The sequence below is a fragment of the Geosporobacter subterraneus DSM 17957 genome (genome assembly GCF_900142145.1).
GTDB classification, from domain to species: Bacteria; Bacillota; Clostridia; order Peptostreptococcales; family Thermotaleaceae; genus Geosporobacter; species Geosporobacter subterraneus.
The window spans coordinates 1-47,838 of record NZ_FQZV01000033.1; the positions used below are offsets into that span (position 1 = coordinate 1).

Sequence of the window (47,838 nt, forward strand, 5' to 3'; positions counted from 1 at the left end):
AAAGGGTTTCAAAATATCCATGGTGTCCTCATAAGACATAGAAAATATTTCAATGAAAAATAAATGTAGGGGACGACACATGGGTCGTCCCGAAAAAGCGGGCAGACACGTAGGTCTGCCCCCATAGGCGTCAGTTTAATCCAATTATTTCCAAATAAACCTTAGAAGCATGTCATTCTGAGCGTTAGCGAAGAATCTTATAGAACATAAGCAAGATTACTTTTGATTATCAGAATATATCATTTAGCTTAAAGATCCTTCGACTCCGTTTTACTCCGCTCAGGATGACAAATTATGGGTTAAGTTGACGCCTATGGGTCTGCCCCTACGGTAAACTATAAGCTACAGATCTGCAACTCTGATAAGGTTACTTTTTCCAATGAACACCTATTTAAAACAATGCCGCCCAATGGTACAGATCTATCAAGCAGCAGAGCTTCTATTCGTTATACCTCGCATTGTTCAATTTCTATAGTATAATCTCCGCAGTTAGTACATAGAATGATATTTGCAATATAGCTATTATCAACCTTTTTTTCCTTTAACAGCTTATCAAAGGAAGTACCTTCATAGTCCTTCGATATACTGCTTGTGACATATTCTCCTGCTTTTGTAAAAAGGTAAAAATGATATTCTAAGAATGGAAAATATTTTAGTTTTTCAGCTTTTCCCGCCAGGCAATTGGAACAAGGCTCGCCATAATAGGCAATGTCAAAATCCACTTCCTCCTGCCCCTTTAATAGGTCCAGAATCTCCTTGATTCCAATTCCTTTCACCGGATCTGTTTCGTCATTAATCAGACCACTACAGTTCTCCTGGCTAAGGATGTAGGTTTTCTCATCATAAGTAAATTGATAGCTTTCCATCATGCACCTCCCATATCGAATAAAGCGCCTAATACAGATAGTTCTCTTTCAGTTTCTTTATTCCTTCAACAAAATCTCGCTTTCCCCCCTGGGCAGGATGTCTTACCTTATGGCATTGTATATTCAGCTTACCCAGGGTTTGCTCTGCTTTGCCGCCTACAGCGACTACCCTTTTTATCTTGTATAGATCGATGATCCGTAAAAGGGGCTTTTCTCCTATTAATAATTCCCCCTTTAAAGGCGTTCTATTACTTTCTTCGTGCCCCTCTTTATGGGGATGAAAAGGAAAGGCATTCCAAGCAAGGGCGATAATATGGTGTTGCAGCAGGGTTTCCCATATGATCGTCGCTGTAGCTTCCCTCAATAATTTCTCCTTTTCTACTGCCAAACCATATCCTGCCTCTTTCCCAAATAACTTCAGACCGGCCATATTGTTCATCAACAGATGTTCACTGGTGAAAGGCACCCCTGTAAGCCTGCAGCCCTTATATCCCGGTGCCTCTCCTACAAGAAGTACAGAAGGCTTGATTTTACTCATCTGATTCAAATAGATCAGCAGATTATTCCTTCTGATTGCATTTTCTTCTGACCCAAAGGCATATTGGTTGTATACATTCGGAGGTACTTCTGTATTGGCAAGCTCTTCTATAAAATCTTTTAGTTTTTTAACATGGAACCAATCCTCTTTATAAAATGATTATCAATACAATTATATACCTGGAATGACACGGATTCAATGAAGTGCAATATTTGCTAATTTCCATAGTCCCTCAAAAGTACGAATATCTTCTAAGCTGTCCTAATAGTATGTAATAGGCGCATGAAAAAATGAGAGGAGGTTATCAAATGTATAAAAGGTTTTTTATTCTTGGAATGATATTGATTGTCTTTATCCTTGGGGTAGGTGCCCTGGGCCGGAATTTTGTATCAGATGGTGCTATAATTGCAAAAGAGGCTTATTTTTATAGGGAAGCGAAGATTGTGGAAAAGGTCAACAACAGCAACTCTGTTTTTCAGGTAAAAGTAGATTTGAATCAGGGAGAAACAAATTGCTTCTATGTATCTAGAGACGTCTATGCTAAGACAGCCGAGGGAGACATTCTTTATATCCTGTTTAAAGGGAAGGAAGGGCAGCCTTTAGAAGTCGTATCTGCCTTCGCCACAAAGGAGGATTATCAAAATCACCTGGATAAATACAAGAAGGATGATCTTCCTATTGTACTCTATGGAAAAGAGGTTTTACAGGAATACAATATTTCAAACTAGGCTCTATCAGGCAGCCGCAATCTTGCGGCTGCTTTTATTGTGCAAAAATATATTCAAAGCAAATTCTTGACACGATAAAAATATGGATATATAATACAACTGTATTAAGTGTATTATATATCGTAATACAGTTAGGAGGTGCCTATGTTTCAGCTAGACTTCAAAGACCGAAGACCTTTATATGAACAAATCAAGGAAAAAATGAAACTGCTGATGATCAACGGGGTTCTAAAGGCCAATGAGAAGATCCCCTCGGTTCGTGAATTGGCACAATCCCTTACCATCAATCCCAATACCATACAAAAATCCTACAAAGATCTTGAAACCGAGGGATTTATCTATTCTGTCCGTGGAAAAGGCAGCTTTGTTACACCACTGGATCATACAGCAAATCAAAGCCGATGCAATGAACTTATCACAGAGCTGGAAAAAATTGCTGCAGAGCTCATGTATCTAAACATACAGAAAGAGCAGATCATAGCCTGCATTGATACTATTTATCAAAAGGGGGAAGCCGAGCCGAATGATTGAAGTAAAAGGACTAACGAAACACTTCGGTAACTTTAAGGCACTAGACAGTCTGGACCTGCATGTCAAAGAGGGATCTGTTTATGGATTGCTGGGTCCCAATGGTGCGGGAAAAACTACACTGATCAAGCATCTCATGGGCATCTACCGCCAAGATTCCGGTACTGTTCTGGTTCAGGGGGAACCAGTCTATGAAAATCCTAACATGAAGTCTTCCATTGGATACATATCCGATGACTTGTATTTTTTTTCTCAATATACCATTGATGAAATGGCAGACTTCTACGCCAGCATATATCCTCAGTGGAGCTGGGAAAGGTATAAACTTTTAAAGCAGGTATTCCCTATAGACAGCAAAAGAAGAGTTACCCGTCTGTCCAAGGGTATGCAAAAACAGGTAGCCTTTTGGCTGAGCATATGCACCCTTCCACGGTTGATGATTCTGGATGAGCCTGTTGACGGCCTAGATCCTGTAATGCGTAAAAAAGTATGGAATCTGGTTCTTCAGGATGTGGCAGAATACAAAACCACTGTACTGGTATCTTCCCACAACCTTAGAGAATTGGAAGACGTTTGTGATCACGTAGGCATTCTGCACAATGGTAAAATCGTAGTTGAACGAGAGCTAGACAATATCAAATCCGATATTCATAAGCTGCAGATCGCCTTTTCCGGTGAAGTCCCCAAGGACTTTCTCTCTGATGAAGAGGTTCTCCATGCATCAAAAAACGGCAGTGTACTGCTCATGATTGTAAAGGGAGAACGGGATAGATTGCTGACTAAAGTACAAAACCACAATCCGGTTATACTGGATCTATTGCCTCTGACCCTGGAGGAGATTTTCATTTATGAGTTAGGGGGTATGGGTTATGACATCCAAAACATCACTATTTAGCAAAGGATTATTAAAAGCCAATGTCAAGCGATTTTGGTGGGTTGGCGCCTTATATACATTCATCTTATTTCTTTCCGTGCCTTTTCAATATATGATGTATGTGCCGGATCCTCAAAACGAATGGAGAAGGGTTCAATTGGATGCTTGTCTGAACTTTTTCTCCGGTCGGAATGACTTTCAAATGGTCATGGTGGCAGTTCTGCCTACAGCCTTGGCTGTGCTGCTCTTTAGATACTTAATGACCAGCAAGTCAACGGCTACAATCCATAGCCTTCCTTACAACCGAAAAACCCTGTACTTAAACCAGCTTGCGTCAGGCTTCCTATTCCTCATGGCTCCAGTCCTTTTCATCGGACTAACCATGACCCTGTTAAAAGTCTTTACTTCTATAGGTGCCTACTATTCCATGTTAGACCTACTGCAGTGGATGGGATTGACTACTCTATTTAATATCTTGTTTTTCTCTGTCGCTGTCTTTGTGGGAATGTTTACTGGCAACTCCGTAGCCCACATTGCCTTCAACTACATCCTGCATCTGCTGCCCCTAGGCCTTTATGTACTTCTTCGGGATAATATTGCCGCCTGGCTGTATGGCTTCAGCGGAAGCAACGGTTATGATCCTTTTTTCGATAAGCTGCCATGGTTTGTACTCTTTAACAATCCTGCAGCAAGACCTTATCTGCCAATAGGAGATCTACTGGGATATCTCTTTGCCATCTTGTTTTTCTTGGCTGCCGCCGGTTATGCCTATGAAAAGAGGAAACTTGAAGCAGCCGGAGAGATTATTGCCTTTACCTACTTCCGTCCAATCTTCAAATATGGGGTAACGACTTGCGGAATGCTGCTGGGAGGGTTATATTTTAGAAGTATTTCCGGAGGTTCTCTACCTGTATTTTTAGTAGGATACCTCTTAAGCTCTCTCATTGCCTATGGCATTGCAGAGATATTGATGCAAAAATCCTTTAGGGTTTTGCATACTTACAAAGGTTATCTTGTATATGCAGCAGCTATTTCACTACTGCTTATTGGTATCCATGCAGATGTTTTCGGCTACGTCCGCCACATGCCTCAGTTTGAGGAAGTAGAGAAGGTCTACTTTGGTTATTACTCCAATATCTGGACCAGCGAAGATCCTGCTACAGACCCCAAATATAAAGATATGCACCATGAAGCCAATTCCTTCTTCAGTGACCCTGAAAGCATTAAAAACATTATGGCCCTCCATGGTCAATTGATTCAGCATCCCAAACAAAAGGTGAGCGGCCCCTCCCCATATATCGTATATATATTAAAGAATGGCAAATACCAGGTACGCCAATATACAGTCAATGAGAAGCAGCATGCTTCTTTGCTGAAGCCAATCTATGAATCCATGGAATACAAAAAAATAAGGTACCCGATTGTTGTGCAAAAATCGGAAGATATAAAGTGGATTCAAATCAGCGATAACCGCACCTCTAAAAAGCCTCTGATTTTGGCAAACAGCCCGGAAATGCGGGAATTTATGGCGCTTTTCCAGGAAGAGGTTCGTTCCATGACCTACGAGGAAATGACTACTTACTCTAATGATTCTATTTATATACAAATTACAGATAACAAGGATAAATTCTACCATTATGGCTTCCGTAAGGACTTTGAATCTATGACTGCGTGGCTTGAGGAAAAGGGATACTATGAGAATCTGGTGCTGCTGCCTAAGGATATTGAATATGCTGTATTGAGGAAAGAACCCTCAAGGGTGCAGTTTGATAAAAACGGTGCAGTGTCAAATACCCCCGACAGTGTGGAAATAAAAGATCCAGAAATCCTTAAAGAGCTGTTAAGTATCAGCGAGACCGCTCAATATACCTATGAAAGAATACCCCTTTATGTAGATTTCTATATTAGGGGACCCTATGGCAGCCATTCCTATAGAACGCCATTATACACCAATGTTCCTGTTTCCGACGCTTTGAGAGGATTCATAGATACCTTAAATCAATCTTAGCCGAAACTAAAAAGACCCCAGTTGGAAGGGTATTCTCTGCCAACTGGGGTCTTTTAGTTTCTTATGTATCTTTAATACTTATAGACGCCTCTGTTGAGAGCATCTCTAACTGAGGAAATAATCTTACCGGATCTCAGGGTTGCACCTGTCAGTGCATCCACATTTTCTGTCACAATCTTACCTGGATCATATAGATCAGAAAGGCTATCCCGAATATCTTTCCCTACTAAGTAATCTGCCAGTTTCTGATATTGGCCACGGACACCAACGACTGTCTTGTTTTCCTCTTCTTTCAAGTAGTTAATCCCCTTATATTCCAGATGCTTTAAGGCCATGGACTTGATAATATTATCCTCCAGCTTGAATTCTACACCTACTTGCATATACCCGCCATCTATGTAAGCACCTCTATAGGTTCCATTTTCATAGCTTTGGCTTGTCTTGCTTTCCGTCTTTGCTGGCTGCGTACCAATATAAATTGATGAGGTAGTTCCGTCCCACTTTACTTCCTTGCCTAGGGATTCGGACACAAAAGCCAATGGCACATAGGTTCTGCCTTTGTAAATGAAGCCCGCTTGGTCTGCAGGCGGCACCTTTTCTACTCCATCCACATAATACTTTAACGGTTTAAAGGTTACTTCGATTTTCGCTCCTGCTGCATAAGCTGCACCCGTCATGAGCATAGAACCGATAATCAATCCTGAAATAAACTTTTTCATAAAAAACCTCCTTAATGTTATTTTTTCTTTTGTCTTATTCTCTTTCCATTACCTTTATAAAACATATCCAGTGTTCATAAAAAGAACTGTGTTGATATCTTTTAATGTTTGATAATGGTTATCATTTTCACCATTTTATATTACCTGCTTTTTCACAGCTTGTCAATATTTATACAAATTTTTTTAGGTTTTTTTGTGATGCCTTTAAATGTTTTACAACAAAAAAGCCCTAGGTAATCTCACCTGTGGCTTTCTTTAGATAACCGTATTACTTATCGGTCAATATATCCCCTTTTTCCAATAAAAGTCATGAGTTGATTATAGGTTGGGAATCCCTCCATGTCTCCACTCACTAATGTAGCCATGGCTCCCACTCCATTCCCATACTCAGCAGCTTCCTGCAGGCTCAGTCCCCGCAGAATTCCTGAAAGAAATCCTGCTGCAAAGCCATCACCTGCACCTACTGTATCTTCTACCTTTTCTATTAAATATCCTTCTATATAATCCTTCGTATCAGTATTTTCTACATAGCAGCCCCTTTTCCCCAGCTTCACTACTACTGTGGTACATCCCATGGACATAAATGTTTTAGCCAGCTCCTCTGGCCCATTGGTGCCCGCTAATAATTCTCCTTCGTCCTCTCCTATCAGTAAAATGTCTGCTTTGCTGGCAATCTCCAATAGTACGGGCTTTGCAGTCTCTATGTCCCAAAGCTTTAGACGGATGTTCGGATCAAAGGAAACAATTACATTATTCTCCTTAGCTATACGAATAGCCTCAAAAACAGCTTCTTGCGCAGGCGTTGACAGAGCGGGGGTTATCCCGGTTATATGCAATACTTTAGCCTTTGAAATATAAGAGGCATCTAGATCTTCTGGCGATAGACGACTGGCTGCAGAATCCTTTCGATAATAGTAAATATTGGGGTTGGAGAAACCAAAGCGTTCTTTAAATAACAATCCCGTATTTCTATTGGAATCTGTTAAGACTCTTGAAACATCTACACCTTCTCCCCGTATTACGGATAGTATATAGCGGCCAAATTCATCTTCTCCAAGCTTCGAAAACCATCCTACAGAATGTCCCAGTCTTGCCATAGCAATGGCAACATTCGACTCTGCACCTGCTATGGTTTTTCTAAAGCTGGTAGCATAGCGCAGCGGTCCTGTAGCATCCGGGTAAAACAACACCATACTCTCTCCGAAGGTAACTACCTCCATATGAATACCCCCTTTGAAGCATAATCAGTTTATATATTCTACTGTTGTCAGACGTCTTATGATATAGTTATGATATATTATTTTTTCTGAAAAATCAATATAAATCTATACATCAAAATAATATACCACCTTAATCCATCAAGGTGGTATATTATTCATCTTTACTGCTTTATATCTTTCCGATTATTATAAGTCTTTTCGGTAACCAGCTTTTTGTGATTTACCATGTCTTCATTATCAATAGCACCAATGTCTCCTGCCAGTTCATAATTCATCTCATTGAAAAAATTACTGTCAATTTCTCTTGTTCTTTTCTTTTTATCCATATTATATCACCTCGCTTTTATTGTTTGTTTCATTATGCTCCACATGCAAGGTAATTATAGGCAGAATCCTCAGACTGGCTCAATAATCATCAAATAAATGTCACCCTATTAAGCTCGTTTAACCAAAGAATCTACATACTTTAATGCTGTATTTCTGATATCCGCACCCCTATATATTTCGCTCAGAGCTTTATTGACCGTATCCATATCTATCTCGAAATTTTTGAAGGTCTGGTACAGTTCAGTATTTTCCTCTCTTAATCCCTTTTTTACCAGAGTTGTACAATATTCTTCCTTGCCGAATACCCCTTTAGGATCTTCTAGAAACTTCAAATCATATACACCAAATTTATAATGAGGCTGCCAGCCTGTTATAATAATCCATTCTTGATTCTTAATAGCCTGATCTAATGATTGAAGCATTGCCTCTTCCTCATCATGGATCACATCAAAATCATGGAGATTATAGGTTTTCAAAACTTCTCTCGTCAGCTGTCCTATGCCTGTACGCCTTTGTAAGGTATATATTTTGTTCTTAAATCTATGGGCATGGTTTTTTAACTCAGCCACACTATCCACGGTTACATAGGCAGGCACTACCAAGCCCATCTTGCAGCCTTTTAGGTTTGCACCTAAATTTTCCAGCTGATTGCCGTATTTCTTTTCAAGATATGCATCGGAATTAGGCATCCACGGTACGATGGTGGCATCTGCCTTACCCTCTGCCACGCTCCTCCATACCTCCTGGTTATTCACCAGTATTCCTTCTACTGCAATTCCATGCTTTCTCTTCACGATTTCCTTTAGCGCCTCTAGCCGAAAATAGGATTCCGTATACTCATTGTGAGCAACCTTGAAAAATTTATAATGATCCAGCTGCTTGGAAATCACCTGAATTTTCTTTGTAAATTCGCTGAACTTCTCTGTTATAGCTTCAATGGAATTTGTATTTTCCTGCATAGATGCACTTATTTCCTCGGAGCTGGCTGCTGACTGTTGGCATACAGCAGAAATATTTGCAATTTCTTCTCTTACGGTTTCACTAAAGATAGTAAGTTCATTGATTCTGCTAAAGATTCCTTTAATATCCCCTTCAACCACCTGCATGGCATTGTTTATATCGAAAAAAGCCTTTTCTGTGTTTTTTAGATAGATTTCCTGATCCATAATCGTTTTATTATTGATATCTATTGCCTTTATAGATTCATCTACCTCTGTGTTTACTTTATGAATCAAATCCCTTACCTTCTGGGCAGAGCCATTGGATTCTTCCGCCAGCTTTCTGATCTCCTGTGCAACTACAGCAAAACCCTTGCCTGCTTCCCCTGCCCGTGCAGCCTCAATGGCTGCATTTAATGCCAATAGGTTTGTCTGCGAAGAGATGCTGGAAATCGTATCTACAATAGAATGGATTTCCGACGCCATGTTTTTAAGATTTCCGATTACACTGCTGACATACTGGATAGATTCTATACTTTCACTCATTTTTTCACGCTGGGCCTTTAAAGCAGCGTTTCCTATATTGACCATATCCATAGTATTTTTTGAGTTTTCATTAATACCAGTTATTTGTTCTTTTATCTCCATTACAAATTCGTGGGTTTTCATCATATTGTTTGACGCTTTTGTAACAGAGCTTGCAACCTCAGAATTTCCCCTTGCCATTTCGCTTATGGCAGTGGATATGCTGCTCATCCCTTCTGAAACATTATTGATATCTTCTTGCAATAGTATCCCCGTACTGTCAACAGTTCTTGCAACTCCATATATATCTGACAGGGTATGCCTAAAATTATCTACAAATTCCTTTAATCTTGCCTCAAGACCGATGGATCTATTTGCACCGGCATGATATAAATTTCCATTGATTAAATCCTCTATCATCCTTGATGTATGATCCCTTCCTAATTCACCCTTAGACACTCTGTAATCCGTCCATAAGGACAGCAGGATCAAGGTCTGAACAGCTATAAATATAAGTATAGAATAACCCGTATTCATTCCTGTAGATATGAAGAAAGCAATATTTAAGATAAAGCATATACTCAATATAACGGTAGGTCTAAAAAACATAGTTAATCCCCCTAGTATTGTTTATGACAAATAAGAGCAGCCCTTGTCCGAGACTACTCTTATTTTGTTATTTTATTTTTTTGCAAAAATCCCTTTTTCTGAAAATCGACCGAAGAAATACAATCCATCCCCAAGAAACTGTCAAGGCAGGCAATGCTGCCGTTAACGCTGCTTCTATGGGAGGTATTTGAGAAAATCTCAGGGGTCCAAAGAAGAGGATAAAGGTAATCACCATGACAAGAAAGAGTATTACACGTTCAAACATTGTTGACGGCGGTGTTAAAAAGATTTTTTTGATATCAATCTCTGCTTTCATTTTATACCAGCCTTCCAATCTTTTCTTCTACCAGATCTATAATCCTTCCTGTATGAATCAAGTCTCTCAAATGATTGATATGAGGATAGAGGTATAGATCCTCTTCCATCTTTGGCACACTTTGTGCGATCTCATCTAATACGGCTTTGGAGGCTGATCCAGGGTAAAGCCCATCCTCCATAAATTGGTGTGCCTGAAATACGGATAAAAGCTCTATAGCCAAAATAAACTCCAGCTTTTCTGCAATCTGTCTTGCCTTTTTCGAGGCATTATACCCCATTGCAACATAATCCTCTTGTCCGCCGCAGGTGGGCACTCCATCGACGGTGGCCGGATGAGAAAGAATCTTCATGTCGTTGAGCAGCCCAGCCTGGGTATACTGTGGAATCATCAGTCCGGAATTGAGTCCTGGATTTTTGATCAGGAACCAAGGGTATGGAGAAAGATTTCCGTCTACCAATCGATTGTTTCTTCGTTCTGACATTTTAGCTATCATTGTGGCAGCGATGCAAGCCGAATCCATCTCGATACCAACATAGGAAGAATCTGCATTGCACCCCGAAATCGTTTCTCCATCCTCTCCCACAGGCCAGATAATCGGATTGTCGCAGCAGGCGTTCATCTCTATCTCAATGGTTTTTAGTGCATCTTTCAGTGTTTTCTTTGCAGCACCATGGAGCTGCGGTATACACCGGAGAGATAATGCATCTTGCAGGCGATGCTCTTCAAAGTGTTTGGCAATGCTTGAATCCTCCAGTACTTTTCGGACATTTGCAGCCGTATTTTGTTGATCTGCATGGGGCCTTACCTGCATAAGACGTTCATTGAAGGCTTTTGTCGTTCCTTTAAGTACTTCTAGGGTCATGGCCCCAATTACATCTGCTGTCATGGATGCATTGATCATATCGTAAAGGGCTAAGGCACCAATAGCCGTTACACTAGTGGTTCCTGATACCAGTGTTAGTCCTTCTTTTGATGAAAGTACAATCGGTGATAAAGCTGCCCTTCTTAGCGCTTCTTGAGAAGATAAAAGCTCTCCCTTATAATAAGCTTTTCCTTCTCCAATCAAGACCAAAGCCATGTGGGCTTCAGGGCTCAGGTATCCTACAGAACCTTCCTTAGGCGCAAAGGGAGTGACGCCGCGATTAAGAAATTGTCTGTACAGCTCCATGGTTTCAATACGTGCACCAGCATATCCTTGACCTACATTCAGCAGCACCATCAGCATGGTTCCTCTGACTTCTTCAATCCCAAGAGGCTCTCCTACAGAAACCGCATGGGATAAAATAATATTCCGCTGCAGCTCTGCAGTTTCTTCTTTTGATATAAATTGGGTGCATAATGCTCCAAATCCGGTAGTAACCCCGTACATGACGCGACCTTCTTCAGTCCACTTTTCTACAAGGTCGCGGGCTTTCTTTACCCGTGTAATATAGGAATCTGAAAATTCCACCATAGCACCATGCCGAGCTACTGCAATAAATTCCTCTATACTAATCTGGCCCCCAAGAATAACCTTTTGAATCTCTTGTGCCCGTAATTTTCTAGTCAATAGTATGCCTCCTCCTATACTGCTTAAATTCCCAGTCGATATTTCCTTGACTGTCATATTTGCTGTTCTGAATCTTAAAGGAAGTTATTTATATTTCAGCAAACTGTATTATCTTAAATAGATAATTGCGTCTTTTGGACAATGCTCTGCACATAGAGTACAGGACCAGCATTTTTCTCGATCAAAGTGAACTTTGTTGTCTTCTCCCAGATAAAATGCGCCAAAGTTACAAATGCTCACACATTTTCTGCAATGAATACATTTTTCTTCGTTCCAGTAGATACTATAAGCAGCCTTAGGCCACTTATCTTTAGATCCAAGTACTTGAGCAGCTCTAAAAGGATAACAGCAGCATCCGTCACAATTACACAGGGCCTCATCTTCACCGGAATGGATCAGGCCATTTTTGTTGGCCTCTTTTAGAATTTGCTTTGCCATTTCCTTGGTCAATCTTTCTCCCCATCCTCTATCTGCGGGGGTATTGATCTCATGCCCAAACTGAATACATGTGTTCTTAGGCTTATCGCATTTTAATGCAATTGCTCTGCAGTTACAAGGCTGTAGATAGATTTCTCTGTCCATATTTTCAATCGTTTCCTGTGCTTCTTCTAAAGTCATTAGATTGCTATTATGAAGGGATATTTTCTCCCCTTGGATTTTTCTTTCAATGGTTTCTCTTATATCCTCAACGTAAGTGGCAAAACACCACTGATCCAGCTTTTGTCGGTCCTCTTCAGAAATTCTTTGCCAATGATCTGGCTCATATTGGGCAAAATAGGATAGACGGGTGTAGAATCGATCCAATTTAAAAAAGAGATTATCTTCTCTTTCAATTTTCTTTGTGATAGCTCTTCTGTAACAATTCTGCAGGAATAAGCCGCTATCCCCGCTAATGTTTTTGTCTATTAATTTCTGCAGTTGCGCAACTGTAAATTCTTTTTTTCCCATGAGGGCAATTAGTTTGATTTCCTTTTCACTAAACATGTGAGGGATAAGATGTTGAAAGGCTTCAGGCATTTCATAGTTCTCTGCAATCTTTAAATAATCATCCTTTTCAGTCATTTTTTCCTCCTATAGAGGGTATAGGAAGAAGATTGGCTCTTCTTCCTAACCACCTCATACCGGTATTTTATTCCTCAACCTTATCAATGAAGAACATTTTGATGCAAGAAGCTACTTGAAGAACAAATACAAAAAGTACTACAAAACCGCCGGCAGCGGAAAGATATTTAACTCCGTTAACCCCTTGAGAACCGCCGGCAAATGCTACCATTAAGTAAGCAATGGTACCTACAGAAATACCCCAAAGCAGTTTTTGCCATGTAGCAGGCTCTTCATCATGCTCTATGCCTTTTGTGCAAAGGGATGCAACGGTTCTATTGATGGAGTCGGCCGCTGTAGAGAAGGATAATACCAGCGTAAACATTACAATCGGGATGATAATGGCCCCAAAGGGTATATGCCCCAGGAAAGCCCATAAAGCTGCAACAGCCCCATTGCTGTTAATTGTACCTACTAAATCTAATGTACCGTTTGTTTGCCAGTAAATTGCTGTACCACCCCAGATACCAAACCAAATAACACTGAATAGAGATGGCATAATCCAGTTGATAATCATAAATTCACGAATTGTTCTGCCATAAGAAATGATCGCAAGGAATATACCCATCAGCGGTGCGTAGGCAATCCAGATCGCCCAGTCATATAATGTCCACCACATAACCAGAGCCTCTCCGCCGATATCGATTGGATCCAATCCCCATATCCAGAAGTTTTGCAGCCAATACGCCATACCTGCTGTAGTCATTCTTAGGATATACAGTGTAGGTCCAACAAGGAATAAGAAAACTAAAAGAACATAAAATATCTTTGAGTTCAAGCTGGAACACCACTTGATTCCTTTATCAATTCCCAGCAGGGATGAAACCGTAAAGGTAGCGGTAATCACTACGGCTAAAGCCAGCCATACAAAAGAACTTTGCGGAATTCCATAAGTCATTTCCAAACCTGAGCTTACCAAGGTTAACCCTGCACCAAGAGAAGCGGATAATCCTAATGCTATACCTAAAAGTGCAAGTGTATCTACTACATCTGCCCATACACCTTCAGTCACTTTATCTCCAAATAATGGAATGAGTGAAGATGTAACAGATAAGGGCTTTTTGCGGTTGAAATACATATAAGCCACTACAAGACCGCATAATGAGTACATTGCGTAAGGAATAAAGGTCCAGTTGAAGAATACACGGGCCAGGGCAAATATTGCTGCAGTCACTGTGCCTGGTGTAACGCCTGTTTGGGACAGTTCTCCCCATACATTACCAAAGTAAACAATAGGTTCATTTACACCCCAGGTAATTACCCCTGTAGCAATACCTCCGGTAAGTGCCATGGCAAACCAAGTTCCAAAGGAGTACTTTGGCTTTGCATCGGCTCCCCCGAACCGGATTTTTCCAAGCTTAGAAAAAGTTAAAACACCAATAAGGATTAATGCAATAATAGAAATAATTTGATAGAGCCAACCAAAGGTTCTTAATGTCCATAAAAAAGTATTGGTTGCGATTTCAGTTAATAATTCATTATTAAAAAGTCCGATTACTGCCGAGCCACCAATTACAAGAATAGATGGCCAGAAAACGCCCTTACGCAGGGGTCTTGCTTTTACTTCCGGTTTTGTGCTTGTCTCTTGTACCATTCAATTACCTCCTTCTGATTTTTTCTAAATTAAAGCGAGTAATTATTCTCCTATTTTCACCTCCGTTATTTGACATTTTATTATTCAATTAAATGGAATCATTCCATTCCATAACAGGGTTATTTCTAGATTTTTTTGCAAGAATCATGCCATTGCATTTTTGATTGTTATAATCCTGTCAAAGCATTAAAATCAGTTGTTTTTTTATTTAGAATCTTTAGAAAACAAAGTTAGGCAACTGCCATTTTTTTTTGCACCTATTTCATTTATCTTTAAAATCCTTGAAAAAACTTAAGTAAATAGCGCCAAATAATTTGGCGCTATTGCAAAATTTTTTTGCTCTAAATAGCATAATATTCTAATTTTTGCTTTTGCCCTACATTAAAACCCATTACTTGACAGTAATATTCTCCAATTTATATAAATAACACTAGTTTACAAGTTTGACTAAGCAATCTTCTTTCCCTGCAAGTAGCATTTAACAGATTCCTCTATCGAAGCATCTATTTTGCTATTTTCGAGGGAAGATACGAAACTATCTAAAATTAATTCCTTATGAATCTGCCTTGATATTTCACGCTTTATTGCTTGAGGACTTTCAAACTGCCAGGCTTTTAACCTTTGATCTAAAAATGGCAGCACACAAACAAGGGTAAATCCTATAGCTAAAAGATTAACATATCTTTCAATGGCTAGTTTATTGCGAACCATGTAGTTGCTAAATCCCCAAAAGAATTTATGTTGGTAGAATATGACTTTCATATTCCAACGGATGACGTAGACACGAAGGGCTAAATTTTCTGATCCTTTGAAACTATATTTCGTTTGTAATGTATCAACAATCGTTAGAAAAACTGTAGAATGCTTCAAATTATCAGGAATTAAGGCAATTCCAATACCTACGGTAACCTTTATTAGCTCTTCTGAAGGAAAATGGACATAGGATAAAAGGTAGTATAGTGAATTCAATACTTTTCTACCGTACTTTTTGATGAAAATTTCATGTAGAAAGCGGATAGATCGAACTTCTTCAACAGAGATAATAGCAAAGACTAGCCAAAGGAAAATATTAAAGCTCCGCTTTTTAAAAAGTGAACGGTATTGTAGTAAATATTGCTCTATCGTTTGAATAAATGAATCTTGGGATATACTAAACATATCAGACGCCTCCTAGGGTGTTGGTTTGTCATAAGATTAGTATTCCTAGGATTCAGGTGTCTGATTTTGTTATTTTATGGAATTGTTTTTAAATCACTACATCACTTGTAAACTGGTGTTATATCATAAAAAAACCGGATAACCTCCTTCAGTGCTTATTGAAAGAAATAGGGAGAATATCAAAGTATGGATCAGCTAATGCTAATGATTTCGCAAATAGGCTCTATTGATAAATAAAAACAACAGTGATATGCTACGGATAAGCAGATTTTTAAGGTACTCTATATGCTTTGTATCCTTTGCCCCTTTCTGATTCTGTATGTGGAGGTCCCAAAACATGAAGGATAAAATCCAAAACCTTATTTTTTACTGCTTTACTGCCCTCCTTGCCATAAGCATAGCCTACTGGGTTAAGGTCTTACCAGATCACACAATCGCTGTTTTCCTATATCCCCACGCAAAAATAACAGAGATTTTTTATAATACCTCTTTGCTATATGTGAAGGGCATCGGTTATTCTTCTATAGACGGTACCTTTGCGATTGGCCGCGAATGCATGGGCATTAAATTCATTGTCATGTTGTTTGGGATGACTGCCTGTATGTTTGTTAAACACTTTAAAAGGTTTCAAAAAGTACTGTGGTGCATGGTCAGCTTGGCAGGAGCCATTCTCATCGGAATATTCATTAGCTGTATTAGGATTATCGGGTCGATTCCACTGGTTTCTCACCCAAAATTTCCCCTCTTTCATTCTAGCATAGGTATATCCCTGTATTTCCTTGCGCTAATGCTCAGTTATGCTCTTTTAAATAGACTATTTAGGAGTGATCATCATGAGAAAGTTATTTAGTCCCTTATTTCTCTCATTGTTTGTCCTCGTGCCTCAGGTTGCAGCCATAGGGTATGTCCATTTCTCCTTTGGCCTGGCATATTTAAAAGGATTTTTACTGACAATCCTTCTTATGCTTTTATCCGGCATCGGCTTATCTGTTTACGCTTATACAAAACGAAAGGAAGAAGTCCTTCCAACAAAGATATTCCTCCTTATTTCCTTTATATATACCCTGTTTATCATATGGGGTGCTGTTTATGCCCTGGAGTCCTTCTCTCCGAAAGGCTTTGTCAGCCCCAAGCTGGTATTTATTGCGTCCTATATGCTCTCTGTTTTGTACGGTATTGTTGGAACGGCTTATAACACTACCACCCCCGGAGCAGCCCATGAGGCAGTAAAATATGTTTTAGGCCTCATTGCCATTCCATTTCTTTGGTTTATAGGGATAAATCTTATTGGCGGTATGAACTCCAATATGTTTATGATCACATTTATCGTAGCCGGTGCCTATGTAATGCTGTTTTTTATTGTAAAGCTTTTCTTTATCTGGAAACGCAATGAGGAACCTATCACTACCGATGCAAAGCCAAGCAGAAAATATTCCATCGCTCTGTTTGTCATTGCTTTTTGTTTTCCTTTGGCGGGGCTGGCCTTAAATCAAAGCTTTGCCGATATGGGAAATGATGGCTTCTCCGCCGGATTATTTGGAGACTTTAGCCATCCCTTCTTCTTTATCATAGCGGCAATAAACGGACTGCTGCTCCTTATTCCTCCAGTAAAAAACAAAGAGCTTAGGTTGGCGCTGTTCTATCTTAAATCCATAGGTTATTCTTATATATTGTATTTTTTCATTGTTTTCCTGCCTATCATGCCCCTGGGTTTTATTGGCTTAATTTTTTATGGCCTGGGCGTCCTGATCCTGACGCCTGCAATGGTAACCTTGCTGCAGGGATACCATTTATTGAAGGAATGGAAGACCCTGTCCCAATGGTGGAACAAGAAGCGCCTTGCTGCGATTTTCTCCCTCGGCATGATTACTTTGCCGCTCAGCATGGGTACAGCCTTTATGGGGGATAAAGGAAATTTTTCTGCGGCAACACAATATCTCCAATACCAGGAGACCCCTGCCAATGAATCTGTAAATCTGACGAAACTCAAAAGAACCCTGAAAAACCTTAAGGGCAGCCTGCAGGTTACAAGGGGTGAATTTGGCTTTTCATCTGGAAATACGCCGATTTTATCCTCCATTTATTCCCATTTGGTTCTCGATAACAAAATTATTTCCCACGACAGTGTCCTTAGGCTTGAAAATCTCTTTTTTGACGCAGGCCACAACCTGGGAGAATCAAATCTTTCAGATCCCTCTATTGTAGACAACCGAGTCCGCCTTTTATCTGCAAGCAGCGAAACAAGATTTGATGAGCAGAACAGCGTCTATAAATCCTGGATACATTTAAAGCTGGAAAATTACACTGACACCGGAAACGGAGAATATCAGACAGAATTCAAACTCCCGGAAGGAGCCTATATTAGTGATTATTACCTGGATGTGCTGGGAACAAGAAAAGAAGGGCTGCTTACAGATCGCCGGGCTGCTTTATTTATCTACCGAAAGATTGTCAACACACGGCGTGATCCCGGGCTGCTCCATTACATCGGTAAAAACATCTTGGAGCTCAGGGTTTTCCCCTTTGGGCCTAAAGAAATCAGGGAAACCGGATTTGAAATTATGCACAGGGAGCCCTTTACCTTAACCTTAGATCATCAGTCTATTGCTTTAAATGGAGCTGCTGAGCAAAAGGAAATCCAAGTGGCGGGTGCTGTCTTGCTGTCTGCTGCTCAAAAAAATCTTCTACAAGCTGCTGTGCGGGCACCAAAATATTATTTCGTAATCGACAGTTCTAAAAACAGCAATGTAGCCTGGCACATCCGCCAAATTCAAGACTATGTGAAAGCCAATGGCATAACCGATGCCAAGGTAATCTTTGCATCCTATAAGCTTCAGGAACAGCCCCTTTCGAATATAAAAAATGCAGTTTATAGAGCAGAAGGCGGATTTAACCTGAATATGGCAGTGCATCGGATTTTGGATAAAAATGATATAGATACCTTCCCCATCATTATTGCCGTATCCGATAACATGCCAAAGGCAGTTTTCCCTCAAAACACAGAGCTGCTATCAGGCAAATTCCCTGAAAGTGCCTATTATTATGGATTAAATCATAATCTTACCCTGACCCCCTACTCTTTTGCAGACAACAGACCGCAAGGTACGGTGGCAAAACCGACGGTAGAGCCTATTTTAGATTATCATGGAGTTTATGTTTCAGATAATGGTAAAAGTGAACTGGTGTTGACAGATATGGATAAAAGATCCTTTGCTTCTACTGGCAATCTATATCAAGATGCCCTGCTCCTTGATGCTATGTCAAGACGGGCATCCTCATCGGGAGAGAGGAATTCTTTGGAGCTGGTAAGGGCAAGCTTTAGAACAAGGATACTGACACCTCAAACTGCTTTTATCGTCGTTGAAACCCAAGAGCAGGAAAAGGAACTGCTAGAGGTTCAGGAAAGACTTTTAAACAATCCAGATGCTACACCTACCATCACATTAGATGAGCCTTCGATGCAGGTTTGTATGGTCCTAATCCTGGCCGTAGTATTGATCATTCATCGAAAAAAGTTAAAGGTTTAAAGCTTAAGAAGTAAGGTTACTAATCTTCTGGCCGTAAACTATAGTAGGAAGCAATGGTGTAATCTCCTTTGCTTCCTTTTTCTGCTTTATTTTGTCTTCTTTTTTACCCTATACCAATAACTGTACAGCTTTTCATAACCAAGCTTCTCATAGAGGGCTTTTGCAGGTTCATTGGCATCCACAACCTGAAGATAGGAATAGGTACACCCATCCTCGAGAGCCGCATCTATAAGATTGTTCATGATTTTCGTCCCTAGCCCCTGTCTTCGTCGATCTTCCTCCACACAGATATCGTACATCCCCACATAACCTCTTTCTGAGACTCCCAGTCCTACAGCTGTGATGCTGCCATTCTCCATGACATATCCATAATAGGTATCCGGTATGATATTTTGCAGCATCCTCCGTAAGGTCTGTGCATTCTGGACATTAATTCTGTTCATTGTTATAAAGGCCTCAAACCAGTCCTCCCTAAGTTCTCTATATACAAAAGCATTGGCTTTTTCTGATTCTTGTATTTTAAATCCTAATATATTTTTTACCATGATATTGGTTTTCGCCTCATAGGAATATCCCCTTTGACTCAGCAATTCATCCAGTTTATAGATTTCCTCCTGTTCTGTGAGCTTGAAAACTGTATCTAGGTTATTCTCTTGGAACAATCTCTCACAGATTGCTACGTTACTCTCAAGATTTACGCTGCATGGATAAATGGGATTTACAGAATTGGCTCGTTTTGAATAGCCATTGGCAAATCTAAGAATCCATCCATCTACGAAGACTGTTGAAAGTGCAGGCAGTGCATTCATAGATAGTTCTTCAATTTTTTGTATCATGCATATTCCCCCTTAAAAATTTTACTTTTGATTTTTTATCCTCCCATTATGTTCCCATACAATTTTGCAGATTTTCTCTCATCCTCTTTAGCTCCTTCAGTATTGCATAATATTCCTGATCTAATACTACTATATCATGTTTCTTTGAAGGCATAGACAGCTTTCCTAAAACCTCCGAAAGACGATTTTCCAATATACGAATCTGCTTTTCTACCCCTTCCCTGTCATCATCTATAGCTTTATCCATTCTGAACAAATACTCCTGATAGCTGCCTTTAAACATCTTTAATTCCTGATTCTCTATAGTCATGATATGGTCCGCAACAGAATTTATAAGGCTCCTGTCATGGGTTACAAATAGTAAAGTACGCTCGTATTCCCTAAGGGCTTCTTCTACTGCCTCAAGGGAATAGATATCCATATAGTTGGTCGGTTCGTCTAATATGAGCAGATTCATATCCTGAAGGAGAATTTTGGCAAAGGATATCTTAACCCGTTCACCGCCGCTTAATACACCCACCTTTTTATAAACATCCTCTCCTTTGAATAGCAGCCGTGCCAGCAGTCTTCTGCCATAAGATTCAGGATGTATACTGCTGCCCATTACATTTTCAAGGATACTCATGCTTTCTTCCAGGATATTTAAATCTTGGCTAAAGTATCCGATTTTTGCACCCCTCGCTATCCTTATGGAAGGATCATGATTCATGATCATCTTAACCAGGGTACTTTTTCCACATCCATTAGGCCCGATCAGTGCTACCTTGGCTCCATTATAAATGCTAAATTCCGCGTTATTAAATATCTTCTTATCTCCAAAGGCTTTTTGGATCTTTTCCCCCTCTATGATGATCTTGCTGTGAAGCACATGTATTCCTTCTAAATCCAGCTTCATTTTCTCCTGCTTTATGGGTTTTTGTTTTACTTCCAGATGCTTAATCCTGGTCTCTACACTTTTTACTGCTTTTTCCAGATTGGCCTTTGCCTTCTGATTTCCCATCTTATGCAGTCTAGCCTCTGAATTGTCCATTCGCTTAGGTGTCTTACGGATCTGCTTGACTTTTTCCTTTGTATCCTGGATGACACCCTCCAATCGTCTTTTTTCTCTCACATACTGATCGTATTCAAAATGAGCTCTTTCCAACTCCTTATCTTTTTGTATCTTATACTCGGAAAAATTGCCATGATAAATTTTAATCTTACCATTCTCTATTTCTATGATCTTATTGCACAGCCTGTCTAAAAAGCTTCTATCATGGGATATCAGCACTAAAGCGCCTCTAAATTCTTCAAGCATGCTTTCCATGATTTTGATTCCTTCAATATCTACATTGCTGGTAGGCTCATCGGCAAAGATCAGGGGCTTTTCATTCTCCAAACTCTCGGCCAGTTTAAACCGATTCTTCTCGCCCCCGCTCATGCTTTCATTCCATTTTTCTGGTATATCCAGCTTTGAAGCCATTTCTCCACGGATTCTTTTATTTTGAGCAGATTCCAGTTGAGAAATATATCCATACTCCCCATATACCTTGACCCACCCTTCATCAGGTTCAAGTCTTCCGCTTAGAATATTGACAAGGGTAGTTTTACCGGCTCCGTTTACACCTACGATTCCTATTCTATCCTCCGAATAGATTTTCAGATTTTCTATATTCAGGATTAATCGATCACTAAAATATTTTTTCACATTGCTGCACTCTATTAATAGCATAAAAAAACCCTCCTTGCATTTTGGAGGGATAGTGTCATAAATAATAACCCAAGTATGACAGAAATAAAATCTCAAGCCCTGTGTAATCAGAAATACATTAACACATGCCCAGACTCCTGCCCTTGTTCAGGTTATAAAATATATATGCACAAGCTACCGACGGTTTTAAAAAACACTATCCACTCACAAGTTAAAAATAAAATGTACGACAATAAAGCCTATTTTAAAGACTTTATCCAGATTCTCATTTTACGTTGTTCTTGAAGTGAATTATATTTTCATTTCTGCCAGTACCTTGCCCTTTCTTAGATTGTGGTGTTCAATAACATTATATGCATAGACAGCAGTGATGTCAACCTCTGGATTCCCATTCATCGGATATCATCTTTATTAATAGTTTTCTCGTTCTGGGTCCGTCAAATTCACAAAAATATAGACTTTGCCATGTTCCTAAGAGTAGTTTTCCTTCATTGATGATGACGGTCTTCTCTGCTCCCATGTAGGAGGATTTTAAATGGGCATGAGAGTTCCCTTCAAAATGTCTATAATCACCTTCTATAGGAAACACCTTGTCCAAGGCCGATAGGATATCCCGCACCACATCAGGATCCCCATTTTCATTAATCGTTATTCCTGCAGTAGTATGGGGGCAATAAATAACAGCAATACCGCTTCGGATTCCGGATTGCTCCAATGCCTGCTTCACCAGATATGTGATATCTATGAACTCCTGAGACTTATTTGTTGAAAGTGAAAATTGAAATAGATTGTTTCCCATTCTCTATACCTCCATATAGATACCTGTTTTTCTTAAAATGCCTATTTATATTGATTCATTTTCTCTAGTATCTTTTTTATTTCATGGACGATCTTTACGTATTCCTGCTGATCCAGCAGCCTAAAATACAAGCTCCTTAAAAAAGGCTTTACATTAATCTTTATAATTACATCTTCCTCATGGATATATCCATAATAACTGATACACACCTTTTTATAACCGATCAACTTTGTTGAACAAATCCCATTCTGTTAACAAGCCTAAGAGCTTGCCCTGTCTGGTCCCATCGGAGGTTATAAATAGCGCCACCAGTTTGTGATTATTTTTATTTCTTTTCCTAAAATAATTTTCAGCATCATATACGTTTAAAGTTTTATCTACAAAGTCAAACTCCTCTTTCCGATGACTCTCCAAGCTGGTAAACTCCATTAGTTCCTTCATAACTGTTTGATTAGAAATCAGACACTTCTGCATAGACGCTAAATACTGTATGAGGACATTTCCATTGAATATGCCCACCACTTTTTCCTTTTCCAATATAGGTACTCTGGATATTAGGAGATTCTCCATAGCCTGCATAATATCTATAGCCAGGCTGTCCGGCGATGCCACCAGCATTTTTGACCGATGGGTGCAGATATCATATACGGTTAGGGGATTCTTAAATCGGTTCAACAGGCTTTGATACCGCTCAACTACTTCTGGCAGCGGCACAGCTATAGGCCCTTCAATCCCGGAGACGGTATCATGTACAACACAGTTTCTCAGTCTGGCATACTGCTTTAACACATCTAGATTTCTTGCAATTAAATCATTTTTCTTCGCCATGATATCCAATGCCTTTACATGGGGGGTGCCGTTATCTAATTTCAAAACCCTCTTGATTTCTCGATCTAGCTCGTTATATATCTGTATGAACTCATCTACTCTATCCATTTGAATCTCTCCTTTGCCCGAGTTATAGCTGCCTGTTCTATTCAGCTTATTTTAATCCCTCTACATTTTAGCCCTCTAAGATCATTTATGTTTGTGAAATCCTAGGAAACCGTGCAAGCTTTGGAAAAGCCTTATTGCCTATTGATCGAATCATCCAGTTGCTGGACGGATCAACGGTTGCCCTTATGCCCCTGAAAGGACGACCGATAACACGCATGATGTTTATAATCTTTTATAAACTCACTCTTTAACATACTGCCTCCCCAATTAACTAACTTATTCTATCTTCATTATATGCTTAAATCCTATCATTTCCAATAAAATAGTAGCCCCTGATAGGGCCTGCTATTTATAAAACTTCCATTTCGTCAGGTTGATGGTTCAAAGGAACGCTTTTGACTCAGGTATTGTTCTTTCGTATATTTTGGTTTATAATCTACAATAATATCAAAACAGCCGGAGGAAAATCAAATGAATAAAAAAAAAGCATACCTATTGATTGCCATAGGTGCTGCTTTATGGGGCATCATTGGACTTTTCGTAACCTATCTGAACAAACTAGGGTTTTCATCTATACAAATCGTTACCATCCGTGCAATCACTGCAGCCTTTTTTCTCCTGTTCTATACACTTTTTAAAGATCCACAGCGCTTAAAAATCCAGCTGCAGGATAGCAAATATTTTATAGGCACAGGTATTATTAGCGTTGCACTTTTTAATTGGTGTCTTTTTAGTGCCATTCGGGAAACTTCGATTTCTATCGCAGCTATCCTTCTATATACTGCTCCGGCTTTTGTGACCATCTTTTCTAGAATATTATTTAAAGAAGCACTAACTTCAAGAAAAATCCTTGCTTTGGTTACAACCCTGATCGGCTGTGCATTGGTGATTGGCATCTTTCCTGATGTCAGTGGATCTATCTCCTTATATGGATTCATGCTGGGCCTTGGATCAGGATTTTTTTACGCCTTATATAGCATTTTTTGCAAATTTGCCCTGAGAAAGTATGATTCATTGACAGTTACCGTATATACCTTTGTTTTTGCCGCTGTTGCAGTAACCCCCTTTAGTGGATTGAGCTCCATATTCCCTCTCTTTTCAAATCCCAGAGTATGGTTATATATTGTTGGGCTTGGATTTTTCTCAACTATGCTGGCCTATACCCTATATACCAAAGGCTTGAATGCAGTAGAGTCCAGTCGTGCCTCTATCATTGCTACAATTGAGCCAGTGGTAGCCTCCTTGGTCAGTTTTTTAGTCTTTAATGAGAAACTCAATCTCTTTCAACATATAGGTATTGCCATGGTCCTTGCGGGGGTACTCCTGGTCCAAGAACCTTCTGAAGTACTAGATGAAGAATCCTCTTTATTGAGTAAATAAGGAACTTACCATGCAGCTATTGTGCCGTCTGTTCTCGGTTCAGTGCCTCCGCAAAGGGCCCCATTCTCATTTCTCCAGATGATTTGCCCCCGCCCCATGATGGATGTATCCAGTATGGGAATAATTTCGTGTCCTTTCAAGGCCAATTGTAAAGCCAGATGATTAGGAAAGTCCGGTTCCACATAAACCGTCTTTCCCCCTACCCATTGCCACCGATAAGCATCCAGTGCCTCTTGCGGATTCATGTGAAAATCTATTGTATTCATGACAACCTGCACGTGTCCCTGAGGCTGCATGAATGCACCCATTACCCCAAAGGGCCCTACTGCCTGATTGTCATTTGTGATAAATCCTGGGATAATTGTATGATAGGGTCTTTTGCCCGGTGCTAAAACATTATCGTGATTTCTATCTAATGTAAAGTTGTGCCCTCTATTGTGCAATGCTATTCCCGTTCCTGGCACTACAAGTCCCGATCCAAAGCCCATATAATTGCTTTGAATCATAGAAACCATGTTGCCCTCCTCATCAGCAGCAGCCAAGTATACGGTTCCTCCTGACTTAGGATCTCCCGATGTGGGCGTTAGCGCTTCCTCTCCAATGAGGGCTCTTCTCTTGGCTGCATACTCTTCAGACAGCAGCTGTTCTACCGTTACAGACATCGTTTTGGGGTCTGCTATGTATTTTTGACCGTCGGCAAAGGCCAGTTTCATAGCTTCCAGCTGCTTATGCAGTGTATCTGCATGTTCCCTATGATGAAACTCAAATCCGCTTAGAATCTTAAGGGCCATCAAAGCTACAATCCCATGGCCGTTGGGTGGAATCTCCCAAATGTCATAGCCTCTGTAGTTTACACTGATCGGTTCCACCCATTCCGGTTCAAATTCTTCTAAATCTCCTTTTCTTAAAAAACCATTGTATTCCCTGGAAAACTGATCTATTTTATCTGCCAGTGCTCCCCTGTAGAAGGCTTCTCCATCGGTGGCTGCGATTTGCTCTAATGTTTTGGCGTGGTCCGGAGAAGCCCAAACTTCTCCGACTCCGGGAGCTCTTCCCCTTGGCGCAAAGGTCTCAAACCAGCCGGCGAATTCCTTCCCTTTCAGGGTAGCTTTATACTCTTTATAAGCTTTCTCCCATAGTTTCGCTACATTGGGGGTTAATATAACACCCTCTCTTGCATACCTTATTGCGGGAGCCAATGTTTCTGTCAAGGGCAGCCTGCCGAAACGCTTGGCTAGTACAGCCCATCCGGCTGGAGCCCCAGGTACGGTTACCGGTATCCACCCGTACTTTGGGATTTCTGTTATACCCCTTTCAGCAAGTCCTTCAATGGATATTGATTTCGGTGATTTTCCACTGCTATTGAGACCATGAAGTTTTCCCTTTGTCCATACTAGGGCAAAGTTATCTCCCCCGATTCCATTGGATGTTGGCTCTACCACCGTCAGACAAGCAGCGGCAGCAATTGCCGCATCAATGGCATTTCCCCCAGCCCTTAGAATCTCCAGGCCTGCCTGGGCGGCCATAGGTTGCCCCGTAGCTACCATCCCCTTTTTTGCATAAACGACATTTCTTCTTGATCCATAACGATAAATCAAGGCATCAAAATTCATAATTCCCACCCCCGTTTTACTATTTTAAAATCTGTAGATTTCAACAGGTCCCTGGATATGGACTAAAAGAGCTTAGGAATACATGCTCCTAAGCTCTATTTTCTGGTTCTTCTAATAAGCATTCGCCTTTTCTTTTTTAACTTTTAGCATTTGTTGTACCAGCAAAACTGCTAATATGGCAAATCCAACCATGTCCTGCATAACATTGGCTGTGATTAATAAAAGGGCACATAGGAAGGATGCCGCTCTAAGCCACACCGGTACTTGTTTTAACAGGTAGCCTTCTATGGCAACCCCTATCATCATCACCCCAATGATGGAAGTAAAGGCTACCCTTAAGGCGATCAGCCAAGTTGTATTCAGCAGTAATATCTCATTATTGAATACAAACATATAGGGTATAATAAAGCCTGCTAATGCCAGCTTTACAGATGCTATACCGGTCTTCATCGGGTCCCCGCCGGATAATCCTGCCGCTGCAAAGGCAGCCAGGGCAACAGGAGGGGTTAAGTTTGCAAACATTGCGAAATAAAAAACAAACAGGTGAGCCGCTACTACTGGGATCCCCAGCTTCACCAGAGCCGGTGCAGCTATGGTTGCTGTGATAAGATAGGCAGGTATACTTGGCAGCCCCATACCTAAAATCATACAGGTAACCATGGTAAAAATCAAGGTAGCAAGGATACTGGTACCTCCCAGTTGTATAATCGCATTGGCCATATTAAGTCCAAACCCGGTTATACTTGTCACCGCTATGATAATTCCCACGATGGCGCAGGCCATGGCAACGGATACTGTTCCTTTTGCCCCGCTGGCTAAGGCATCTATCATATCCTTTAGGCTCATTCTAGTATTTTTCTTGAGCATACTGGTTGCTATGGTCACAAGGATAGAGCAGAACGCTGAAAACACAACGGTTTTACCACTGAAAAACAGCATGCCCAGCAAAAATACGATAGGAATCAAAAGGTGTCCGCTTTCCTTCATCACATCACCGACTTTTGGAAGCTCCTCCTTTGGAAGACCCACTAGGTTTCTCTTTGAAGCTCTAAAATGCACCTGAATAATAATACCTATATAGTATAAAATAGCAGGGATTGCAGCATAAACAATGATACTGCTGTATTTTATTCCTACCATCTCTGCCATGATAAAAGCAGTAGCACCCATGATTGGCGGAAGCAGCTGCCCTCCGACAGAGGCCGTTGCTTCTACAGCACCTGCAAATTCCTTAGAATATCCGGTTTTTTTCATAAGAGGAATCGTAAAGGTCCCAGTAGTAACCACATTGGCAATGGCAGAACCATTAATGCTTCCTAAAAAGCCGCTGGCGATAACGGCAACTTTTGCCGGTCCACCCATAGAGCTTCCTGCTAAGGCCAAGGCAATATCATTAAAAAACTTACCCATACCAGATTTATTCATTACCTCGCCAAATAGTATAAATAGAAATATATAGCTGGAGGCTACCCCAACAGATGTCCCATAAATTCCATCTGTGCTGATGAAAAATTGATTCACTAGAGATGACCAATCATAACCCCTATGAGAGAAAATTCCGGGGATATTTCTACCGAATAGCGCATATGCGATAAATACCATAGCCAGTAGAGTTAAGGGTAACCCGGAGATTCTTCTGGAAGCCTCCAAGACCAGCACCACTAAGCAAGTGCCTACAATCATATCCATCCTATTAATCAAACCGGCACGTGCGATGATGTTCGGATAATCAATCCATACGTAAAGGGTGATGCCTAAAGACAGCAGCGCCAATACCGTATCATATACAGGCAGTTTCTTTCGGCTTGCTTTGTCGCTGGCAGGATATAGGATAAAGGACAAAAACAGCATCATACTGACATGTAGAGACCTATGCTTTAAAGTAGCCGGTGCTCCAACAAAGGAAGTAATAAAATGATATAATGAAATGATAACAGCAGCCCAATAGATCATCTTCGCCAGGGATGCCTTATCAAAGGAACGGGTCTTTTGCTCCTTGTCATACTTTTCGATAATCTCAAGCTGTTCATCCCCTATTTGATTATCTATTGTGATCTTCGACATATCTTCAACCTCTTTTCTATTCTCAATTTTAACAACTCATGATGAGGCAAATCTCTACCTTCTATAATCCTCTGGTCATTTAATCCAATATATTGGGTAGCAGTCTGTGAATGTATCCATAGGATTTCTTCAAAGTCCTCCTTAATTTCCTCCATGATGATTCTTCCGTCATCGATCCGGGTCACCTTACCCTTGTTATGGGGAATGCCTGCACCAAAGCCCACCAGGGTAATCCGATCCAGCATTAAATGATTGTTTTCCAATACGTGATAATCCTCTATCCAGGGTATTTGTTCAAGGGAGTGAATCCAGCCGTAGGTAAGCTTATCTCCCGGGCTTACATCTGCTGTCAGATACACCTCATTCGTCTTTTGATTGACGATATAGAGTCTTTGTGTGATGGATATATCAAATAGGAGAAAAAAAACCGCTGTCAGTAAGGAGAGGGTTAATAAATAGATTTTTAGATGAGAAGAAGCAATAAATTGCTTCTTCTCACTTAATTTATCATTCATATTATTTTAAAATTCCCATTTCCCTGTAGTATTTCTCTGCTCCTGGATGGATAGGAATACTGACACCAATCTGAGAATTTTCCAAGGATAAATGCTGGTTGGCCGTATTATGAGAAGCCTTTATGTCCTCAATATTTTCAAAAATTCCCTTGGTAATCTCATATACAACCTCTTCTGGAAGCTCCTCTCTTACGATCATGATATTTCTAACTGTTACCGTATTTATATCTTTGCCTGTATCATAAGTATTTGCCGGAATGATCTCTTCTACGAAGAAAGGGTATTTTGCGATAAGGTTCTTTGCCCCTTCGCCTTCGATCGGTACAATCACGATCTTATTGGTAGTGCCCAGTTCCATAATCGTTGCATTTGGGATACCACTGGTTACAAAAGCTGCATCTATCATTCCATTTTTCATCTGGTCTATAGCCTCGCCATAGTTTAGATAGTCCACCTTGCTGTCATTATATGTCATGCCATGAGCTTCATACATCATTCTGGCATTTAACTCAACTCCAGAGTTTGGTGCACCGATACCTACCCTTTTGCCTTTCAAATCTTCAAATTTAGTTATACCTGATTTTTCAGTGGTTACGAGTTGTACATAGTTTGGATACAAGCCCATAAGTGCCCGCAGATTCTTTTTTGGTTCTTTTCCTTCAAAGGCCCCAAAAGCATCGTAGGCTTGGGCAATAGCATCTGCCATGGTAATGGCTAAATCAGCTTTTCCATCCAGTATCAGGTTGATATTTTCTACGGATGCTCCTGTTGATTGGGCAGAGGATTTATACCCCAACTGATTTTTAATCACATTAGAAAAAGCTCCGCCAATTGGATAATATAGTCCGCTGGTTGGCCCTGTTGCAACAGTTATGAAATAATCGTTCTTATTAATCGTACTTTCGCTGCCAGTCGCTGGGTTTCCAGAGCTCTGACTGGATGGGGCACCGGTATTGCTGCTGCATGCTGTTAATAATAGCAAAAACACTAATGCTAAGCTAACAGATAATATTGACTTTCTCTTCATTTTCTAATTCCTCCTCTAAATGATTTTGACTGCACATTTATACAGAAGCAATTATCATACCAATTTTCCAAAGTAGGCAAGCGTAAAGGTTTTCACAATTTTTATCCCCTATATGCCCTATAAAAAAAGAGAAAAATTTGCCGCATTTCTGCAATATTTTCCCCTTAAAGTCCGTATTCTTTGATTTTGTTTCTTAAACCTCTTTCACTAATCCCCAGCATCTGTGCTGTGGCTTTTCTATGGCCCTTATTTAGTTCAAGGGTCTCCTTGATTATTCGCTTTTCGATTTCGTCCAGTCTGAGTCCTAAAAATGGGTTGCTTTTCTGTGCCAGCTGGCTATAGGCTTTACCCATCCTGATTTTTTCCGGCAGATCCTCTATTTCTATGGTGTCACCCTTAGCCAGGAGCACACCGCATTCTATGATGTTGGACAGCTCTCGGATGTTCCCTGGGTACGGATAATTGAGAAGCAGTTCTTCTGCCGCAGGAGACAGCCTCGTGCCCTGCTTTCCAAACTCCCTATTATACATTTCTATAAAATGCTGAAACAGCAATGGTAAATCTTCTTTTTTATCCCTCAATGGCGGCAAATTAATCTCTATCACATTTAATCTGAAAAACAGATCATTTCTAAAAAGTCCTTCCTCCATAAGCTTTTTTAAATCCCTATTGGTAGAGGCTAAGACCCTGGCTTTTAGCTTTATAGGGGTATTGCTTCCAAGAGGAGTGAATTCCTTCTGTTCTAAAACCCTCAAAAGCTTTGCCTGCAGGGTCAAACTCATATCTCCGATTTCATCTAACAGGATGGTTCCCTTGTCTGCAAACTCAAATTTGCCTATGCTGTCTCTGTCGGCACCAGTAAAGGCTCCCCTCTTGTGACCAAAAAGTTCTCCCTCTAAAAGTCCGTCTGGAATGGCTGCACAATTGATCTCTACAAAATTTTCATTGCTTCTCTTTCCTCCATAATGAATAGCCCGGGCCACTAGCTCCTTTCCGGTTCCGCTTTCGCCTGTAATCAATACATTCGTATCCACATCCTTAAGCTTATCGATTAGGGTAAACACATTTTTCATGAAGGAACTCTTGCCTATGATTCCATTGTAGGAGTACTTATTTTTAAGCTCATTGTTCAGATAGGCTACCTTTTTGTTTAATTCCCTAAATTCCAATGCCTTATCTATCGTTACGATCAGCTCATTGATGTTCAATGGTTTTGTTAAATAGGTAAATGCCCCATTTTTGATAGCCTCTATCGTAGAATCTATGGACCCGAAGGCTGTCATCATGATTACTACGATATCAGGATCTATGGTCTTAATGCTCTTTAATATATCCAATCCACTGATTTTACCAATTCGTAAATCCAGCAAAACTAAATCAAAATTTGTTTCCTTCAGCAAGGCTAACCCTTCCTTAGGATTGGTAACAGTGGATACCTCATGTAGATCTTCTAATGCATAGGTAAGGGATGTACATATATTTTTCTCATCATCTATAATTAGAATCTTATTTTTCATATGGATTCACCCCTAAATATTAGTAAGATTTCCGTATACTCGAATTTACAGCTTTTTATCGATACGCGGCAATGATTCATCTCAAGCATCTGAATAGAGAGAGGCAGTCCCAGACCCGTTCCCTTTTCTTTGGTAGTATAAAAAATCTCATAGGCCCTTTCCAGCTCTTCTTCATCCATCCCTATACCGTTATCATGGATAGAAAGCCTCACTTCATCGCCTTCCTTGAAACCATCTATTATTATTTTTCCCTGATAGCTTGCATCATGGATCATCTCGGACTTTTCCACAATAGCGTCTATGGCATTCAAAAAAAAGTTTATGATCCCCTGCTTTATTTGACTCCTATCCCCGTAGATATAGGTACATCCCTGCATACGGTTTTGGTAATCAATGTTATTTTGCTCCAAAACGGGCTTAAACAGCGTTAAGCAGGAGCTTACCAGTTCTTCCAGCTGAAAGCGTGTCTTATTTTGGCTCTTTGGCTTCGCGTAGTCGATAAGACTCTCTATGAGATTATTCACTCTTTCTATTTCCTCTGGAACGGCGATTGCAATCTCCTCTTTAAATTTCTGGTTGTCTATTTTTCTTGGAATCAACTCGATAAATGTTTTGATCGTAGTAAGAGGATTTCTGATCTCATGGGATATTCCTGATATGATTTGCGTAAGGGCCCGGTTTTTATCCCTTTCCACCATTTGCTCTTTTAGTCTGCATTCTTGGGTGATATCTTCAATGGTAATGATTAAGCCCCTTAGCTTTTTCTCATAGTCATGCAAAGGATACATTACATATCTATAGATGAACTCTTTGTTGTTCCTAACATATCTGAACTGCTCGCATACATAGCTTTTTCTTTCCTCCATAACCAGGTCCATAGTCTCTTTGAGCATAAGGCTTATAGGCTCTATATCAAAAATGGATTTTCCGATAGGCGGCTCCTGAAGCTCTGCCATGGCTAGGGCAGAGCTGTTAAATATGGAGATAATTCCCTCTACATCAAAGATTACAATACCTCTAGGACTGCTTTCACAAATTAAATCCTTTAACTCAATATTATTTCTGGTTTCAATAATCTGCGCCTCCAGATCCCTATTGGTCTTGGAAAGCTCAAGGGTCTTCAGCTTGACCTGTTCCTTTAGCTGCATGTTCCAGACAATACCCATAAATAGAATGACTAGCCCCAGGATAAGTCCTATAATGCTTATCTTAATAATGCTCTCTAGCCGTCGGGCTATGTTTGCGGCACCATTATCGACCCATTTGAAATAAAGTTCTTCATACTCTCCACTGAGCTTCAGCTGGCTGATTCCTTTGTCTAATAGATTGTAAAGGTTTCTATTATCTCCTTTAACCGCAATTAGATATTCAACCGGGGTGGTATAGCTGTCTACAATGGTGTATTCATTTGCCAGGCTATGCTTGTTTAGCAAATATTCGGCTACATCCTTCACCCCTAGGAGAAAATCTGCTCGATCTAGCAGTAGGAGTTCAAAAGCATCCTCCTGATTAAAAGCTACATTAAAGTTGATCAATCTGAGATTCTGAAGAAAGTTCAGTTCAACAGAATCATTCTCAACGCTGGCAAGATAATACCTGTTGTTCAGATTATCCCGGATTTCTTTGCTGTTTTCAGTTTTAGCCAGCATGCACACCACAGACTGAACAATACTCTCTGTATAATGTATTTGGTCTGATAGCCTGTGATCGTATCTCACGCCCAAAACCAAATCAATACGGCCATCTAATAGGTAGGCTATGCTTTCTCCTTTATTTAGAGGTATATAACTTATCTGTGCATTATTTTTTTCTGCAATGAGATTGAGTATATCTACGTTTAAGCCCTTTATCTTTCCATCCTCTTCAAATTGAAAAGGAGGAAGGCTAGGATCAACACCTGCCTTCAGTATTATAGGGGGATTTGTATGATGGGCATAGGAATTATTTGTATGGACTCCCGCTAAAAATATAAAGATTAGCAGCAGATATATGGGCTTTCTATATTTCATATGTGTCCCCGCTTTATCAATAGTCTCTTTATCTCTTTATTATATAAAAATATTTCTAATCCTTCTACCTTCTCCTGAATAATCAAATTTTTCCTGCTAATTATGCGGGACAATCCTCTTTAAATTACTAAATATTTAATTCACCTTTAAATACGATCTTTGCAGTCCCTATTATCTCTAGCCTATCATTCTTCTGCATTCTTAGCGTCATTTCCCCTCCTCTATAGGAGGCCTGGTATGCCTTTGCAGACACGGGGACGTTTCGTTTGTCTTTTATTCACGGTCAGGCGATTCCCCATCTTCCAACCTATCGCCGTTTTACCCTTATTTTATCTTTTTTCATATTGAAGCATAATCGACCGCTTAAGATTAAGCATTCATTTCACCCCTGTAGTTTTATGAACTGCAGAAAGTTTTTCCTGTATTTAAAAACCGCTGTAGTAGCGGTCTTTAAATACAAAATGAATATATCTAATAAACTCTCTTTTGTTACTTACTATGGTGTACCCCTGAAATAATACTTATCCTACACCAATTTTTTTCCGCAGTTGGAGCAAAAATTACCTTCACCGGTTTTTGTACCACAGTTGGGACAGAAATTGGGCCTTTGTTGCAAAGTTGTGTTTTGGTTTTGATTCTGATTCATTTGTTTCATCATTTCACCGGCTATATTCATCCCCATCATCATACCTGTCATATCAGAGGCGGCTCCTCCGCCTTTAACCCTTCCGGATGCAATGCCGTCCACCATTTCTACCTGCTGATATTTCCCCATATCTCCGATCATACTGTGGGAAGCGGTTTTGGTTATCATTTTCTGTATCTCTTCAGGATAATTAAAGCTAATAATATTAAATCCGGTAACGGTTAATCCATCCTTCAGGATGCTCATATCCAAATCTTCTCTGATTCCTTTTGCAATATCAAAGGCGTTGGCTTGAAGATTAAACATATCCTTTCCCTCTTTGCTGATCCATTTCATTAGAAGTTGATCTAACACAGATACGATCCTTAGCTTTACATCCTCTACAAAATAGGCTTCCTTTATCCCGGCAATTTTATCAATCAAGGTCACATAATCATCCACCTTCACATGAAAGGTTCCATTGGCCCTAATAGGAACCCCTCCTGGGAGCTGCGGGTGTGGCATATGAATCGCATTTTTAGTACCCCATTTTATTGTAAATTCCTTGGTATTTATAAACAATACTTCTGTACGCATTCCACTGTTAAACCCAAATTTGAAGCCCTTCAGTGTAGATAAAAAGGGAATAATTTGGGATTCAATATCATAATCCCCTTCTTCTTTAAATATCCCCTCGATTCTTCCGGAATTTAAAAATATGGCGTCTTGTCCCGGCCGAATGATTAACCGGCTTCCTTTCTTTATCTCCCGGTTACTCCATTTCCAAAAAATCATATCATCTCTGAACTCTTCCCACTCTACCACATCGGCAAATTGCTTCCTAAAAATCATATTTATCCTTCCCTTCACTTAGCTATGCTATTAAAAACTCCCTCTGCTTCCACTGTGGGAGTGTCCCGCGCTGGATACGCCTCCCCCAATACTTCCGCCGCCGCTCTTGTTCTTATCAGAAGGCTTTTTACGTTTCGTAACATCGGTTCTTATATAGGTATCTTTTTGGCTGGTAATCCTTGAAGTGTTAACATCCAAATAAGTCCCGGCACCCGCAGTGGTTCTGCCTCCCGAATGATAAGCCATCACCATGACACTGACACTGGCAACGATGACAGCAGCAAGTATTTGAAACCAGGTTTTTAACAATATGTTTTCTGGGTTTACTCCTGGCCTTATGCCCATATATCGATAGGATAATTCTATATAGGAACGAAAAGCCTCATAATAGTTACCTGCAGACAAATCGGGGGTTATTTTCCTTCGAATCAGATCACATCTGCTGTCATCTAAGTATTGCTTACCTTTATAGAAGCCTGCAACATACACTTCCCGATGCTCCATGTCGATGGTCAGAATCGCCGTATTCCCATGGGGCTTATCGTAACCCAGCCCATTTTCATCATAGAAGTCTTCCATATATCTTACAACATCTCTACCTTGTGTGTCCCTAGTGGTCAATATGATAATGTCTACCTGTCTTTTTTGGCTATATTCGCTAGACAAGCTCTCCAGTTCTGCGATTTCCTTCGCCGTTAAAAGTCCCGCAAAATCGTATACCTTTTGATTTGCTGTTTCAGCAGCCATTACAGGACTAATACTCAGTATTATAAACATGATCAGCATAATGATTGAAAGCCTTCTTAAATACAATGAGAATTGCATTAAAAACCACCTCCAATAATCCATGCTGCTGATTTCAGCAGGATAAATACAGCACTTGCAATGCCTGCAAACCAAGCAGCCACTTTTCCATAACTGATCGGAGGCTTCCCTACGATCTTTCCAGTCTGGCCGTTCATGGCGAAAACATGCTCTGCCTGATTATAGTCATAACATACCATCCATACGGGAAGCAGCGTATAATAAGCTTGCTTTTTGGTTGTATCAATATGCTTGCTCTTATAGGCTGTCGTATTATATCCGGTGATCGTAGCGTTGATATAGGATTCTACATAGTCCTCTATCCTGCACTTTACCCTTGAGAGCAGCTGCTTATCATCATAGTTATACTTCTCTGCAATATAACCGGCTAAATAGGGAGTATTGAAATCCTTTAGCTGGCTATAATCAAAGGGCTCCAGCTTATCCATCAGCTGGTCGCTCATTTTTACAGAAGCATCTGCCGGTACTTTTAGATAATTAAGGTCTACGCTTCGATGTACATCATAATAGCTGGTTTCTGTATATATGTAATCTCCTCTGCTGTAGCTTCTGACTTTCGTACATACCGCATCTGCCTGGGCTTTACTGTTCAGATCGTATAACCAAAAAGGAACATAGATTCCCGTTATGCTTTTTACTCTGTCTGCCGTCATAAATCCCTTTGGAGTTAAACGCCCGTTTTTACACCATGCTTTAAATGCCTTCATGGCCTTTTCTTTACTGATCGTAAAAGGTATGACTTTAGCAGGAGCCATATTTCCCGACAGCCGATCTCCCAGTACGACCCCTGCCCCACAAAAACTGCAGGTAGTGGCTGTAGTATCTGCGTCCGTCAGTATAACTGCACCGCAGTTCCTGCAGTGATACTCCACAGCCTCGCCTTCCGCAAACCTATTGAACATAAATTCTTTTGGAAAATCCTCTACATTGTCCTTTCTTCCACAGCTGTCACAGGATAACTTACCGGACTCACTATCAAAACCCATATCAGCGCCACAATCGGGGCACTTATAATGGATAACCATCATCCCCACCTCCCATTAAAAATAAACAATCAGACTCCTCAATAAATACCCTAAGACCAGTATATCACCTATAGTAAATTGAGGCCAATTGCATTTTAAAGATGATAAAAGCTGTAGATCAAAACTACAGCTTCATTTGTATGCAGATTGCTTATTTTTTTAAACTTGCCTTTAAGGCTTCCAATTCACTATCTATGTTTGCAGCATTATCATATTTTTCTTTTAAGTTCTTTATGTCATCCTTCGTCCCTGCACTCAAATCTGCCATAGCATTTGCTTTATCCAGAGCCAGATTTGCCTTCTCTTCCATTCTATCAAAAGCCGATAGGGAATTATTGGTGCTATTTACAGAGGAGCTGATTCTATTCATTCTTTCCTGGGTTTTCGCCACAGCCAGCTTACCTTTAATCATATCTTTACGGGCTTCCAGTTCTCGGATATCCGCAACCAGTTTGTCGTGCATTTCTCTCATCTTATTGGCATTGGCTGCCGCTAAATCATAGGCTTCCTTTAACCCCGCTTCTTTTGCTGCTAATGTAGATTTTTTCTCTAAAAACTTTCTGGCATCGTCTTCATTATTGGCCTCTAAGGCTTTGATTGCATAGCTTTGCATTTTATTCATTTCTTCTATAAGCTCATCTAATGCTCTCTTTGCCCGATGTTCTTCTGCTATAATCGAAGCGGTTTCTGCCCTTACCTTTCCCAAATCACTGTTAAGATTTCTCAGGCACTGCTCTATCATCTTTTCAGGATCTTCCACTTTATCCAATATCGCATTGATGTTACTTGCCATAATATCTCTGAATCTTGTAAGAATAGCCATACTCTTCCTCCTTTATTTTGGATTATTTTCCAAATATTCTTTATGAAACCAATATATCATAATATAGCCTTCTTTACAATTACATCATGGCAGAGTTGCTCTAATAGAAGATGACACCGCTAATCTGAACCCTTGCTAGAGCTGCTTCAGATTTCAGTGAATGCATACGCCCTATGGATGCCACTGATATTTGGCTAAATCAATATTCCCATTTAAGTCTACTTCAACACCCTCTATCTCTAGGAGCATTAATTGTTCAGTAAAGGAAACATCATTTTTCAAAGCTATCTGTCCTTTTCCATTAATAACCCGATGCCACGGAAGGCTGTACCTCCCGCTCATTGAATGGAGTATACGGACAACCTGACGGGCAGCCCGGGGATTTCCTGCAAGACCTGCAATCTGCCCGTAGGTCATGACTCTGCCTTTGGGAATGCCGGATATTATTCGAATCACTGTTTCAGTAAAAGGTTTCACGATCATAATTCCTCTCGGTTAAAATTCAATCCTGGGATTATCCTGATTCACTATGTAGCGCTGGCATTTACCTCCAAACCTTTATACAATAAGCTTCTCCAGTGTATCAAGAGCCTTTTTCAAATGGCCATCCTCGGTGCAGTCAAATCCTACCAACTGAAAAAACACATCTTTTGTATCCAGTGTCATTTTACCTAATTCACTCTGTCTCCAGATCCATTTTCTAGTTTGGACTATATCGCCGCTGGTAAAAATCAGTTCCCGGTCTTCCACAGCTTCGTATTCTTTAGCACCAAAGGGCAGAAACTTTTCAGCCCCTTTACTGAAACAAACACGCAGATCCTCATGTATATCTCTTAAATCATGGCCTTCCGTTTACATTTAAAATCGTTGCCCCTTTTTCTGTATAGCCTATTGATAATTCCTGGTGAAGATGGTCCTTATATGCATGTACATCATTGGCACAGGTTTTAATCTCAACCATATTGCATGCATCTACCCGATAATAATGTATCTCCTTTATAAACACCATCCTAAATAGAATATATACATCATTATATCACTGATTTATCACTTTAAACTGCTGTGTATTGCAATTTTTTACAATACACCTGCCGGATTCCTTTATAGAATGTACGCATACTCTATGTTTATGGAAGGGGGAAGCTTCTATGAAAATATTCGATCATCCCTATACTGAACTTCCTGATTTAAAACCCGAATCCGTCATAGCAGGCTATCGTTTTTCAGCAGTGCTTGCAGTTGATGATCTGATCCTCTTCGTGACTTGAGGTAAGAAGCATTTGTATCATAAACTGACTCTAATAGTGCATAGAGCAGGGGATTTCATCCCCAACAACCCCTCTTTTTTATATAATAGGAAAGCAGCACTTTCCTATTATATAAAAAATTAAACTGACCTATTAGACGCTTTCATCATTTGGCTTCATGCCCCATAGTAGTGTGTTTTCAGCGGAATTATGATAAAATGAATAGTATATCTTACAAAGGAGTGAACTTATTCATGGATATTACGAGCATGTTTACTGTAGGCGCAGTACTAAGTTTAGGCATTGGTGCAGGTGTTACATTTTATTATTATAGAAAACGCAATATTGAGAAGTTTTTTAATCAGGTCTATGAACAAACAAAACAGGTTCCAAAGCAAAAGAAAAATAGTTTTCTGCTTCTGATGTTCAAAGAGACCCTTTCTGCATCAGCAAAAAAATCAGATCCATCCTCTTTTGCCGGTAAATTTCAAAATCCAAAGTATTTGGATATCCAGTTAGTACAGATGTCTCAAATTCTTAAAGATAGTTCAAAGGTTCAGGATAAGATTATTAAAAGAGCACTGAATCTGCTTAGCCAGTATCAAGCATGGGAAAAAGCAAAGATGGCTGAGGATAAAAAGGTCGTAGAAAGCAAAGCATCCTAGTGAAACATGAAGACATCTAATCATCCATCTATTTTTTCCTAAGAACTTGCCGTAAAAGTAAAATACCCCTTATTTATCTAGCTCGATTAGGTTAAATAGGGGGTATTTTGAATCAATAAAATTCATCCCCCTTGTGGCCATTTTATTAATCCATTGCTCTTCCTTTTCAAAGTCTATAAACAATTTCCTTGCTACCTGCTTCATAGAGCATCGCCCCCTACTATTCTTTTACCATTATTTATTAACTCCTCTAATCTTTGAATTTCCTCTAGTACCATAGCACGCCCGGTTTTTGTTATTTCATATCCCTTTTTTCTGCTGTCTCCCTCATTTTTTACTGCGCAAATCCACCCCTTGCTCAGCATTGTGTTGATGGCTCCATATAAGGTTTCGGGTCCTAAATTTACCCGATCATTACTTATGTCTTTAACAAACTGCATTATGCCATACCCATGCATCGGCGTGTGCAGTGCCAATAAAATATAATAGTCAATCATTACTTAAAGCTTTTGATGCTTTACCGGCTTTCTTATACAATAAAAGCACCTACCCGCAAGATAGATGCTTTCATTTGAGAATCCTCTTTCTCATATATTAACTATACTGCCCTAAACTAAGCCAAAGATCTCACCTTAAAGCTATGCTATCGAATTAAGGGACTAATCTTCCCCTATCCCTTGGAAAGAGTGTTGCTTCCCGAATATTATCCAATCCCAGGAGCATAGCTGTTATTCTTTCAAGGCCTATGGCTAATCCGCCATGAGGGGGTATTCCATATTTAAATACAGACAAATATCCTTCAAAATCCTCAGGATTAAGGCCATGTTTTATCATATTGTACTTTAGCTTTTCATATTGGTGTATTCTTTGACCTCCTGTAGTGATTTCGAGCCCCCTGAATAGCAGATCAAAGCTATGGGTTTCACAATTCTCAGAAGGCATCGTATACATTGGTCTCTTTGATTGGGGATAATGGGTAAGGAAAACGAAATCTGACCCATACTTTTCCTTTACATAACTAGATATAAGCACTTCTCCTTCAGGATCTAAGTCTCCATCCAGATTCACCTTGCCATATTGGTCTTTTAATAACTGTATTGCTTCTGATAGCTTTAGTTTAGGAATTACCTCTATAGATAAGAGGCGATTTGACCGCGGTACCACTCTTTTTAACTATTTATTGAGAAATAGATATCAAGAATAAGGCAGAGTGTGCACAGGCTCCCCTTACCATGGATAAATATAAAAAACTCACTTTTTTACAAGAAGTGAGTTTCTGCCCACGGTACCATTCTTTTTAACTATTTCAAAACAAATAGTTCACTTTGCTTCCTATAACGGGGAAATCCGGGTTTTCCTATTCACCAAGTACGGTTTTCAGATAACCAACTCCAGGAGGTCCTTCAGTATAATTCATCTCATCAGGCTTCCACCAACCCTGACTCGCTGCGAGACTCCAAACACCTACTCTTCCCTTCACAGTTATTTCATATTTTTAAATAGTATATGTTTTTTCATCCAATGTGTCAATGCTATTATTTTCAAAATTTATTGAATCATACGTCATCTTTCATAAAATTTAGGCATTCCTCTTGAAGCTTTTATTGAAAATAAAAAAGTTCAGACAAATGATTTTTATAATTAGTTTTTCATTAAAAAAGCATATAAAAAAAAGTGAAAAGAATATAAATTGATGATAAAATAGTACTGGGTACACTAAGAAAACGTTATACTCGAATACTTAAAGTAAAGTGGCTCGAAAATTAAAAAATACTTTTTAGAAAAGGGGATTTATTCATGAGTAAACCAATTCTATCAGCTCACTTTGAATCAAGAAAACCATCAGCTGTTCGACTGGCGCAAATGAAGTATGAGGAGCGCAAAGTCAAGCCCGAGGCAGTAATCAATGTAGGCATCGGTAATGTTTCACTCCCGACAAATCCCGCTATGCAGAAAAGGATGTTTGCATTAGATGCACCTGATAGCCCATTTGCAAAGGGTGTTGTGAGATATTCAACTACCGCTGGTTATACAGAATGTCAGGATGCATTTAAAAACATCCTAAAATGTGAAGGTTTCGATACGAGCAATTTGTTCGTTCAGATAACCGATGGCGGATCTGCTGCTATGGAATTGCTTTTAATGGGTGTGTGTGGAGCCGCGGGTACTGGCGACAAGCCCCTTATGATGATCGATCCAGCCTATACCAATTACATTTCCTTTGCAGAAAGAATCGGGCGCAAAACAGTTACAGTAAAGCGTAATCTAGGCGAAGACGGCAAGTACAATCTTCCAGAATTGAATAAGATCGAAGAGGCCATTAAAGCCCATAATCCTGGAGCACTTCTTGTCATCCCTTATGACAATCCTACAGGACAGTACTATGATTACGAAACACTTAAAGAGCTGGCAAAACTGTGCGTGAAATATAACATGTGGATGGTAAGTGATGAAGCTTATCGTGAACTCTATTATGTAGAAGACAGCAAGCTTGTGAGTATCTGGGGAGTTACCGACGCAGATGTTCCTGGCATTGAAGGCAGACGAATCAGTATCGAAACTGCATCAAAAGTATGGAATGCATGCGGCTTAAGAATCGGTGCTTTAATTACGGACAATGCAGAATTCAACAACCGTTCCGTAGCGGAATATACTGCAAACCTTTGCGCCAACGTAATCGGACAGTATATATTCGGTGCACTGGCACATGAAAGCAAGGAGCAAATCGCTGAGTGGTGCAAGAGTATTCGAGAGTACTACAGAGAACAAATCGTTGGTGTATATAAAGGTCTGAAAGAGCAAGAGCCAGGTTTGATTGTTTCAAGCCCTGACGCATCTATTTACACCGTAATTGATGTTAGAAATGTAGTAAAACCTGGATTTGATGCAATTGACTTCGTTTTATACTGTGCAGGAGAAGGATCTGTTGAGATCGACGGTGTTCAAACAACCCTTCTGATCGCACCGATGAAAGGATTCTATGATATTCAACCAGGTGAGCATAACCCAGGCAGCACACAATTCCGGATTTCATTCGTAGAAACTCCTGAAAACATGGCAAAAATTCCTGAGTTATTTGTGAAGCTTTTAAGACAATACGAAGCACAAAGATAAGGAGTCATCTCCGTCTGAATCATAACCGCCGGCTAAGGATAGCCGGCGGTTTATTTTCGAAGACAAGGGGACGTTTCGTTTGTCTTCTCTTGGGAACAGGTTTGTCATAAAATGCCACAGTACTCTTTCATTCATCCTCATTTCTGTAAATTCAGGCAAATCCATCAGTCTTATTTATTTTTCTCCATTATCTGTTTTTGGCAAGTACCTTTTCGAGCATTCCGGAACTTAATTTTCCGAGCACCCCATTCCCATTATTGGGATTTCATGGTTGAGTGTGTTAGCCTGTGACTTGGTCCTGTGTAGACCAGCAGATGGCTGTGATGAACCAGCCTATCAATAATAGCACTGGTCAGCTTCTCGTCATAGAAAATACCATTCCACTTGCTGAATTCCAAGTTTGTCGTTATGATGACGCTTCTTCTTTCGTAGCATTCTGATATGATCTGAAACAGCAGTTGAGATCCTTCCTTTTCAAAGGGGATATACCCCCATTCATCACATATCAATAAATCAGTTTTCTCTATCAGCCTCATAAAGCGTTTCAGTTCACCTTTTGCCTTTGCTTCACTAAGCTGGTTCACCAATGATGCTGTACGGAAAAATCTCACTCTCTTGCCACTACTGCAGGCTGCTACACCAATTGCAGTTGCCAAATGTGACTTTCCTGTTCCCACGGGTCCATAAAGGATCAGGTTCTCTTTCTTATCTACGAAGCTTGCTGTCTTTAGCTGTTCAACATCTAGTGCCGGGGGTATTTGTATCTGACTGAAGCTATACCCCTCAAAAGTCTTTATGATATCAAAACCAGCAGCTCTTAGGTTCCTATTCTTGCGTGTTAGTTCTCTGTTATCCAGTTCAAGCTTTAGAAGCTGTGCCAGAAAGTCTGCATAATCACTAGCTTGAATCTTTTTGTAGTTGTCATAGAGGTTTCTCCCAAACCGAAGCTCCTTGCAGTACTGCTTAATCAATGCATCTGAATTCATGATTAAAGACCTCCACAAACTATCAGTTCATCATAGATATTAATATCTGGCGTAAAGTTGTTAAGTTCCGGAACTGTATCCGGAAGGGACATATCCATTACCGGCAAACTTCCGGAATTTATGCGGCAATATGTAGCCCACATGCTGTCTGCGTCTCTGGCACCACATCTGATTCCTTCTTCAATCGCAGCCACTGCTGCAGCCATATTGGTATCTGCAGTCATACGTGCAAATATCTTCAGGGTTTGTTTCTTGCACTCATAATCACTGTTTTCTAGAAATTGCTTCAGTGTCAGCGGTAACTGATTGAAAAGTCCAGTATACTTCAATGCTGTTGGTCTCTTAGCCATTAGCTCAAGGTATGGGATCCAGATCATTGATTCTCTCTCTTCTCCATAGAGCCTCTTGTGTCTGACAATCAGATTACAGTCACTATCCAAGATTTCAACATCATAGGCTCCAGCCTTTATCATCACTTGATTGCCTGCTGCATTTGGAGAAGATGAGTATGTTCTAGTATCGAACTTAACCTTGCCATAGTTGTCAGCCTTTGTGAATTCATGCAGATACACTTCAAAGGGAACTTCCGGAAGCTTGAAGAATTCCTTCTTGTCTTCCTCAAACAGTTCACTAATCAACCCGAGTCCTTTGTAATGTTTCCTTTTCATATCTTTATCACAGCGGTGCAGAAGTTCCTTGTTGTATTCTCGCAAGTCCTTAAATTCCGGAATCGGCACAAAGAGATTCCGGCGGTGGTAGCCCACCTTGTTCTCAACTGAACCCTTCTCATTCCCACTGTTGGGATTACAGAAGTTGCTTTTGAAGCCATAGTGCATCATGAATCTTAGAAAGCCTTTGGTCAGGTCTCTTTCACCATAGTCCTTGATTTTCTTAACTGCTGTAGACATATTGTCAAACCATATGACAGTGGGAACACCGCCGATATGCTCAAATATCGCTTTCAAGCCTTCCAGAAGGCATTCTTGATTCTCACTTTTGAATAACTGGGTATGTCCACCATTGCTATGTGGATATGATATGTTTAGATAATGGCCGTCGTATGTAACTCCGTTTTCGATAAATCTGGCTTCACCAAAGTCAACTTGAGCTTCTCCTGGAGGATGGTCAAGAGGAAGGGAGCCGTCGGTATCAATCTTCAGTTCCTTCTTAAGCTTTGCCACGAAGCTTCTCACGGATCTTTCAGAGGCATCAAATTCATCCTTGTAGATCTCCCGCAGCCTGTCATAGACCCGTTTGGCAGTATGCCGCTGCTTGTGAGGAGCTTTCTCATCATCGGTTAGCCACTTCATTACTGCGTCTCTATATGGTGATAGCTTTCCTGACCTGATTTGTTTAGGCCGAACTTCTATGTTAAAGTTATCTTTCTTAAACTTTTCCCTTCAAATTTCTTCAAATATTTGATACGATATACTTGCTCCATTGTTAACATCTCCTTATTCTCCTTTTCAGTTTCGTCACTAAAAAGGATAGTACATTTTAGGGGTGCTTGCAATGGAGTTCTTCCATTTTTTGCACGGATTTTTAGCTTCCGCATTGCTCGGTTTCTATTCTACCAAACAAAAACAAATTACCGTGGTCAGAACAAAAAGTGCGTTCTTGAAATGCATATCTAAAGAATTATAAGCTGCATCCATAAATATGTAGCTTCCAGCCTGAATTTCTGTATAGCCATTGCCCCCTTTACTGAATTCTATAGTTCCTGTACTTACACCGCTGACTCCTTGACAGGTAGTCCTCTCTGCTCAACATAGCTGAGGAGTTCATCAATCCTTTGTTCGATCTTCTCCACTTTAGTTTTTTCTTTTTTCATAGTCCGTTTCATGAAAAAACTGGCGGGCATAGGCCTGAATCCCTTCAAAAACAAGGTGCGGGCACTTGCTTATTAACACAGCCAACTCATAGAATTTTTCAAAGGTATTGACACCACATCTATTCATACCGGCCTCAAACTCCACTAAGCAGTAGATAGTAGTGCCCTTCACCAAAGCAGCTTTTGCCAATGCGTATACATTATCTGCGTTATGCACACAGACAGTTGATATGCCACTTGCGCAATTTTAGACGACTGTACAATCTGATTGGCAATAAGAATGTCTTCGATGCCGAAATTAGCCAAATCCTCCGCCTTTCCAAGCTTGGCCCATGTGATCCCCTTGGCACCCGCTGCAATTTGACGGTGTACGATGGCTGTGCACTTATGGGATTTATAGTGCGGCCGCAGAGCTAATCATACAGTTTCTAAAAAATCCTTCATTATCTTTATATTTTCTTCAAAAACGTCCAAATCCAAAATAAGTACCGGTGTTTCCAATTGTATTGACCTCATATAGAAACCTCCTTTTTCCTTATCTGTTGACTCAGAAATCTTAGTTCTATTATATCAATAATCATCCAATATTTGGTACTATAATCTGAGTATCATTCGTTTTGGGAAAGCAAGAAGAACTAAGGCTCTGGGAGGGCATTTTCAGGTCCTTTAGCTGTAGTAAAATACCTTGGACGTACACAAACAGAATAGCCATACCAAACACCCGAATTATTTCTATGGATGAAGAGACAGTAACTTTTACTATTAAAAACAAAAATAAAGCAAAAAGAGAACACTGACCTTAAAAGGAGTAGAATTTATTAGACGGTTTTTAATGCACATTCTACCCAAAGGTTTTGTTAAAATTAGGCATTATGGACTACTTGCCAACCGTAACAAAAATACTAAGCTGACCCTTTGCAGGAAATTAACATTGAGTCCAATGTACAAGCCAAATTTGAAGGGCTATCAACCATTGAAGTTCTTTGTATTCTAGTTGGCAGGGATGTAAGGCTTTGTCCCACGTGTAGAAAAGGTAAACTGCAGCATTAAAATACAAAAAGATAAAATCAAAAATATTAAAACCCCATAGTTCTTATTTATTAGTTTTGATTCCAGCGATTTCATTCTTCTGTGGCAATCGAAAATTTTGCAGACTTAATTCAAAATGAAAATTAAGGCCTAAACACCAGATATTAGCTAATGTTTAAGCCTTTTTTCATAGGCAAAACTTCCGATTGACCCCTAAAAGAACCGTCCCTTTTGACTCTCACTTATGCTAATCCCTTCTCTTTCCTAGACTCATTGGACAAATTACCCTGCATTTATTGCAGTTAACAGTATTAAAGCCTCTGGCATTAGTTCCGTATGTATTCGGCCTGCATTTTGTCTGATTTGCGGTTCGGCCGTCCAATGCTTGAGACGGGCAGTTTTCGATACATAGATTGCAACCACCTCTACAGATACTCTCCGTAAGTGAGTCGGAGACAAGATCAAATTCCGTAAGGACTACTCCCAAAGTCAGCAAATTACCATACTTTTCGTTTAGTAGCAAGGTGTTTTTGCCTAGTGTTCCTAGTCCTGCGAGTACGGCGGCATGTTTTATGGATATCAGGCCGCGGCCTTCCAATTTTTCTGCATCCCAGTATTCATAAGGACCGTCTGAGGGAAGCGGTACAGCATAGCTACTATAGATCCTTTCAATTTCTTTTGCTGCTCTTGATGCGATCCAATCAACCTCTGTGCATGTGCCATAATTGAATGACCGCATCTCAGTCTTGGTTCGATCATTGTAAGTCCTTTTGGAAGAACTATGCCGAACACAATGACCGATTTGCAGTCGGAGAATATATTTCTTGGGTGAAAGCCTGCTGGTGCTTCAGAAAAGCGGTCAATGTTAGCGACACCACACACATCTGCACCAAGGTTCAATATAATTTCTTTGATTTGGTTCTTCATTTTTAAGCCCTCTTTTGCCTATATGGTAGTGTCAAGTATGACACCCCTTTTTAGATTTAAACTCTTTATATATTAAGGGTTACAAAGTTTTTTGAAATAAAAAAACAATGACCCCCTATTTTCGGTTATAATTGAAGTTCCTACACAACAAAAATTCCCGAAGAAAGGTGTCATTGTTATGAACTCAATTATAACCTATTTACTTTTAATAATCCAATACCAAAATCAACAAATTCGTTGGCTTGTGCTTTTTCTTTCTAAATATGTTCCCCTTGGGCAATGGGCTCATGATGATATTCATTCCCCCAAGTATCAGAAATTCAAGACTGATATCCTCCCAAAGGTTCTTCATTATGAGATATGGGATTACAACGA

General features: G+C 40.1%; 45 protein-coding genes, 2 pseudogenes and 1 other annotated feature. Of the genes and pseudogenes, 10 read left to right on the forward strand and 37 right to left on the reverse strand.

Going from position 1 to position 47,838, the window contains the following annotated elements:
- Positions 1-446: 446 nt before the first annotated feature.
- Together BUB56_RS12350 and BUB56_RS12355 are read right to left on the reverse strand one after the other, a co-directional pair.
- Positions 447-866, reverse strand: a complete 420-nt coding sequence (locus BUB56_RS12350; protein WP_110941624.1) for a DUF3785 family protein — start codon at positions 864-866, stop codon at positions 447-449.
- Between the two features lie 28 nt (positions 867-894).
- Positions 895-1,404, reverse strand: a complete 510-nt coding sequence (locus BUB56_RS12355; protein ID WP_242946339.1) for a uracil-DNA glycosylase — start codon at positions 1,402-1,404, stop codon at positions 895-897.
- Positions 1,405-1,712: 308 nt separating this feature from the next.
- On the opposite strand from BUB56_RS12355, the gene BUB56_RS12360 reads away from it, so the two are divergent.
- The 4 genes from BUB56_RS12360 to BUB56_RS12375 all read left to right on the forward strand — a co-directional run bounded on the left by BUB56_RS12360 (position 1,713) and on the right by BUB56_RS12375 (position 5,542).
- The gene (locus BUB56_RS12360; RefSeq protein ID WP_110941626.1) at positions 1,713-2,132 is read left to right on the forward strand and encodes a hypothetical protein; all 420 of its coding nucleotides are present in this window, start codon (positions 1,713-1,715) and stop codon (positions 2,130-2,132) included.
- Positions 2,133-2,276: 144 nt separating this feature from the next.
- Positions 2,277-2,663, forward strand: coding sequence for a GntR family transcriptional regulator (locus BUB56_RS12365; RefSeq protein WP_110941627.1), 387 nt, complete (start codon positions 2,277-2,279; stop codon positions 2,661-2,663).
- Complete coding sequence (locus BUB56_RS12370; RefSeq protein WP_110941628.1) at positions 2,656-3,555, forward strand: ABC transporter ATP-binding protein; 900 nt, start codon at positions 2,656-2,658, stop codon at positions 3,553-3,555. Before BUB56_RS12365 ends, BUB56_RS12370 begins: the two co-directional genes overlap by 8 nt.
- Complete coding sequence (locus BUB56_RS12375) at positions 3,530-5,542, forward strand: DUF6449 domain-containing protein (protein ID WP_110941629.1); 2,013 nt, start codon at positions 3,530-3,532, stop codon at positions 5,540-5,542. The genes BUB56_RS12370 and BUB56_RS12375 overlap by 26 nt, the downstream gene beginning before the upstream one ends.
- Positions 5,543-5,613: 71 nt before the next feature.
- On the opposite strand, the gene BUB56_RS12380 is transcribed toward BUB56_RS12375, so the two are convergent.
- The 9 genes from BUB56_RS12380 to BUB56_RS12415 all read right to left on the reverse strand — a co-directional run bounded on the left by BUB56_RS12380 (position 5,614) and on the right by BUB56_RS12415 (position 15,601).
- Positions 5,614-6,261 carry a copper amine oxidase N-terminal domain-containing protein gene (locus BUB56_RS12380; RefSeq protein WP_110941630.1) on the reverse strand — a complete coding sequence of 216 codons (648 nt, stop codon included), beginning with the start codon at positions 6,259-6,261 and terminating at the stop codon, positions 5,614-5,616.
- Between the two features lie 272 nt (positions 6,262-6,533).
- Positions 6,534-7,481, reverse strand: coding sequence for a sugar kinase (locus BUB56_RS12385; RefSeq protein ID WP_110941631.1), 948 nt, complete (start codon positions 7,479-7,481; stop codon positions 6,534-6,536).
- Between the two features lie 161 nt (positions 7,482-7,642).
- On the reverse strand, positions 7,643-7,807 hold the full coding sequence (locus BUB56_RS19430; RefSeq protein WP_190014485.1) for a hypothetical protein: 165 nt from the start codon (positions 7,805-7,807) through the stop codon (positions 7,643-7,645).
- Between the two features lie 108 nt (positions 7,808-7,915).
- Entirely contained in the window at positions 7,916-9,880 is a 1,965-nt protein-coding gene (locus tag BUB56_RS12390; protein ID WP_110941632.1) for a glycine betaine ABC transporter substrate-binding protein, read from the reverse strand.
- A 67-nt stretch (positions 9,881-9,947) separates the two neighbouring features.
- A complete protein-coding gene (locus BUB56_RS12395; RefSeq protein WP_110941633.1) occupies positions 9,948-10,196 on the reverse strand; it encodes a hypothetical protein in 249 nt (82 codons plus the stop codon).
- Between the two features lies 1 nt (position 10,197).
- The gene (locus BUB56_RS12400; RefSeq protein WP_242946340.1) at positions 10,198-11,748 is read right to left on the reverse strand and encodes an HAL/PAL/TAL family ammonia-lyase; all 1,551 of its coding nucleotides are present in this window, start codon (positions 11,746-11,748) and stop codon (positions 10,198-10,200) included.
- Positions 11,749-11,856: 108 nt separating this feature from the next.
- Positions 11,857-12,810, reverse strand: a complete 954-nt coding sequence (locus BUB56_RS12405) for a 4Fe-4S binding protein (protein WP_110941635.1) — start codon at positions 12,808-12,810, stop codon at positions 11,857-11,859.
- A 67-nt stretch (positions 12,811-12,877) separates the two neighbouring features.
- The gene (locus BUB56_RS12410; RefSeq protein ID WP_110941636.1) at positions 12,878-14,443 is read right to left on the reverse strand and encodes a BCCT family transporter; all 1,566 of its coding nucleotides are present in this window, start codon (positions 14,441-14,443) and stop codon (positions 12,878-12,880) included.
- A 447-nt stretch (positions 14,444-14,890) separates the two neighbouring features.
- Positions 14,891-15,601, reverse strand: a complete 711-nt coding sequence (locus BUB56_RS12415) for a hypothetical protein (protein WP_110941637.1) — start codon at positions 15,599-15,601, stop codon at positions 14,891-14,893.
- A gap of 337 nt (positions 15,602-15,938) precedes the next feature.
- On the opposite strand from BUB56_RS12415, the gene xrtK reads away from it, so the two are divergent.
- Both xrtK and BUB56_RS12425 read left to right on the forward strand, forming a co-directional pair.
- Positions 15,939-16,451 (forward strand): exosortase K, encoded by a 513-nt coding sequence (xrtK, locus tag BUB56_RS12420; RefSeq protein WP_190014487.1) that lies wholly within the window; start codon positions 15,939-15,941, stop codon positions 16,449-16,451.
- Complete coding sequence (locus tag BUB56_RS12425) at positions 16,435-19,128, forward strand: MSEP-CTERM sorting domain-containing protein (protein ID WP_110941639.1); 2,694 nt, start codon at positions 16,435-16,437, stop codon at positions 19,126-19,128. The genes xrtK and BUB56_RS12425 overlap by 17 nt, the downstream gene beginning before the upstream one ends.
- A gap of 86 nt (positions 19,129-19,214) precedes the next feature.
- Here the strand turns inward: BUB56_RS12425 and BUB56_RS12430 are convergent, their stop codons facing one another.
- From BUB56_RS12430 to BUB56_RS12450, 5 genes are all read right to left on the reverse strand, one after another.
- Positions 19,215-19,964, reverse strand: a complete 750-nt coding sequence (locus BUB56_RS12430; protein ID WP_110941640.1) for a GNAT family N-acetyltransferase — start codon at positions 19,962-19,964, stop codon at positions 19,215-19,217.
- Between the two features lie 46 nt (positions 19,965-20,010).
- A complete protein-coding gene (gene abc-f / locus BUB56_RS12435; RefSeq protein ID WP_110941641.1) occupies positions 20,011-21,675 on the reverse strand; it encodes a ribosomal protection-like ABC-F family protein in 1,665 nt (554 codons plus the stop codon).
- 352 nt (positions 21,676-22,027) lie between these two features.
- Entirely contained in the window at positions 22,028-22,453 is a 426-nt protein-coding gene (locus tag BUB56_RS12440; protein ID WP_110941642.1) for a secondary thiamine-phosphate synthase enzyme YjbQ, read from the reverse strand.
- Between the two features lie 41 nt (positions 22,454-22,494).
- A complete protein-coding gene (locus BUB56_RS12445; protein ID WP_110941643.1) occupies positions 22,495-22,680 on the reverse strand; it encodes a hypothetical protein in 186 nt (61 codons plus the stop codon).
- Complete coding sequence (locus BUB56_RS12450; RefSeq protein ID WP_110941644.1) at positions 22,667-23,389, reverse strand: CBS domain-containing protein; 723 nt, start codon at positions 23,387-23,389, stop codon at positions 22,667-22,669. The genes BUB56_RS12445 and BUB56_RS12450 overlap by 14 nt, the downstream gene beginning before the upstream one ends.
- 471 nt (positions 23,390-23,860) lie before the next feature.
- Here BUB56_RS12450 and BUB56_RS12455 point away from each other — a divergent pair, with 471 nt between their 5' ends.
- Positions 23,861-24,769, forward strand: coding sequence for a DMT family transporter (locus BUB56_RS12455; protein ID WP_110941645.1), 909 nt, complete (start codon positions 23,861-23,863; stop codon positions 24,767-24,769).
- 5 nt (positions 24,770-24,774) lie between these two features.
- Here BUB56_RS12455 and BUB56_RS12460 read toward each other — a convergent pair whose 3' ends face one another.
- The 13 genes from BUB56_RS12460 to BUB56_RS19435 all read right to left on the reverse strand — a co-directional run bounded on the left by BUB56_RS12460 (position 24,775) and on the right by BUB56_RS19435 (position 38,670).
- Positions 24,775-26,382, reverse strand: a complete 1,608-nt coding sequence (locus tag BUB56_RS12460; RefSeq protein WP_110941646.1) for a gamma-glutamyltransferase family protein — start codon at positions 26,380-26,382, stop codon at positions 24,775-24,777.
- Positions 26,383-26,493: 111 nt separating this feature from the next.
- A complete protein-coding gene (locus tag BUB56_RS12465; protein ID WP_110941647.1) occupies positions 26,494-28,446 on the reverse strand; it encodes a TRAP transporter permease in 1,953 nt (650 codons plus the stop codon).
- The gene (locus BUB56_RS12470; protein WP_110941648.1) at positions 28,428-28,961 is read right to left on the reverse strand and encodes a DUF1850 domain-containing protein; all 534 of its coding nucleotides are present in this window, start codon (positions 28,959-28,961) and stop codon (positions 28,428-28,430) included. Before BUB56_RS12470 ends, BUB56_RS12465 begins: the two co-directional genes overlap by 19 nt.
- Position 28,962: 1 nt before the next feature.
- On the reverse strand, positions 28,963-29,988 hold the full coding sequence (locus BUB56_RS12475; RefSeq protein WP_110941649.1) for a TAXI family TRAP transporter solute-binding subunit: 1,026 nt from the start codon (positions 29,986-29,988) through the stop codon (positions 28,963-28,965).
- A gap of 164 nt (positions 29,989-30,152) precedes the next feature.
- The gene (locus BUB56_RS12480; protein ID WP_110941650.1) at positions 30,153-31,505 is read right to left on the reverse strand and encodes a sigma-54-dependent transcriptional regulator; all 1,353 of its coding nucleotides are present in this window, start codon (positions 31,503-31,505) and stop codon (positions 30,153-30,155) included.
- A complete protein-coding gene (locus BUB56_RS12485; protein WP_110941651.1) occupies positions 31,502-33,514 on the reverse strand; it encodes a transporter substrate-binding domain-containing protein in 2,013 nt (670 codons plus the stop codon). Before BUB56_RS12485 ends, BUB56_RS12480 begins: the two co-directional genes overlap by 4 nt.
- A gap of 526 nt (positions 33,515-34,040) precedes the next feature.
- Positions 34,041-34,991 (reverse strand): SPFH domain-containing protein, encoded by a 951-nt coding sequence (locus BUB56_RS12490; RefSeq protein ID WP_110941652.1) that lies wholly within the window; start codon positions 34,989-34,991, stop codon positions 34,041-34,043.
- A 30-nt stretch (positions 34,992-35,021) separates the two neighbouring features.
- Positions 35,022-35,816, reverse strand: coding sequence for a TPM domain-containing protein (locus BUB56_RS12495; protein WP_110941653.1), 795 nt, complete (start codon positions 35,814-35,816; stop codon positions 35,022-35,024).
- Complete coding sequence (locus BUB56_RS12500; protein ID WP_110941654.1) at positions 35,816-36,841, reverse strand: TFIIB-type zinc ribbon-containing protein; 1,026 nt, start codon at positions 36,839-36,841, stop codon at positions 35,816-35,818. Before BUB56_RS12500 ends, BUB56_RS12495 begins: the two co-directional genes overlap by 1 nt.
- 151 nt (positions 36,842-36,992) lie before the next feature.
- Positions 36,993-37,664: a PspA/IM30 family protein gene (locus BUB56_RS12505; RefSeq protein ID WP_110941655.1), complete on the reverse strand. Its 672-nt coding sequence runs from the start codon at positions 37,662-37,664 to the stop codon at positions 36,993-36,995.
- 171 nt (positions 37,665-37,835) lie between these two features.
- Entirely contained in the window at positions 37,836-38,141 is a 306-nt protein-coding gene (locus BUB56_RS12510; protein ID WP_110941663.1) for an MGMT family protein, read from the reverse strand.
- A gap of 81 nt (positions 38,142-38,222) precedes the next feature.
- On the reverse strand, positions 38,223-38,492 hold the full coding sequence (locus tag BUB56_RS12515; protein WP_110941656.1) for a phenylalanine--tRNA ligase beta subunit-related protein: 270 nt from the start codon (positions 38,490-38,492) through the stop codon (positions 38,223-38,225).
- A gap of 10 nt (positions 38,493-38,502) precedes the next feature.
- Complete coding sequence (locus BUB56_RS19435) at positions 38,503-38,670, reverse strand: cupin domain-containing protein (RefSeq protein ID WP_190014489.1); 168 nt, start codon at positions 38,668-38,670, stop codon at positions 38,503-38,505.
- Positions 38,671-39,165: 495 nt separating this feature from the next.
- Here BUB56_RS19435 and BUB56_RS12525 point away from each other — a divergent pair, with 495 nt between their 5' ends.
- The gene (locus BUB56_RS12525) at positions 39,166-39,576 is read left to right on the forward strand and encodes a hypothetical protein (RefSeq protein WP_110941657.1); all 411 of its coding nucleotides are present in this window, start codon (positions 39,166-39,168) and stop codon (positions 39,574-39,576) included.
- A gap of 69 nt (positions 39,577-39,645) precedes the next feature.
- On the opposite strand, the gene BUB56_RS20120 is transcribed toward BUB56_RS12525, so the two are convergent.
- From BUB56_RS20120 to BUB56_RS12535, 3 genes are all read right to left on the reverse strand, one after another.
- Positions 39,646-39,780, reverse strand: a complete 135-nt coding sequence (locus tag BUB56_RS20120) for a hypothetical protein (protein WP_278319491.1) — start codon at positions 39,778-39,780, stop codon at positions 39,646-39,648.
- On the reverse strand, positions 39,777-40,073 hold the full coding sequence (locus BUB56_RS12530) for a PadR family transcriptional regulator (protein WP_110941658.1): 297 nt from the start codon (positions 40,071-40,073) through the stop codon (positions 39,777-39,779). Before BUB56_RS12530 ends, BUB56_RS20120 begins: the two co-directional genes overlap by 4 nt.
- A gap of 154 nt (positions 40,074-40,227) precedes the next feature.
- Entirely contained in the window at positions 40,228-40,740 is a 513-nt protein-coding gene (locus BUB56_RS12535) for an amino acid--tRNA ligase-related protein (RefSeq protein ID WP_110941659.1), read from the reverse strand.
- A gap of 97 nt (positions 40,741-40,837) precedes the next feature.
- Positions 40,838-41,065, reverse strand: a binding site (T-box leader).
- Between the two features lie 308 nt (positions 41,066-41,373).
- Here BUB56_RS12535 and BUB56_RS12540 point away from each other — a divergent pair.
- Entirely contained in the window at positions 41,374-42,690 is a 1,317-nt protein-coding gene (locus BUB56_RS12540) for a pyridoxal phosphate-dependent aminotransferase (RefSeq protein ID WP_110941660.1), read from the forward strand.
- A 254-nt stretch (positions 42,691-42,944) separates the two neighbouring features.
- Here the strand turns inward: BUB56_RS12540 and istB are convergent, their stop codons facing one another.
- From istB to BUB56_RS12555, 3 genes and pseudogenes are all read right to left on the reverse strand, one after another.
- Positions 42,945-43,676, reverse strand: coding sequence for an IS21-like element helper ATPase IstB (istB, locus tag BUB56_RS12545; protein ID WP_110941661.1), 732 nt, complete (start codon positions 43,674-43,676; stop codon positions 42,945-42,947).
- Between the two features lie 2 nt (positions 43,677-43,678).
- A pseudogene (gene istA / locus BUB56_RS12550) lies at positions 43,679-45,126 on the reverse strand (IS21 family transposase).
- Between the two features lie 361 nt (positions 45,127-45,487).
- Positions 45,488-45,724 (reverse strand): alanine racemase, encoded by a 237-nt coding sequence (locus BUB56_RS12555; RefSeq protein WP_190014491.1) that lies wholly within the window; start codon positions 45,722-45,724, stop codon positions 45,488-45,490.
- 431 nt (positions 45,725-46,155) lie between these two features.
- Here BUB56_RS12555 and BUB56_RS20495 point away from each other — a divergent pair.
- Positions 46,156-46,557: pseudogene (locus BUB56_RS20495) on the forward strand (IS91 family transposase); the annotation flags it as partial.
- Between the two features lie 261 nt (positions 46,558-46,818).
- Here the strand turns inward: BUB56_RS20495 and BUB56_RS19915 are convergent.
- Together BUB56_RS19915 and BUB56_RS19920 are read right to left on the reverse strand one after the other, a co-directional pair.
- A complete protein-coding gene (locus BUB56_RS19915) occupies positions 46,819-47,001 on the reverse strand; it encodes a hypothetical protein (RefSeq protein WP_242946342.1) in 183 nt (60 codons plus the stop codon).
- A gap of 114 nt (positions 47,002-47,115) precedes the next feature.
- A complete protein-coding gene (locus BUB56_RS19920; protein WP_242946344.1) occupies positions 47,116-47,463 on the reverse strand; it encodes a hypothetical protein in 348 nt (115 codons plus the stop codon).
- Between the last annotated feature and the right edge of the window lie 375 nt (positions 47,464-47,838).

Bases quoted from the DNA above. Each gene is read 5' to 3' on its own strand.
- BUB56_RS12390 (WP_110941632.1), bottom strand. From the start codon at position 9,880: ATGTTTTTTAGACCTACCGTTATATTGAGTATATGCTTTATCTTAAAT.
- BUB56_RS20120 (WP_278319491.1), bottom strand. From the start codon at position 39,780: ATGAAGCAGGTAGCAAGGAAATTGTTTATAGACTTTGAAAAGGAAGAG.
- BUB56_RS12540 (WP_110941660.1), top strand. From the start codon at position 41,374: ATGAGTAAACCAATTCTATCAGCTCACTTTGAATCAAGAAAACCATCA.
- BUB56_RS12360 (WP_110941626.1), top strand. From the start codon at position 1,713: ATGTATAAAAGGTTTTTTATTCTTGGAATGATATTGATTGTCTTTATC.
- BUB56_RS12415 (WP_110941637.1), bottom strand. From the start codon at position 15,601: ATGTTTAGTATATCCCAAGATTCATTTATTCAAACGATAGAGCAATAT.
- istB (WP_110941661.1), bottom strand. From the start codon at position 43,676: ATGAATTCAGATGCATTGATTAAGCAGTACTGCAAGGAGCTTCGGTTT.
- BUB56_RS12365 (WP_110941627.1), top strand. From the start codon at position 2,277: ATGTTTCAGCTAGACTTCAAAGACCGAAGACCTTTATATGAACAAATC.
- BUB56_RS12525 (WP_110941657.1), top strand. From the start codon at position 39,166: ATGGATATTACGAGCATGTTTACTGTAGGCGCAGTACTAAGTTTAGGC.
- BUB56_RS12465 (WP_110941647.1), bottom strand. From the start codon at position 28,446: ATGTCGAAGATCACAATAGATAATCAAATAGGGGATGAACAGCTTGAG.
- BUB56_RS12530 (WP_110941658.1), bottom strand. From the start codon at position 40,073: ATGATTGACTATTATATTTTATTGGCACTGCACACGCCGATGCATGGG.
- abc-f (WP_110941641.1), bottom strand. From the start codon at position 21,675: ATGCTATTAATAGAGTGCAGCAATGTGAAAAAATATTTTAGTGATCGA.
- BUB56_RS12460 (WP_110941646.1), bottom strand. From the start codon at position 26,382: ATGAATTTTGATGCCTTGATTTATCGTTATGGATCAAGAAGAAATGTC.
- BUB56_RS12500 (WP_110941654.1), bottom strand. From the start codon at position 36,841: ATGGTTATCCATTATAAGTGCCCCGATTGTGGCGCTGATATGGGTTTT.
- BUB56_RS12355 (WP_242946339.1), bottom strand. From the start codon at position 1,404: ATGAGTAAAATCAAGCCTTCTGTACTTCTTGTAGGAGAGGCACCGGGA.
- xrtK (WP_190014487.1), top strand. From the start codon at position 15,939: ATGAAGGATAAAATCCAAAACCTTATTTTTTACTGCTTTACTGCCCTC.
- BUB56_RS12440 (WP_110941642.1), bottom strand. From the start codon at position 22,453: ATGGGAAACAATCTATTTCAATTTTCACTTTCAACAAATAAGTCTCAG.
- BUB56_RS12485 (WP_110941651.1), bottom strand. From the start codon at position 33,514: ATGAAATATAGAAAGCCCATATATCTGCTGCTAATCTTTATATTTTTA.
- BUB56_RS12405 (WP_110941635.1), bottom strand. From the start codon at position 12,810: ATGACTGAAAAGGATGATTATTTAAAGATTGCAGAGAACTATGAAATG.
- BUB56_RS12385 (WP_110941631.1), bottom strand. From the start codon at position 7,481: ATGGAGGTAGTTACCTTCGGAGAGAGTATGGTGTTGTTTTACCCGGAT.
- BUB56_RS12480 (WP_110941650.1), bottom strand. From the start codon at position 31,505: ATGAAAAATAAGATTCTAATTATAGATGATGAGAAAAATATATGTACA.
- BUB56_RS12450 (WP_110941644.1), bottom strand. From the start codon at position 23,389: ATGGATAGAGTAGATGAGTTCATACAGATATATAACGAGCTAGATCGA.
- BUB56_RS12380 (WP_110941630.1), bottom strand. From the start codon at position 6,261: ATGAAAAAGTTTATTTCAGGATTGATTATCGGTTCTATGCTCATGACG.
- BUB56_RS12375 (WP_110941629.1), top strand. From the start codon at position 3,530: ATGACATCCAAAACATCACTATTTAGCAAAGGATTATTAAAAGCCAAT.
- BUB56_RS12425 (WP_110941639.1), top strand. From the start codon at position 16,435: ATGAGAAAGTTATTTAGTCCCTTATTTCTCTCATTGTTTGTCCTCGTG.
- BUB56_RS12455 (WP_110941645.1), top strand. From the start codon at position 23,861: ATGAATAAAAAAAAAGCATACCTATTGATTGCCATAGGTGCTGCTTTA.
- BUB56_RS12505 (WP_110941655.1), bottom strand. From the start codon at position 37,664: ATGGCTATTCTTACAAGATTCAGAGATATTATGGCAAGTAACATCAAT.
- BUB56_RS12350 (WP_110941624.1), bottom strand. From the start codon at position 866: ATGGAAAGCTATCAATTTACTTATGATGAGAAAACCTACATCCTTAGC.
- BUB56_RS12470 (WP_110941648.1), bottom strand. From the start codon at position 28,961: ATGAATGATAAATTAAGTGAGAAGAAGCAATTTATTGCTTCTTCTCAT.
- BUB56_RS12495 (WP_110941653.1), bottom strand. From the start codon at position 35,816: ATGCAATTCTCATTGTATTTAAGAAGGCTTTCAATCATTATGCTGATC.
- BUB56_RS12490 (WP_110941652.1), bottom strand. From the start codon at position 34,991: ATGATTTTTAGGAAGCAATTTGCCGATGTGGTAGAGTGGGAAGAGTTC.
- BUB56_RS12395 (WP_110941633.1), bottom strand. From the start codon at position 10,196: ATGAAAGCAGAGATTGATATCAAAAAAATCTTTTTAACACCGCCGTCA.
- BUB56_RS19430 (WP_190014485.1), bottom strand. From the start codon at position 7,807: ATGGATAAAAAGAAAAGAACAAGAGAAATTGACAGTAATTTTTTCAAT.
- BUB56_RS12475 (WP_110941649.1), bottom strand. From the start codon at position 29,988: ATGAAGAGAAAGTCAATATTATCTGTTAGCTTAGCATTAGTGTTTTTG.
- BUB56_RS12370 (WP_110941628.1), top strand. From the start codon at position 2,656: ATGATTGAAGTAAAAGGACTAACGAAACACTTCGGTAACTTTAAGGCA.
- BUB56_RS12410 (WP_110941636.1), bottom strand. From the start codon at position 14,443: ATGGTACAAGAGACAAGCACAAAACCGGAAGTAAAAGCAAGACCCCTG.
- BUB56_RS19920 (WP_242946344.1), bottom strand. From the start codon at position 47,463: ATGAAGAACCAAATCAAAGAAATTATATTGAACCTTGGTGCAGATGTG.
- BUB56_RS12430 (WP_110941640.1), bottom strand. From the start codon at position 19,964: ATGATACAAAAAATTGAAGAACTATCTATGAATGCACTGCCTGCACTT.